A 57,424-nucleotide genomic window follows, 5' to 3' on the forward strand; every position below is an offset into this window, starting at 1 on the left:
GCGGTGGTGGCGGTGGTGGCGGCGGGGGGAACGGTGGTGGCGGCGGCGGTGGCGGGCCAAGCACCGGCACCGTGATGGGCGGCAGCCCAGGAATCTGAACCACCGTCTGCCCGATCGGCGGCGGAAGGCCCGGTATCCCAGCCGGTGGAGGCGGAGGTGGTGGCGGGATGCCGTTGGAGATCTGGATCGTGATGATCGAACCGGGAACCGTCTGCCCGGCCGGCGACGTGCCGACCACCGCGCCGTACGGTGCGGTGCTGTTCACCGGCGTCGACTCGTTGGCGACCTGGAAACCAGCATCGCGCAGCCGCGACCGCGCGCTGCTCTCGTTCATACCCGAGACACTCGGCACCCGAGAGCCTGGTGCGCCGTCGACGAACCGGGGGTCGGTCGGGGGCATCGTGACCGGGCCGAAGTTGTTGGCAATCGGCATCATCGCGCTGAACCATGTGCGGGCGGGTTCGTTACCGCCGAACAGGTTGCCGTCGCCGCCGCACTGGCGAAGCGGATAGGAACAAAGGGCCCCCGGCGCGGTCGAGTCGTCGTAGATGTAGTTGGCGGCGGCGTATTGATTGGTGAAGCCGAGGAAGCCCGCAGAGCGGCTGGCCTCGGTCGTACCGGTCTTGCCCGACATCGGCAGATTCCAACCGACCGAGCCCGCGGCCCCCGCGGCAGTGCCCGCGCCGGTGTCGTCCTTGCTCATCGCGTTGGCCAGGGTGTTGGCCAGGCCCTCTGGCACGACCTGTTCGCAGGTCTCGGTGGTCACCGACACCTGCTTGCCGTCGCGGTCGATCACCTCGGCGATGGGATTCGGCGGGCACCATGTGCCGCCGGACGCCAGCGTCGCCGCGACGTTCGACAACTCCAATGCGTTGACCTCGATGGGGCCCAGCGTGAAGGAACCGAGATTCTGTCGTTTGACGAAGTCGGCCAGGCTCTCGTTGCTCTCCGGGTCGTAGTCACGCGCGGTGCCGGGCAGCGCATAGGACCTCAGCCCCAGCTTGACCGCCATGTCGACGGTGCGCTGCACGCCCACCTGCGAGATCAGCTTGGCGAAAGCGGTGTTCGGTGAGGTGGCCAGCGCGTCCGTGACGCTCATGGTGCCGCGGTAGTTGCCGCCGTTCTGCACACACCATGTCGCGGGTGGGCAGCCCCTGGCGCCACCGCTACCCAGGCCCTTGGCCTGGAACCGAGCCGGCGCGTCGAGCTGAGCGTTGATGCCCATGCCCATGTCCATCGCGGCGGCGGTGGTGAAGATCTTGAAGACCGACCCTGCGCCGTCGCCGACCAGCGAGAAGGGCTGGGGCTGCATGGTCTCGCCGGCCTCCAGGTTCAGGCCGTAGGTGCGGTTGCTCGCCATCGCCACCACCGGGTGGGATTCCTTACCCGGCCTGATCACGCTCATCACGCTGGCGACGCCGTCGAGGTCGGGGCTCGCAATGTCGTTGATCGCCGCCTTCACCGGAATCTGCACATCGGGATCGAGGGTGGTCTTGATCAGGTAGCCGCCCCTTGCGACCTGGTCCTTGCTGATCCCGGCGCGCGCCAGGTATTCGAGGGCGTAGTCGCAGAAAAACGCGCGGTCACCGGCGGCGATGCAGCCGCGCGGCAGCTCTTTGGGCTGCGGCAGGACGCCAAGCGGCTGAGCCTTGGCCGCTTGCAGCGCTGTGGCCTCTTCGGGAATGTTTTCGATCATGGTGTCCAGCACCACGTTTCGGCGGGCCAGCGCGCCTTCGGGATTCGTGTAGGGGTTCAGTGTGCTGGTGGACTGCACCATGCCCGCCAGCAGCGCCGCCTGCTCCCAGTTCAGTTCGGAGGCATTGATGCCGAAGTACGTCTGCGCGGCGTCCTGCACCCCGAACGCGCCGTTGCCGAACGAGACGAGATTCAGATAGCGAGTCAGGATCTCGGGCTTGGTGAAGGTCTTGTCCAGCGTCAGGGCCATCCGGATCTCGCGCAGCTTGCGGGCCGGGGTGGTCTCGATGGCCGCACGCTTCTCCGCGTCGGTCTGCGCGATCACCAGCAACTGGTAGTTCTTCACGTACTGCTGCTCGATCGTGGAGCCACCGCGGGTGTCGAGGTTTCCGGACAGATAGCCCGAAAGGCCGGTCAGCGTGCCCTGCACGTCTACGCCGTTGTGCTCGGCGAACCGCTTGTCCTCGATCGAGACGATAGCCAGTTTCATGGTGTTGGCGATTTGGTCGCCGGGCACCTCGAACCGGCGCTGGTTGTAGAGCCACGCGATGACATTGCCCTTGGCGTCGACCATCGTCGATACCTGCGGCACTTCACCCTCGACCAGCTGCGCCGAACCGTTGGCCACGACATCGGAGGCCCGGTTCGAGACCAGTCCGAACCCCCCGACCACCGGAAACATCAATGCCGCGAGGACGACGCTGGCCAACAGACAGCACCACGCGAGCTTGATCACCGTGACCGCTGGTGGCGGCGGGGACGGTGGGCTTTCCGGCATGCGTACAGAGTAGCTAGCGGATCCTGACGGCAAAATTCGTAGATCCCGGGTCTCGGACGGCGCCGTTGTCAGCTCTCCGACCTGCGGGCGCGTAAATTTTGCTCAGAGTTTGCTTAAGGACTGCACGGTCGTCCCAAAAAAGTGGCCTCCTACGTATTGCGCAGAAGCGCCCTGACCACTTAAGTTGTCCTGACAGTGCGATGCAGGTCACACTAGACCCTCGCAAAGTGACGTAGAACGCACCATCGCGTTCTGCACCAGGAGAGTAAGCCGTCGTCGGGGGGCGGCCGGAACGAAGGGGAACGCTGGTGTCCGGTATGAGGCCCGCAGCGCGGAGGACGAGCATGACCATTACTGCCCCCAGTGTCGTGCCAGGTGCAGAAGCCGAGGCCCGCATCGCCTGGGTTTCACAGGCTCGGTGCCGCCAGGCTGACCCCGACGAGCTCTTTGTCCGCGGGGCCGCGCAGCGCAAAGCCGCGGTTATCTGCAGGCATTGCCCGGTAATCCTGGAATGCGGCGCCGACGCCCTCGACAATCGGGTGGAGTTCGGTGTGTGGGGAGGCATGACCGAACGTCAGCGCCGCGCCCTGCTCAAGCAGCACCCCGAGGTCGTTTCCTGGGCTGATTTCTTCGCCGCCCAGCGCAAGCACCGCAGCGCCGTCTAAGCCGCGGAAGTCTCGCCGGTGATCTGATCGGCGATCGCCCGCAACGCCTCCAGGTCGGAGACGTCGAACGGCAATGACGGCACACCCACGATCGCCACGTGCGGATTCGCGCCGGTGAAGCGCGACAGCAGCCTGATCTCCCGTTTGGACCGCCCGGCGCGGTCGGAGTGGATCCGAAGCACCGCCGCGGTCACCGAGTCGGGATCCGCGGCCTCCAGGGCATCTGCAGCCTCGTCTGCCTTGTCGGCATGCAGCGTCGACAACATCGGGTGGGTGCGGTTGAGGATCAGACCGGACAGCGGCATCTTCTCCTGCGAGAGGCGGTCGATGAAGAACGACGCCTCACGCAGCGCATCGGGTTCCGCGGCGGACACGACGACGAACTGGGTGCCGCGCCGCTTCAACAGTTCGTAGGTGCGGTCGGCCTTCTCCCGGAACCCGCCGAAGGTGGCATCTAGCGACTGGACGAAAGCCGCTGCATCGCCGAGCATCTGAGAGCCGAGCACTGTCGACAGAGCGCGCATGGCTAAACCCATCGCGCCGGTCACCAGTTTGCCGATGCCGCGACCGGGGCCAAGCAGCAACTTCCACAACCGGCTGTCCATGAAGCCGCCCAACCGTTTTGGAGCATCGAGGAAGTCGAGTGCGTTGCGGGACGGGGGTGTGTCGACCACGACGAGGTCCCACCGGTCTTCACCGAGCAATTGCCCGAGCTTCTCCATCGCCATGTATTCCTGTGTGCCTGCAAGCGACGTCGCGACGGTCTGATAGAACTGGTTGTCCAGAATCTCTTGTGCGCGATCAGGTCCGGAGTACTGGATCACCATTTCGTCGAATGTGCGACGCATGTCCAGCATCATCGCGTGCAGTTCGCCCGTCACCTCGGGAGCCAGCGGCACCCGCTGCGGCGTGTTGCCGAGATCCTTGATGCCGAGCGCCTGCGCCAGCCGCTTGGCAGGGTCGATCGTCAGCACCACGACCGTGCGGCCGTATTCGGCTGCGCGTAATGCCATCGCCGCGGCGGTGGTGGTCTTGCCGACACCGCCTGCGCCGCAACACACTACGACGCGATTAGAAGTGTCGGACAGGATCGAGGCCATGTCCAGTGCAGGTGGTGTGGTACTCATCGACTTCTCCTGCTTTGTCCGATTCGCAAGCTCATCGGACGCCTTGGTGGGCGAGTGCTTCGGCGAGTTCGTAAAGGCTGCCGAGATCCACACCATCGGAAATCTGCGGCAACTCTAGACGTGCCACGTCGAGCTCATCGAGCTGCTCGGCACTCTCGGCACGTGCCTGGATCCTGGTGGCATGCTGAATCGTCTCAGTCAGCAGACCCGCAAAGTCGCTGTCGGACAACGTGATTCCCGAATCGGTAAGTTCTGCGCGGACAGTGTCGGCGTCGATCACTCCCTCGGCGGCCTTGATCAGGTCGTCCGGGGGCAGGTACGCGGGGATGTTCCGGTTCACGATGACGCTGCCGATCGGCAGGCCCAACTCCTTGAGCTCGTCGATGGCTTCCAGAGTCTCCTGGATAGGCAGCGCCTCGAGCAGCGTCACCAGATGGATCGCCGTGAGGTCTGAGTGCAACACCTTGACGACGCTTTCGGCCTGTGAATGCACCGGGCCGCCCTTGGCCAGTTGCGAGACCGCCTTGGTGACGTCGAGGAACCTGGAGATGCGGCCCGTCGGTGGCGAGTCGACGACGATCGCGTCGTAAACGGGCTGCTTACCTTTGTCGGCGCGGGTGACGATCTCGCGGATCTTGCCGGTGAGCAGCACGTCACGCAGGCCGGGCGCGATCGTCGTGGCGAACTCGACCGCCCCGATCCGCCGCATGGCACGGCCGGCGATACCCAGGTTGTAGAACATGTCCAGGTACTCGAGGAACGCGGCCTCGGTGTCGATTGCCAGTGCGTTGACGGTGCCGCCGCCGTCCGCGGTGGCGATCTTGACCTCCTCATAGGGCAGCGGCGGCACGTCGAACAGCTGCGCGATACCTTGCCGCCCTTCGACTTCCACCAACAGCACCTTTCGACCGCCGGTGGCGAGCGCCAGCGCAAGCGAGGCGGCAATGGTCGACTTACCGGTTCCGCCCTTGCCGGTGACGAAGTGCAGTCGCGCCTTTGTCAGCCGCGACGGCCAACCGACCGCGCTGCGGTCCTCAGAGGTGGTGCCCACCCGTGCATGCTAACCAAGTGCGTATCGCTGACCGATAAGCTCAGCCACATGAGCGAACCGACCCGCTGGGAGTACGCCACCGTCCCGCTGCTTACGCATGCAACCAAACAGATCCTCGATCAGTGGGGTGAGGACGGCTGGGAGCTGGTCTCGGTGCTCCAGGGGCCGACCGGTGAGCAGCACGTCGCGTATCTCAAGCGACCTAAATGAGTGCCTCGGCCAGGCTCACCGAGCTGGGCATAAAGCTGCCCGACGTGGTGCAGCCCCTGGCGGCCTATGTGCCCGCGGTGCGCACGGGGAATCTGGTGTACACCGCGGGACAGCTGCCCATGGTGGCCGGAAGTCTGATTCAGGCCGGCAAGGTGGGCGCTGAGGTCGCGCCGGAGGACGGTAAGGCGCTGGCGCGGGTGTGTGCACTCAATGCGCTGGCCGCGGTTCATTCGCTGGTCGGGATCGATTCGGTGACCCGCGTGGTCAAGGTTGTCGGCTTCGTCGCTTCGGCCACCGGCTTCAACGGTCAACCGGGGGTCATCAACGGTGCGTCGGAGCTTTTCGGTGAGGTGTTCGGCGATGCCGGGGCGCATGCCCGGTCGGCGGTCGGGGTCTCGGAGCTGCCGCTGGACGCACCGGTCGAGGTCGAAGTGATTTTCGAGGTTGCGTGAACCTCGAGCACCCCGCGTATAAAAAACTCCGTCCGGTGACGGAGACCGCGTCGGTGCTGCTGTGCGACAACCCCGGCCTGCTGACCCTAGAGGGCACCAACACCTGGGTGCTGCGGGGTCCGGGCAGCGACGAGATGGTGATTGTCGACCCCGGGCCCGAGGACGACGAGCACATCGAACTGGTCGCGGGCCTGGGCAAGATCCCGTTGGTGCTCATCAGCCACAAACACGAGGATCACACCGGCGCCATCGACAAGCTCGTCGACCGCACCGGCGCCGTGGTCCGCTCGGTGCGCAGCGGGTTCCTGCGTGGCCTGGGCGGTCCGCTGACCGACGGCGAAGTCATCGACGCGGCCGGCCTGCGTATCAAGGTGATGGCCACTCCAGGGCATACCGCGGACTCGGTCTCGTTCCTGCTCGACGACGCGGTGCTGACCGCAGATACCGTGCTCGGCCGCGGCACGACCGTCATCGACAAAGAGGACGGCAACCTGCGGGAGTACCTGGAGTCGCTGCACCGGTTGCGCGGCGTCGGTCATCGGACGGTCCTGCCGGGCCACGGCCCCGATCTCGCCGACCTGGAAGCGGTGAGCGACATGTATCTGGCGCATCGCGAGGAGCGACTCGATCAGGTGCGGGCGGCGTTACGGGAAATCGGCGACGATGCCACCGCGCGACAGATCGTCGAACACGTGTATACCGACGTCGACGAAAAACTGTGGGACGCAGCGGAATGGAGCGTCCAAGCCCAGGTGAACTACCTACGTGCCGCAACAAGCTAGCGGGCGCGGCGGGCCAGGCGCTCGCTGTCGGAGATGAGAACGCTCTTGCCCTCCAGCCGGATCCAGCCGCGGTGGGCGAAATCGGCGAGCGCCTTGTTGACGGTCTCGCGCGATGCGCCGACGAGCTGGGCGATCTCCTCCTGGGTCAGGTCGTGCGTCACGCGCAGCGCGCCGCCCTCCTGAGTCCCGAACCGCTGCGCGAGCTGCAGCAGCTGCTTGGCCACCCGGCCGGGGACGTCGGTGAAGATCAGGTCGGCGAGGTTGTTGTTGGTGCGGCGGAGCCGGCGGGCCAGCACGCGCAACAGCTGCTCGGCGATCTCGGGTCGGTCGGCGATCCACGCGCGCAGGGCGTCGCGGTCCATGGACACGGCCCGCACATCGGTGATGGTGGTCGCGCTGGACGTCCGAGGGCCGGGGTCGAAGATCGACAGCTCGCCGAACATGTCCGACGGGCCCATGATCGTGAGCAGGTTCTCGCGGCCGTCCGGTGAACGTCGGCCGATCTTCACCTTGCCCGAAACGATGATGTAGAGCCGATCGCCGGGTTCACCTTCTGCGAACACAGTGTGCCCACGTGGGAAGTCAACGGGCTGCAATTGCTTCGTCAGCGCGGAAACCGCGCTGGGTTCGACTCCTTGGAAGATTCCGGCCCTCGCCAGGATCTCGTCCACGTTGCCCCTCTTAAGCTGTTGGCTGATATGACATGCGAAGGCCGACCTCTAAATGCTCGGCGAAATCAGTCTAGAGGTGAGACCCTTCGTGACCAGCCCACGCTACACACGATTGGGTTGTCGAGTCCGCTGAAATTCAGGATTGGCCGCGCTGTGCACCAAGACCCGTGTCGGCAAACGCTCACTATCGGGGGTCGGCTGATTGCCGTTGCGCTTGGGCCCCTGCCCGTTCAGGCGCCGATGCTGGCTGTCCAGGGCACGGCTCATGCCGTCTCGCGCAAGTGTGTTGACGTCGTCGGCCTCAGCTTGTTCGAAGAACGCCGCCACGTCGCTCGCCGAGACCGTGTCGCGGGAAAGGCTCGTTTCGAGTCGCTCCAGCGCGAAGGTTGCCATCATCAGCAACCCCGGTATCAGAGCCACGAGCAACCACGACACAAGGCTGAAGTAAACACGGCCAAGGTCTCAGCGGGATCACGAATTGTCACCGGTCCGCACAGGGTTTGTCTTGGTTTGTCTCGGTCGTGTCGGGGTCGCTCAGTACGCTGATTTTGTGACTGTGCCCAAGCGCGCCCGCAAAAGAGACGGCGAGACCCGCCTCGGTCTCATTCGCCGCGCCCGGCGAATGAATCGTGAGTTGGCACAGGCGTTTCCGCATGTGTACTGCGAGCTGGACTTCACGAATCCGCTCGAGCTGGCCGTCGCGACGATTCTGTCCGCCCAAAGTACCGACAAAGGGGTGAACCTCACCACCCCCGCGCTGTTCAAGAAGTACCGCTCCGCTTTGGACTATGCGCAGGCCGATCGCACGGAACTCGAGCAGATGGTCCGCCCCACCGGGTTCTATCGAAATAAGGCGAACTCGTTGATTCGGCTGGGCCAGGAACTCGTGGAGCGATTCGACGGCCAGGTGCCCGCGACCATGGAGGAACTCGTCACGCTGCCCGGCATCGGCCGCAAAACCGCCAACGTCATCCTTGGTAATGCCTTCGGAATTCCCGGCATCACCGTCGACACGCACTTCGGCAGGCTCGTCCGGCGCTGGCACTGGACGACTGAAGAGGACCCGGTGAAGGTCGAGCACGCCATCGGCGAGCTCATCGAGCGCAGCGAGTGGACCCTGTTGAGCCACCGGGTGATCTTTCACGGCCGCCGCGTCTGCCATGCCCGCAAGCCCGCGTGTGGTGTATGCGTCCTTGCCAAGGACTGCCCGTCCTTCGGCGCAGGCCCCACCGACCCGCTGATCGCGGCACCTCTGGTCAAAGGCCCCGAAACCGAACATCTGCTGGCGCTGGCCGGGCTCTAGCCGCCGTCCCTGTCCCGATGAATACTTCGACCCGATGGACCGTGGTGGTGATGGTCGTCGTCGTCGCCCTCGGCGTGGCGTTGTGGACCCAGCTCGGCGGCGACGAATCTGCGCCGGGTTCGACCGGGCCCGGCACCTCGCGCGACCGGCGTGACGCCGACACCGCCGAGGCGCTGGCGGGGCCACGGGCCCGTGCTGACCTGGCGTCATGTCCGGCACCCGGCACCGGGGCAGGCCCGGAGGCGTTGCGCGGCATCGTGCTGGAATGCGCGGGCGACGGGGCCAGCATCGATGTTGCCAAGGCGGTCGCCGGCCGCAACGTCGTGCTGAACCTGTGGGCCCACTGGTGTGCACCGTGCACCGAGGAACTGCCCGCGATGGCCGAGTACCAGCGGCGGGTTGGCGACGAGGTGACGGTGCTGACGGTGCATCAGGACGAGAACGAGACGGCGGCCCTGCTGCGCCTGGCCGAGCTGGGCGTACACCTGCCCACCCTGCAGGACGGCCGCCGCCGGATCGCGGCCGCACTGAAGGTTCCGAACGTCATGCCAGCGACGGTTGTGCTGCGTTCGGACGGTAGCGTTGCCGCGATCCTGCCGCGGTCGTTCGCCAACGCCGACGAGATTGCGGCCGCTGTCGATCCGCACTTGGGGAACAGTTAGGAGAGCCGCGTTGAGCTGGGCCAGCGACGGGAGTGAACTCGTTTCCCTCAACGCTGGTGCCGCCCCATCGTGGCTCAAGCCGCTGGTCGACAACGCCAAGGACATCAGACACGCCTATCGGAGGCGGGTGCCTCCCGAGGTGCTTGCGATGGTCACCGCAGCGAACACCAAGGCCGCCGTCACCGGAGCACGACGTGATGCCGCGGTGCTGGTGCTGTTCTCCGGCCCGTCCGACGCCCAGTCCCCCAGCGTTCCGGACGAGGCCGACCTGCTCGTGACGGTGCGCGCGTCCACCCTGCGCCACCACGCCGGACAAGCCGCATTTCCAGGCGGGGCGGCCGACCCCGGCGACAGCGGCCCGGTGTACACCGCCCTGCGCGAGGCCAACGAGGAAACCGGGATTGACGTGGGCCGATTGCAGCCGCTGGCCACTCTCGAGCAGATGTTCATCCCGCCGTCGGGCTTCCACGTCGTGCCGGTGCTCGCGTACTCGCCCGACCCAGGGCCGGTGGCAGTGGTAGACGAGTCCGAGACAGCGGTCGTTGCTCGCGTCCCGGTCCGCGCCTTCATCAATCCCGAGAACCGAATCATGGTCTACCGCAAGGAGAACACGCGTCGTGCTGCCGGTCCGGCGTTCCTGCTGAACGAGATGCTGGTGTGGGGGTTCACCGGGCAGGTGGTCTCTGCGATGCTCGACGTCGCCGGTTGGGCCCAGCCGTGGAACACCGACGACATACGGGAACTGGAGGACGCGATGGCTCTCGTCGGACGAGACGGCGGTGCTGCCGGTTAGGGTAGGGCCCAATCATGACTTCGTCGCAGTGGCTCGACCTCGCCGTCCTGGCGGTCGCCTTCATCGCCGCCATCTCTGGCTGGCGCTCGGGCGCGCTGGGGTCGCTGCTGTCATTTGTCGGCGTGGTGCTCGGCGCGGTGGCCGGCGTGCTGCTGGCCCCGCACGTGGTCGCCAACATCGATGGTCCCCGCACGAAGCTGTTCGTCACCTTGTTTCTGATCCTGGCGCTGGTTGTCGTCGGTGAGATCGCAGGCGTCGTGCTGGGCCGGGCGGTGCGCGGGGCCATTCGCAACTCCGGGATGCGGACGCTGGACTCGACGATCGGCGTGGTGCTGCAGATCGTCGCGGTGCTGGTCGCCGCCTGGATGCTTACCTACCCCCTGCAGACCTCGGATCAGCCGAACCTGGCCGCCGCCGTGCGTGGCTCGGTGGTGCTCAAGGAGGTCGACGACGTCGCGCCCGGGTGGCTGAGGTCCGTGCCCACCCGACTCTCGGCGCTGCTGGACACCTCAGGCCTGCCCGACGTACTGCAGCCGTTCGGGCGCACTCCGATAGTCGCCGTCGACGCTCCCGACGCTGCGCTGGCCGCAGACCCCGTCGTCGCGGCGACGCGGCCGAGCGTCGTGAAGATCCGCGGCGTCGCTCCCGGGTGCCAGAAAGTGCTCGAGGGCACCGGGTTCGTGGTCGCACCCAACCGGGTGATGTCGAACGCGCATGTTGTCGCGGGAGCGGAGAGCGCGACCGTGGAGGTCGACGGCCGGACCTACGACGCATACGTGGTGTCTTACGATCCGCAGGCCGACATCTCGATACTCGACGTGCCGGAGTTGTCCGCCGCGCCACTGCAGTTCGCACAGGGCGAGGCCGCCACTGGGACGGATGCCGTCGTGATGGGCTACCCGGGTGGCGGCGACTTCGCGGCCACGCCGGCCCGTATCCGGGAGACCATCGAACTCAACGGCCCCGACATCTACCGCAGCACCACCGTCACCCGTCAGGTGTACACCATCAGAGGCAATGTGCGACAAGGTAATTCGGGTGGACCCATGATCGACCGCAACGGAAAGGTGCTCGGTGTCGTGTTCGGCGCGGCGGTCGACGACGCAGATACCGGCTTCGTGCTGACCGCCGAGGAGGTCAACCGTCAGCTCGAGAAGATCAACAGCACCCAGCGTGTCCCCACCGGCGCCTGCGTTACCTGATCAAGCGCCGTACACCTGCGAGACAAAGCGCGACAGCTGGTCGTTCACTGCATCCGGTGCTTCCTCATGGGCGAAATGTCCTGCGCCGGCGATGGAGACGTAGCGGCCGTGCGGTGCGTAGTGTTGCGTCCGGTACACCGGATCGGCGAGGACATACGGGTCGACATCACCGCGTAGGTGTAGCACGGGAACGTTGATCGGCCGCTTCATCGAGCGCATGAACCGCCTGCCTTCACCGCGGAACTGGCTACGCACCGCCCAACGCTGGTACTCCAGCGCCGAATGCGCCGCCGACGGGATCTGGATCGCTCGCCGCATGTGCGAGATCGTCTCGGAGAAGTCTTCGGAGGCAACCCATTTCCCGCTGGATCGGCTGCGGACCAGCTGCTCGAGCTCCTCACCGTTGTGGCGCGTCAACGTGTGCTCGGGCCACGACGGCACCTGGTAACGCAGCATCCACGGCAAAAGCGCCCGGCCCTGGTCGCGTCGCGTCAAAACCGAAGCCCGCAGCGCGACCGGGTGCGGCGAGCTGACGACCGCGATCGCCCGCACCATTCGCGGATGCAGCACGGACGTCGCCCAGCAGACCAGCCCGCCGTCGGCGTGCCCCACCAGCGTTGCGGACTTGTGGCCGAGTGCCCGCACCAGCCCGGCGGTATCGCCGGCGAGCGTCCAGCCGTCGTAACCGCGTGGCGGTTTGTCGCTGCCGCCGTAGCCACGCAGGTCAACGGCGACCACCCGGGCGCCGGTCAGGCCGCGCAACTGGTGACGCCACGACCACCAGAACGACCCGAATCCGTGCAGGAGGATGACCAGCGGCCGTTCCGTAGCCGGAGCTGCGCCGGCAGCGACATCAGACCAAGCGGTCGATTGATTTTGGTCCGCTTCCACCACATGGAAACGAATTCCGTTGGCGTGCACCTCTAGATGACGCCACGGACCGTCGATGCGAACGATCGACGGATCGGGCGGCATTTACCAGCCCGACGGATCAGAAGTCGATGCCGGCTTCCCGGACTTTCCTTCGCCTGCCGGCTCGATCGTCGCCGCAGCCTTGTCGTGGCCGGGTGTCAGCGCCTCCGGGAGTTCCCTGACCGATTCGATGGTCTTCTGCGGGCCCCTGATTCGGCGCACCTTGAGGTAGCCGAGCAGCGCGAAGATCGCGGTCACCACGACCATCACCCCGAACACGATCAAGAACGCCGCCCACCGCCACAGCCAGGTATCGAGCAGCTCGGCGGCGAAAAAGAAGAAAAAGAAGGTTGAGTAGAACAGCACCACCAGGGCGAGGATGAAGAAGACGCTGCCGGTGAGGCCCTTCTTGACGTCGCGGGTGATCTCGGCCTTGGCCAGTGCCACCTCGGCGCGCACCAGCGTGGACACCTGTGCGGTGGCGTCCTTGACGAGATCGCCGATGGACGGGTCGGGCTTGGGAGCGTGCGGGTCGACCAGTGGTATCGAGGTCACGGTGGTCGGCACGCCATTCCTGCGATCGCTCACGGACAGTTCCTCCCGCATTCATGTCGGTCTGCGGTTCATGTTGCCATGTCGCGCGCGGTCAAACGATTCCGGCCGACGTTAGACTGACAAGGTCGAATGGATCGCAGGTCGGGCGTACCGAGGAGGTATTGCAGTTGAGGAGCAGCGGTTGCTGCCTGCGGATTCCAGTGGTGATCGCGGCGCTGATTGCAGTGCTGTTATCCGCCGCCGCACCCGCTCAGGCCCAGGATCGGATCACTTTGGGTGGCGGTTCTGGTTTGGTCGTCAACGGTGAGGCGTTGTGCACGCTCACCACGATCGGCAACGACAACCGAGGCGACCTGATCGGCTTCACGTCCGCGCACTGCGGTGGTCCCGGCGCGCAAGTGAGCGCGGAGGGTCATGAGAACGCCGGTGTACTCGGCGAGATGGTGGCAGGCAACGATCTCCTCGACTACGCGGTCATCAAGTTCGACCCGCAGAAGGTGCGCCCGGTCAACAACGTCGACGGATTTCAGATCGATGGACTCGGCCCGGACCCCCTCGTCGGCGACGTGGCATGCAAGCTGGGCCGCACCACCGGGTACTCCTGCGGCATCACCTGGGGGCCGGGCGACGAGCCGGGCACCTTCATCAATCAGGTGTGCGGTCAGCCGGGTGACTCCGGTGCGCCGGTGACGGTCAACAACCGGCTGGTCGGCATGATCCACGGGGCGTTCTCCGAGGAACTCCCGACCTGCGTCATCAAGTACATCCCGTTGCACACACCCGCGGTGAACATGTCGTTCAACACGCAGTTGGCCGACATCGTCGCGAAGAACCGGCCCGGGTCCGGCTTCGTTCCGGTCGGCGCCGCCCCCGTGGCTTGACTAGGACTCGGCCTTACTGGCGCGGATCGCCTCGAACACGTTGGGATCCACCAGAGTTGAGGTGTCACCGAGTTCCCGTCCTTCGGCGACATCGCGTAGCAGTCGGCGCATGATCTTGCCGCTACGGGTCTTCGGCAGCTCGGGCACGACGTGGATCTCCCTGGGCCTGGCGATCTTGCCGATGTCCTTCGCAACGTGTTCGCGAAGTTCGTGTGCCATGTCATCGTCGTCGCGGTGCTTGGCATGCGACTCGAGGATGACGAACGCGCAGATGCCCTGACCGGTGGTCTCGTCGTTGGCGCCGACGACGGCCGCTTCGGCCACGCCGGAATGACCGACGAGCGCCGACTCCACCTCGGTGGTCGAAATCCGGTGTCCCGAAACGTTCATCACGTCGTCGATGCGGCCAAGCAGCCAGATCGAATCGTCGGAGTCGACCCGTGCGCCGTCGCCCGCGAAGTACCAACCCTGCTTTCCGTAGCGGGACCAGTACGTCTCCTTGTACCGCTCCGGGTCACCCCAGATGCCGCGCAGCATCGCCGGCCACGGCTTGTCCAGCACGAGATAGCCCGTGACGTGCTCGGCCTCGTCGGCGCCGGGCACCAACTCGCGTCCCTCCTCGTCGACGATCATCGCCGAGATGCCGGGAAGCGGCTTCATCGCCGACCCCGGTTTGGCTTCGGTGACGCCGGGCAGTGGCGAAATCATGATCGCCCCGGTCTCCGTCTGCCACCAGGTGTCGACGATCGGAGTTCTGTTGCTGCCGAATGCATTCCGATACCACCGCCAGGCCTCCGGGTTGATGGGCTCACCGACCGACCCCAGTAGCCGAAGACTCGACAGATCGTGGGCATCGGGGTATTCACGACCCCACTTCATGAACATGCGGACCAGCGTCGGCGCCGTGTAATAAATGGTGACGCCGTACTTCTCGATGATTTCGAAGTGCCTGTGTTCGTTCGGCGAGTTCGGTGTGCCCTCGTAGACCACTTGCGTTGCGCCGTTCGACAAGGGCCCATAGACGATGTAGCTGTGGCCGGTGACCCAGCCGATGTCGGCGGTGCACCAGTACACGTCGGTCTCGGGTTTGAGGTCGAAGACGTTGTGGTGCGTGTACGACGTCTGGGTCAGGTACCCACCTGTGGTGTGCATGATGCCCTTGGGCTTACCGGTGGTTCCCGACGTGTACAGCAGAAACAGTGGGTGTTCGGAATCGAACGCTTCCGGTGTGTGCTCCGGTGATGCCGGTTCGACGGTGTCGTGCCACCACAGGTCGCGGCCCTCGGTCCACGGGGTGTCAATGCCGGTGCGCCGCACGACGAGAACGTGCTCGACGGACTCCTGGCCTTTGCAGGCCTCGTCGACCGCCTCCTTCAGCGACACGGCCTGACCGCGACGGAACTGCCCGTCGCTGGTGATGACCAGCTTGGCTTCGGCATCGGAGATGCGGGCCGCGAGCGCGGTCGCGGAGAAACCGGCGAAGACGACCGAATGCATGATGCCCAGCCGGGCGCACGCCAGCATGGAGACGATCGCCTCGGGCAGCATCGGCATATAGATGGCGACGCGGTCCCCGGCGACCAGGCCCATCTCGGTCAGCGCGTTGGCGGCCTTGCAGACGTCGGCCTGCAGTTGCGCGTAGGTGATCTCTCGGGTGTCGTCGACCGGTTCGCCCTGCCAGTGGATCGCGACCCGGTCGCCGTTGCCTGCCTCGACGTGGCGGTCGACGCAGTTGTAGGCGACGTTGAGCTTGCCGCCGACGAACCATTTGGCGAAGGGTGCCTCCGACCAGTCCAGCACCTCGGTGAACGGGGTGTCCCATGACAGCCGCTCGGCCTGCTTGGCCCAGAAGGCCAGCCGGTCGGCCTCGGCTTCGCTGTACATCTCCTCGGTCGCGTTTGCCTGCGCGGCGAACTCCTCGGAGGGGGGATAGACGGACGGAACATCGGTCTGCTTCGTCGAAGAGCCAGTCATGTCTGTGAGCGTAGTCACCAATTCAGGCGATCACGCAGGCAAGTCACAGCTCGCTCCGCGGGCGGCGCGTGGTGCGCGCCGAACGTCATGACAGACGGGCCCAGCGGTCGGCTAGCGTGTGCTGGCGTGACCGCCGCCGACCCGTTGGCCCCGTTGGCCGACCTGCCCGGGGTGGCCGATGCATGTGCGGAAGCCAGCGAGGCATTGGGCCGCGCGCACCGGCACCGCGCCAACCTACGCGGGTGGCCGGCGAACGCGGCCGAGGCGGCATTGCGGGCGGCGAGGGCGTCATCCGTTCTGGACGGTGGGTCGCTGCAGTTGTCCGAAGCGGGTCCAGATCCGGTCCTTGCCGGCGCCCTGCGGGTATCCGAAGCGCTGGAGGGTGGCGCGACCTCGTTGGTCGGTGTGTGGCAACGCGCTCCGCTGCAGGCCATCGCGCGGCTGCACGCGCTGGCCGCCGCCGATATCGCCGACGACGAAGGGCTCGGGCGACCGCGCCCGGACATCGATGCCGGCCATCGACTAGAACTACTGGCGGATGTCGTGACCGGCGGTATCGGTGGGTCGACGCGAAGCCGGGGTGTGCCCGCGCCCGTGCTCGCGTCCGTCGTGCACGGTGAACTGCTGACGCTGGCCCCGTTCGGCACCGCCGACGGAGTGGTGGCTCGGGCAGTTTCGCGACTGGTGACGATGTCAAGCGGATTGGATCCGCACGGACTCGGTGTGCCCGAGGTCTATTGGATGCGCCAGTCCGGTGACTACCGCGCTGCCGCGCGGGGCTTCGCGTCCGGGACTCCGGACGGCCTCACGGCCTGGGTGCTGATGACCTGTCGCGCGCTGCACGCAGGTGCCCGGGAGGCAATGTCCATTGCGCAGGGCGGGCCCGGAGAGGGCTCCGCAGCAAAGTAAAGCGGGCGACGCTCCGAACTAATTCGGCTCGCCGCCCGCTAGCACGGAGACCGGTTACCATGCGTGCTCTCGTGGGTTGCGTGGGTGGCCTCGGCGTCTTGTCGATGCGCTTCGGTTTCAACCCCACCCAAGGGGCTGTCGTAACCGTCCGCTTCCGCAACTACGCAGGCCCGCAACACTTTTGCCTATTCCGCGGCATGTGCGCCGCGTGGGTGCCGGGTTCCGTGCTGGGGAGCCTGATTTGGGAGATCCGAGCCTTCTCTTCCGGCTCGGCCTTGGCCTAACCAAGCTTCCGTGACTCCTTTGTACTCCGTGACCGCGGTCACATCAAGGGGCAAATCCGGCGTGACTCCAGATTGTTACGCGCGGTGCTGGCCGACCCGGCGCGGATACCGTCACACGGTCCGGTCAGAACGCGAAGCGACGCAACAGCGAGTAGGTAAGCGCGCCGGCGGCCAGTGCGCTCACGCCGACTGCGGCGGTCGTTGCCATGGCGGCTCCCGACGGCGCCGGGATGCGGTCGCGCAACGACACCGGCTTGGAGAACGTCAGCACCGGCCAACCCCGCGCGGAAGCTTCTTTGCGCAACGTGCGATCCGGGTTTACCACGGTGGGGTGTCCGACCACCTCGAGCATCGGCACGTCGGTGACCGAATCCGAATAGGCATAACAGTGCTCGAGCGCGTATCCCTCGCGGGCGGCAAGCTCGCGAATCGCCTCCACCTTGCCCTCGCCGAAACAGTAGAACGCGATCTCGCCGGTGTACTTGCCGTCGTCGACGACCATCCGGGTGGCCATGGCATGCGTGGCTCCGAGGGCACGGGCGATCGGAGCAACAATTTCCTCGCCAGAGGCCGAAACCACCACCACATCGCGCCCGCACAGTTTGTGATCGGCGATGAGTTCGGCCGCCTCGGCGAAGACCAGAGGATTGACGATCTCATGAAGTGTCTCGCCGACGATCGACTTCACCTGCTCGACGTCCCAACCGGTGCACATGTTGGTCAGATACGAGCGCATCCGGTCCATCTGATCGTGGTCCGCACCCGACATCAGGAAGAGGAACTGCGCGTAGGCCGACTTCAAAACCGTCCGCCGATTGATTAGCCCTTGGTCGAAGAAAGGTTTGCTGAAAGCCAAAGTGCTCGATTTCGCGATGACCGTTTTATCAAGATCGAAGAAGGCTGCGGTGCGGATCGGTTTGTTAGCCGACGGCATAGTCCGCGGTGCACTGGACCCCGCTGTCCCGGGGTGCGAAGCGGCCACAGCACCAGCATAGGGGCGGGCGCCAGACCCCAGCCGGGAGGCCGTATGAAATGACAGTCTCCGACAGGTGCCGGTGACTGCATCTTTCCTGCTCCAACCATGTTTGTATACGGCGCGACACTTGCGCCCATCCCTGTTGCCGTGTGTATAGTGAATGTCACTCGGCTTATGCCGGGTGTGCATCAGCCCGACCCCCCGGGGCTGATACACGACGACCTCCGCCTCCTCCCCCCCTGGCGGGGGTTGTCCCTTTTCTGGGGGGAGTCATTCTCTGTGGCCACGTCGCCCTAGTTGGGGTCGTTTCCCTTTGTCGCATGCTTCGCCTTTCGGATAGATGGGCTGGCCCACTGTCGTTGCGGAATGTGATTTTCGCCGTAGATTTTTGCGATCCATCCCCACCTTCGAGTTGATCCACAGAGCGGCTCGTCGTGGTAGCGCGGGGTCAGCGGGCGGCCGCATGGTTGGCTCATGGGAGCCGCCGGGGTACTCGCACTGATCAACGACACCGACCTGCGCGATGACGTCGATCGCATCGCCGCGGCAGCCGGCGTCCGGGTCATCCACGCAAGCGAGCCGTCCGGCCGCAAAGTGTGGACTGGCGCGGTCGCCGTAGTGCTCGACCGCGAGGCGGCGCACCGCTGCGCACGGACGGCATTGCCGAGGCGCGGCCACGTCATCCTCGTCACGCAAGCGGATCCCGGTCCCGCCGACTTCCAGGCCGCGATCGCCGTCGGCGCTCAACACGTGATCGCCCTGCCGTCCGAAGACGGTCACCTGATGGCCGAACTGGCCGATGCCGCAGAAGCCGCTCTTACGGACGGTCCGCGCGGCGCGGTCGTCGCGGTCGTCGCGGGCCGGGGCGGGGCGGGCGCATCGGTTTTTGCGACCGCGTTGGCATACACGGCGTCGGAGCTGACCGATGCGCTGCTCATCGATGCCGACCCGTGGAGCGGAGGCATCGATCTGCTGCTGGGTATCGAGGCCGACCCAGGGCTGCGCTGGCCCGACCTGATGCTGCGCGGCGGACGACTGAACTATGCAGCGCTACGTGACGCGCTTCCGCGGCAACGCGGTGTATCAGTGCTTTCAGGTGGACGCGGCGGTGGTGAGATCGACGCCGCTCCCCTGAGTGCCGTCGTCGATGCGGGCAGCCGCGGCGGCGCGACGGTGGTCTGCGATGTGCCGAGACGATCGACCGCGGCAGCGGAAACCGCGCTCGAATCGGCAGATCTCGTCATCGTCGTCACCTCCGCCGATGTGCGCTCCTGCGCTGCCGCCGAGGGAGTCGCGCGGTGGGTGTCGTCGGTGAACCCCAACGCAGGTGTCGTCGTGCGGGGGCCGGCGCCCGGCGGTTTGCGGTCCTGCGACGTGGCCGAAATGGTGGGCCTTCCGCTGCTCGCCGCCATGCGCCCGCAGGCCGGTCTCGCGGACACTCTCGAACGCGGCGGTCTTCGACTGGGGCGCCGCGCCCCGCTCGCCGGTGCCGCCCGCCGGGTGATGGCGGTTCTGCAACAACACCCGGTGGTGACCGCGGCATGAGCGCCTCATTGATCGAACGCGTCCGCGAGCGGCTCGCTGCAGAATCGGCACCGCTGCGGCCAACCTCGGTCGCCGCGGCGATCCGGGCGGAGTCCGGCGGGCTCCTGGGTGACGCCGAGGTGCTGAACGGCCTGCGGGTACTGCAAACCGAACTCACCGGGGCCGGCGTACTGGACCCTCTCCTGCGTGCGGCCGGGACCACCGATGTGCTGGTCACCGCGCCCGATGCGGTGTGGGTGGACGATGGCGACGGTCTGCGCCGGACATCGATTCGGTTCGCCGACGACGACGCTGTCCGCCGACTGGCGCAGCGGTTGGCGCTCGCGGCCGGACGCCGTCTGGACGAGGCGCAACCCTGGGTCGACGGCCAGCTGAACGGATTGGGCGGCGGGCAGTGCACGGTCCGTCTGCACGCCGTCTTGTCGCCGGTCGCCCCTGGTGGCACGTGCCTGTCGCTGCGAGTGCTCCGCCCCGCGACCCAGGATCTCGCCGCCCTGATGACGACCGGAACGATCGAGCCGTCAGCGGCGGCGCTTCTGGAAGACATCATCGACGCCCGCCTGGCCTTCCTGGTCTCCGGCGGCACCGGCGCAGGCAAGACGACGTTGTTGGCCGCGATCTTGGGTGCGGTTCCTGCTCATGAACGCATCGTCTGTGTGGAGGACGCGGCTGAACTGGAACCCGCACACCCGCATCTGGTGAAGCTCGTCGCACGGTGCGCCAACGTCGAGGGTGTCGGCGAGGTGACCGTGCGCGATCTCGTCAAGCAGGCGCTGCGGATGCGACCGGACCGGATCGTCGTCGGTGAGGTCCGCGGCGCCGAGGTTGTCGATCTGCTCGCCGCGCTCAACACCGGGCACGACGGCGGAGCCGGCACCGTCCACGCCAACAGTCCGGCCGAGGTCCCCGCGCGGTTGGAAGCGCTTGCCGCGCTGGGCGGGCTCAACCGCGGTGCGCTGCACAGCCAGCTCGCGGCGGCCGTTCAAGTACTAGTGCATGTCCGACGCGATCGCGCCGGTCGTCGGCGGCTCAGCGAGATCGCGGTGCTCGGCACGGCAGGCGATGGCCGGGTCCGCGCCGTGACCGCGTGGCGCGTTGACGCGGGGTACGACCGCGGCGCAGACGACTTACGCCAACTCGTGCGTGAGCGGCGGTCGGCATGAGCGCTGCGGCACTCGCGTTGGCCCTCGCGCTGTTGACGGCACCGCGTCCGTCCCGGCACCGACTCAGCGCCAGGCAACCCGTCCGATCAAAATCCCCGAGACTGTCCGTCGCCTCGGGACTGGCACTGACGGCGATAATGCTTTCTCTGGTGGCTGCGGCCACGTCCGTCGGTGTGGTTGCCGCCGTGGCGATCGTGGGCGCGACTGTCGAGATCCGTCGCAGGAGCCGGAAACGGCGCCGCTCCCGCGCCGCCGAAGCCGTCGCGCTGCGGGGCGCTTTGGACATCCTGGTGGGTGAGTTGCGTGTGGGAGCGCACCCCGTCGCCGCATTCGGCGTCGCTGCCGAAGAAACCGACGGTGTCGTCGCCGCAGCGCTGCGGACAATCGCGGCACGAGCAAGACTGGGCGCTGACGTCGCGGCGGGCATGCTCAGCGTGGCACGCCACTCGTCGCTGCCCGGGCAGTGGGAGCGACTCGCGGTGTGTTGGCAGCTCGCGCAGACGCATGGCCTGGCCATCGGGACGCTGATGGAAACCGCGCAGCGGGATCTCGTCGAGCGGCAACGTTTCTCCTCCCGCGTCGAGGCCGGCATGGCCGGAGCGCGCACCACCGCTGCGGTGTTGTCGGGCCTTCCCGTCATCGGCATCGGACTCGGCCAGCTGATCGGTGCGGATCCGTTGACCTTTCTGCTTTCCGGTGGCTTCGGAGAATGGCTGTTGGTAATCGGGGTTCTGTTGGCCTGCGCTGGTCTGCTGTGGTGTGACCGGATCATCTGTGCGGTGTCGAGATGACCTGCGCCGCATTGCTACTCGCCACCGCGGTGTTGCTGGGCAACGACAGGTCGCGAGCGCGAATTCGGGCGCGGACCGGTGCCGGGGTGGCGCAGACGGCGCTGTCCACGCGTACTGGCGCTGCCGCTGAGTCCGATCCGCTGGCCACCGCGTCGGCGCTGGAGGTGCTGGCCGCGTGCCTGCGGTCGGGCATGGCGGTGTCGACGGCCGCCGCGGCGACGGCGCCGTCCGCGCCACCGCACCTGGCCCGCATCTTGAACCGCGCCGCGGACCTGCTCGCGCTCGGTGCTGATCCGGCGTCGGCATGGTCGGATCCAGCCCGGCACCAGGACGGTAAGGCCGAAGCGCTGCTGCGGCTGGCGCGGCGTTCGGCGTCGTCGGGTGCCGCTCTCGCGCAGGGTGTTTCGGAATTGGCCGCCCAGGCCCGCGACGAGGCCGCGGACGCAGCCCGTGCTGCCGCGGAACGGGCGTCTGTTCTTATCGCAGGACCGTTGGGCCTGTGCTATCTGCCTGCGTTCCTATGTCTGGGCATCGTGCCGGTCGTGGCGGGGCTGGCCGGAGATGTCCTGCGTTCCGGTGTGTTGTAACGGATCGAGTGATGGGGAGGAAATCGATTGATAAACAAATGGGCTCGCGTGGTGGGGGCGCACATGCGTTCGGCCAAGGCGAGGCTGAACCTTGTAATAGTGGACGAAAGTGGTATGAGCACGGTCGAATACGCAATCGGGACGATCGCGGCAGCGGCGTTCGGTGCCATTCTGTACACCGTGGTGACGGGCGACTCGATCGTCAGCGCGTTGACCAACATCATCAACCGCGCGCTGAACACCAACGTCTAGGCGGCGAGGTCGGCAGTGCCACGGTCGAGGCGGCATTCGGCATCGCGGGTTTGGTCGCGGTGCTGTTGTTGTGCACGTCGAGTCTCACTGCGGTGTCGATGCACATCCGATGTGTCGACGCGGCCAGGGAGGCGGCGCGCCTGGTGGCGCGTGGCGAAGACGGCTCGGACACCGCACGAGCCATCGCGCCCAACGGCGCGGCGGTGCAACTTCGTCGCGACGGCGAACACGTCGTCGTCACCGTGTCGGCGCGATCGGTGTTCCTGCCGGGACTCACCGTCGCAGGACACGCTGTCGCCGCGGTGGAGCCTGGTCAGCGCTGAGGCGGGCTCGGCCACTCTGGTAGCCGTGGCGATGATGGCGGTTTTGCTGACGGTCACCGTCGCGTGCGTGTACTTCGGTTCGGCCGTGATTGCGCGACATCGCGCTCAGTCAGCGGCCGACCTCGCAGCACTGGCCGCAGCGGGTGGCCTCGCGCACGGCGCCCAGGCGGCGTGCGCGCAGGCCGTTGCGGTGGCCGAGGCGATGCGCACCGCGGTCGCGGACTGCTCGGTGACCGGACTCGATGTCGTTGTCGCAGTGGACGTCAGCGTGTCGCTGGGCCGGTTCGGCATCGGTACCGCACGCGCGACCGCCCGTGCAGGCCCGATTGACTCACGGCTGACGTAGCGTCGCCAGCCCCGCGTACACGTCGTCCTCGAGCTCGACGCGGTTGATCGTCACGTGCACGGGTGTCCACCCACCGTCGTTGGCCGCCAAGCGCAGCGTGGCAGAGGTGGCACCCGTGGCGAATTCATTTGTCATCCTTGCTATCTGGGCACGGTCGTCTGGATGTACGAGGTGATCACCCGCCAGGCTCACCCGCCAGTTGAAGAACGGTGCGGGATCGTCGAGCCATTTCAACAGTGTCCAGTTCGTAAGGTCGACCAGCGCGCGGTGAGCGCCGGGCTCTGCCAGTCCCTTGAGGATGCGCTGCGCCAGGTAGTCGCGTGAATCCGACTCGCTGTCGCGTTCACCACGCCAGTTCATCGCACGCAGGATCAGCCGCTGGCTTCCGTCGTCCTCCTCTTCGGCCAGTACCCGCGCGACGAAACCGATCGTGATCGGTTCGCCGCGATAGTCGGTGACGTCCCAGGAATTGCAGATCGTCTGACCGGGTTCGCGCGTGATCGTCATCGACAGGACCTGGGCCTCGCTCGGATTGAGATCGCGCTTTGGCAGATCCTCCGCGAACGCCCTGCCGTCCGTCACCTGGCTGTCGGGCGCCCATCCGCTGTTGTGCAGCGACTCCGTGGTGTCGGTGGCGGTGCCGCTGCTGAGGTCCCAGACCAGCGGTCCGGGGATCGGGCGTTCCGGCGGCTCCATGTCGGGCGGACCGATCCACACGTGCACACCGTGGATTCGTCCGTCGGTCATCTGTACGACTTCGGTGCGGATCACGCGGTCATTCTTCGGCGTGATGCTGCTCAAGCCCTGTCCGGCGCGGACGGTCTCGCCGATTGCGGAGTGTACCGCCATCAAATTCGGATTTCGCCTTAGAAATGCGCTGACCGGGACCATGTTCTTGGTCCGGCGGCCCTGGGCAACCACGGCGGGCTCGCTGCCCAGTGTCTCCACGAGCAGCCAGTCGTGGTTCATGAGGGCAGTTTAGGGCGGAGCCCCGGTTGGCCGTAGCCAGCAGCCACCTACGGATTCCGTTGCACCGCGTCATTTATGCATCGAATCACGGTATTGGCGCGAGCGTCAGTTAACCTTGTCAAGGTTGCGAAACCCCGCTCCGACGAGGTAGTTTACGCCTGCACCCGGGTGTTCCCGGCTAAGGAACGGATCGCGTTGTCCGGCCGTTCTTTGCAAATGTGAGACCAGGCGTTTCCGCCTTTGGGAGCCTGCTGTACACCCGCGGGGGCGACTGTTCGAGGGGTCGGTCGCCCCCGCGGGGTCACCACGCCGTATCGGCGAGTTCGTTCAGAACCAGTCGCAGCACTTTGATCGCTCCCTGCTTGTCGAGCGGGTCGTTCCCATTGCCACATTTGGGCGACTGCACGCACGATGGGCACCCGGCCGGGCAGTCGCACGCTTCGATCGCCGCCGCGGTCGCCGTCCACCAGGTGCCGATCTTGCGGAAACCGCGATCTGCGAAGCCCGCGCCGCCGGGATAGCCGTCGTAGACGAAGATCGTCGGCAAACCGTCCACCGGACCGATCGCCGTGGACACCCCGCCGATATCGCCGCGGTCGCAGCTGGCGACCAGGGGCAGCAGTCCGATCGCTGCGTGTTCGGCCGCGTGTAGCGAGCCAGGAACCCGTAGCAGCTCTATCCCGTTGTGCTGCAGCACCTCTGGTGTGATGGTGCACATCACCGCGGTCGTTTCCAGGGTGCGCGTCGGCATGTTGAGTTCGACGAAGTCGATGACTTCGCCGGTCAACCGGCGGCGCAGGTAGCCGATCACGGTGTTGGTCACCGAAACCGGCACGAGTCCAACTGTGACCGGCCCGTAGGTCTTGCGTTCTCCCTCGCCGGTGACGGCAATATCGGTCAGCTCGCGGGCGAACGTCGTGTACCCCGGGTCCTCGGCGTGGACGAACGCGACGCCGTCCTCGAAATCGAGTGAGTCGACGACATAGCTCTCACCCTGATGCAGGTAGACGGCCCCGGGATGGACCGATGCCGGTGCCTGGCCTGCGCCCGCACTTCCCAGTATTCGACCGGTACCTGCTTCCAGGATTGCGATCTGCCCGCCCGACGAGCCACGAATGTCCACGGCCGGATGTGGATCCACACCGGGGGTGGGGAAGTAGCCGGTCGGCCGCCGGCGCAGCAAGCCGTCGTCGACGAGCGACTGCGCGACCGCCTCGGCGTTCCACATCCGCACCTCCGCCTCGGTGAGCGGAAGTTCGGTGGCGGCGCAGAGCAGCTGCGGTCCAAGCACATACGGGTTGGACGGGTCGATGACCACGCGTTCGATCGGTTTATCCAGCAGCGCCGCCGGGTGGTGCACTAGGTAGGTGTCGAGTGGGTCGTCACGGGCGATCAATACGATCAGCGCGCTCTGGCCTCTGCGACCTGCGCGACCCGCCTGCTGCCAGAAGGACGTCACCGTACCGGGAAATCCGGCCAGCACGACGGCGTCGAGGCCGGCGATGTCGACCCCGAGTTCCAGGGCGTTGGTCGTCGCGAGCCCCCGCAGTTGGCCGTCGGCCAGTGCGCGTTCCAGTGCGCGGCGGTCTTCGGCCAGATAGCCCGCCCGGTAGGACGCCACCTTCTCGGTGAGATCCGATTTGAGTTCCTCGAGACGTGCGCGCGCACCGAGTGCCGTGAGTTCGGCACCGCGGCGTGAACGCACGAACGTCAGCGTCCGGGCGCCCTCGGCGATCAGACTCCCCATCACCTGGGCGGCGTCTGCGCCTGCCGAACGTCGTACCGGAGCGCCGTTTTCGCCGACGACGTCGTCCAGCAGGGCGGGCTCCCACAACGCAACGGTGCGCGCGCCCTGCGGTGATCCGTCTTCGGTGACCTCGGCGACGGTCTGCCCGATCAGCTCCGACGCGGTGATCGCAGGCGAGGCGGTGGTTGCGCTGGCGAAAATGACCGTGGGCCCCGATCCGCTAGCCGAGTAGCGCATGCTCAACCGCAGCAATCGGCGGAGCACCATGGCCACGTTGGACCCGAACACACCGCGGTAGTAATGGCATTCGTCGACGACGACGTATCTCAGGTTCCGCAGGAACACCGACCAGCGCGCGTGGTTGCGTAGCAGTGACAGGTGAATCATGTCGGGGTTGGAGAAGATCCACCGAGACCGCTCCCTCGCGAAGCGACGCACTTCGGTTGGGCTGTCGCCGTCGTACGGGCTTGGTGCGACGTCGCGCAGCGCGGACACCGCCTCGGTGAGTGAGACCGCTGCGCGCAGCTGGTCGTGGCCGAGCGCCTTGGTGGGCGACAGGTAGAGGACCCGGGACCGCGAATCAGCGTTCAGCGCCGTCAGTATGGGCAGTTGGTAGGCCACCGACTTGCCCGATGCCGTCCCGGTGCTCAGTACGACGTGACGTCCGGCATGCGCAAGGTCGGCCGCTGCGATCTGATGCGACCACGGCGCGGTGATGCCGCGATCAACGAACGCCTGCACCACATCTGGATCGGCCCACTGCGGCCATACGTCCGCACGCCCCTGCCGAGGAGGGAGCTCGGCGACATGACGCAACGGGTCGTGCCCGCCTGGCGTGGCGCCGTCGACCGCGCAAGCAAGCAGCTCGCGGCCGAAATCTGTCATTTGATGCCTTCCTGGGACGCCTCGTACGTGAATTGTTCCCCAATCGATCGCTTCTCCACTGTCGCCGCAGCCCAGAACGTGATTGACTGACTGCGGTCGCAGCTTCTGTGTTGGCGTATTCGCACTCGCAGGATCGACGTTGCGATCGCGGTTCCTGCGAGGGTTGTAGGTCGGGTCGAGTTCCGAGCACTCCACGAAGGTATGGCGGTCGGAACGGGCCCGGTGCACCGAAATGGTGGACCGCACCCGGTATGAAGAGAAGGAAATCACGAGAGATGCCACAGGGAACTGTGAAGTGGTTCAACGCGGAAAAGGGCTTCGGGTTCATCGCTCCCGAGGACGGTTCCGCCGATGTGTTCGTCCACTACACGGAAATTCAAGGAAGCGGCTTCCGTACCCTTGAGGAGAACCAGAAGGTCGAGTTCGAGGTTGGCCAGAGCCCCAAGGGACCGCAAGCCACAGGCGTTCGCGCCGTCTAACCGACGCACCTAAGGAAACCCCCCGCATAGCTCCGACAACGGGCACTGCGGGGGTGTTTTCGTTTTGTGGGGCGCCCTGGCCCGGCGACGCCTCGGCGGGGCTGTGCCTGCCTTAGGGTCGTACCGTGAGCCAGCTGTCCTTCTTTTCGGCCGAGTCGGTGCCCCCTGCCGTTGCCGACTTGACCGGGATACTCGCCGCACCGGGTCAGGTGGTGCTGGTGGGCTCGGGCTCGCAGGCCGGGGCGCGGCTGTCCGTCGTGGTCGAGCAGGTGTGGCGGGCCGAGGCGCTGGCTGAGATGATCGTCGAGGCTGGGTTGCAGCCCGAAATCGCCCGTACGGACGAGAACACCCCGCTGGTCCGCACCGCCGTGGACGCGCGCCTGGTCGCCATTGCGGGCGAGTGGACCCGTGGCGCGGTCAAGACGGTGCCGCCGCAGTGGTTGCCTGGCCCCAGGGAATTGCGTGCCTGGACGCTGGCGTCAGGCACCCCTGAGGCCGATCGCTACCTGCTTGGTCTGGACCCGCACGCGCCCGACACGCATTCGCCGCTCGCGTCGGCGATGATGCGGGTCGGGATAGCCCCCACTCTGATCGGAACCAGAGGGTCTCGTCCAGCGCTTCGGATCAGCGGCCGCCGTCGGCTATCGCGCCTGGTAGAGAACGTGGGGGAACCACCGCTGAATGTGGACGCGTTCGCCCAGTGGCCCCGAATCTGAGGCCTGCCAACCGGAGGGTCAGTTTGCGTCGACTCGCGCAGAATGCGAAATTGTCAGTTGCCGACGGGGCCATACTGCACGTTCAGTGCGGCATTGGGCCCTCCAGGCAGCGAAAGAAGTGGAGCAAAGGCACAGGTGGCAGACGGGGAGCGCGGTAGCGGCCGCAATGGAACTGTGCGGCGACTAGTCATAGTCGAGTCGCCTACTAAGGCGCGCAAAATAGCTGGCTACCTCGGCTCTAACTACATTGTCGAGTCGTCCCGTGGGCACATTCGGGACCTGCCGAGGGCGGCCGCCGACGTGCCGGCCAAGTACAAGTCGGAGTCGTGGGCCCGACTTGGCGTCAACGTCGACGCCGATTTCGAGCCGCTCTACATCATCAGCCCGGAGAAGAAGAGCACCGTCGCGGAGCTCAAGGACCTGCTCAAGGACGTCGACGAGCTCTATCTGGCCACAGACGGTGACCGCGAGGGCGAGGCCATCGCATGGCACCTCCTGGAGACGCTGAAGCCCCGCATCCCCGTCAAGCGGATGGTGTTCCACGAGATCACCGAGTCGGCGATCCGGGCCGCCGCCGAAGATCCGCGGGATCTGGACATCGACCTGGTCGATGCGCAGGAGACCCGGCGCATCCTGGACCGGCTGTACGGCTACGAAGTCAGCCCGGTGCTGTGGAAGAAGGTCGCGCCGAAGCTGTCCGCCGGTCGTGTGCAGTCCGTGGCTACCCGCATCATCGTGTCGCGCGAGCGGGAACGGATGGCGTTCAGAAGCGCGGGCTACTGGGACGTGACCGCCGAACTCGACGCCAGCGTGTCCAACGCGCAGGCCTCGCCGCCCACGTTCACGGCCAAGCTGAACTCCGTCGACGGACGTCGGGTGGCCACCGGACGCGACTTCGACTCGCTGGGCGGACTGAAGAAGCCCGACGAGGTGCTCGTGCTCGACCAGTCCGCGGCCGGTGCATTGGCCACCGGACTGCGCGGCGCGCAACTCGAGGTGTCCTCCGTCGAGCAAAAGCCTTACACCCGTAAGCCTTACGCGCCATTCATGACCTCGACACTGCAACAGGAGGCGGGCCGCAAGCTGCGGTTCTCCTCCGAGCGCACGATGAGCATCGCGCAGCGGCTCTATGAAAACGGCTACATCACCTATATGCGTACCGACTCGACGACGCTGTCGCAGTCGGCCATCGAAGCCGCGCGAAATCAGGCAAGCCAGCTCTATGGCCAGGAGTACGTGCACCCGACGCCGCGGCAGTACACCCGCAAGGTCAAGAACGCCCAGGAGGCACACGAGGCCATCCGCCCTGCCGGCGATGTGTTCTCCACGCCCGGGCAGCTGCACGCTGCGCTCGACACCGACGAGTTCCGACTCTACGAACTGATCTGGCAGCGCACGGTCGCCTCTCAAATGGCCGATGCCCGTGGCACGACGCTGTCGCTGCGGATCTCGGGAGCCGCCCGCTCGGGCGAGCAGGTCGTGTTCAGCGCCAGCGGCCGCACCATCACCTTCGCCGGCTTCCTCAAGGCCTACGTCGAAAGCATCGACGACCAGGCCGGCGGTGAGGCCGACGACGCCGAGAGCCGGCTGCCGCAGCTCGAGCAGGGCCAGCGGGTGGATGCCAAGGAGCTCACCGCCGACGGGCACACCACCTCGCCGCCTGCCCGCTACACCGAGGCATCGCTGATCAAGGCGTTGGAAGATCTCGGCATCGGCCGGCCGTCGACCTATTCATCGATCATCAAGACGATCCAGGACCGCGGCTACGTCCACAAGAAGGGCAGCGCGCTAGTTCCGTCGTGGGTCGCGTTCGCCGTCATCGGGCTGCTGGAGCAGCACTTCGGGCGACTGGTCGACTACGGATTCACCGCCGCGATGGAGGACGAACTCGACCAGATCGCGTCGGGCAATGAGCGAAGGACCAACTGGCTCAACAATTTCTACTTCGGCGGCGAGCATGGGGTTGCCGATTCGATTGCACGTTCGGGCGGTCTGAAGAAACTCGTCGGCGTGAACCTCGAGGGTATCGACGCCCGAGAAGTCAACTCCATCAAGCTATTCGACGACGAAGAGGGACGCCCGGTCTACGTCCGTGTTGGCAAGAACGGACCCTATCTCGAGCGGATGATCATCGGCGACGACGGTGAGCCGACTCCGCAGCGGGCGAACCTCAAGGACGAACTCACGCCTGACGAGTTGACGCTGGAGCTCGCCGAAAAAGCTTTCGCCACACCGCAAGAGGGCCGATCGCTGGGCGTGGATCCGGTGACCGGGCACGAAATCGTCGCCAAGGACGGCCGATACGGCCCTTATGTCACCGAGGTCTTGCCCGCTCCTCCGGAGGAGCCAGAGGGCGACGCGGGCACGCCTGCGAAGAAGGGCAAGAAGCCGACGGGTCCCAAGCCGCGCACGGGCTCACTGCTGCGCACGATGGACTTGGAGACGGTGACGCTCGAAGATGCACTCCGGTTACTCTCACTTCCGCGCGTCGTCGGGGTTGACCCGAATACGAACGAGGAGATCACCGCGCAGAACGGCCGGTACGGCCCATACCTCAAGCGTGGCACTGACTCTCGCTCCCTGGCGACCGAAGAGCAGATGTTCGACATCACCCTCGACGAGGCGCTGAAGATCTACTCGGAGCCGAAACGCCGTGGTGGACAACGAGCTTCGGCTCCTCCGCTGCGTGAGCTGGGCAACGACCCCGCAACCGATAAGCCGATGGTGATCAAGGACGGCCGGTTCGGGCCCTACGTCACCGATGGTGAGACGAATGCCAGTCTGCGCAAGGGCGACGACGTGATGTCACTGACCGACCAGCGCGCCGCGGAGTTGCTCGCCGAACGCCGCGCGCGTGGCCCGGTCAAGCGCACCAAGAAGGCGGCCAAGAAATCACCGGCGAAGAAGAAGGCCGCCAAGAAGACCTGACCTACCGCGGCGCGTCGCTGGACGCCTCACGCTTGGCCCGGACCTCCTCCGGTGACGCCAGGTTCAGCGGTCTCGCCAGTTGAGTCGGTGCCACGCGCCCGCGCAGCTCGACGATCTCGCCTACGTCCCAGCACAGCGCCTCCGCGTCGAGCGCACCGCTGACCGCGATGGCCGACGCAAGCACGTGGCCCGGCTCCAGCTTGGCCAATTCGGTCAGCCGCGCTGCCTCGTTGACCGGGTCGCCGATCACGGTGTACTCGAAACGGGCCAGCGCGCCGATGTGGCCGGCGATCGCGCGGCCGGCTGACACCCCGATCCCGAACTCGGTCTGGCCCAGCACCTTCAGCACCTCGTCGTGGAGCTCACGCGAAGCCGCAAGCGCGGCCCCGCAGGCGTCGGGGTGCTCGATCGGTGCACCGAAGATCGCCAGTGCCGCGTCACCCTGAAACTTGTTGACGAACCCGCCATGGCGGTTCACGGTGTCGACGACCACCCGGAAGAAGTCGTTGAGGAGGTTGACCACTTCGCCGGCGGGCATGGTCGCCGCCAGCTGAGTCGAACCGACGAGGTCCACGAAGAGCACGGCGACGTCGCGTTCCTGCCCGCCGAGTTCGGTGCCGCGCTCGAGCGCCCGCCTGGCGACGTCCTCTCCGACGTAGCGACCGAACAGGTCGCGCAGCCGCTGACGCTCGGCGAGGTCGCGGACCATGTCGTTGAAGCCCGCCTGGAGCAGGCCAAGCTCGCTGGCGTCATAGATCTGCATGTGGGCGTTGTAGTTGCCGCGCTGCACCTCGCCCAGCGCCCAGCGCAACTGGCGCAGCGGGTCGGCGATCGACATGGCCACCAGCACCGTGCCGAACAGACCGATGATCAACGCGGCGATGGCCAGCAGCAGGATCGGTGTTGTCAGCTTGTCGGCGGGCGCGGTGAGGACCTCGAACTTGCTGGCCACCAGCGCCAGCACGATCGCGAGGATGGGCACGCCGGTGGACAGCACCCACGTCATCACCTGGCGCTGGATCACCCCGGGAGCGCGGAAGTTCTCGGGCACACCACCGCGCAGAGCAGCCACGGCGACGGGCCGCAGCACCCGCTCAGACTGCAGATACCCGATGATCGCTGTCGCGGTGGCGCCGAGACCGCTGGCGACGGCGACGACGGGCGCCGACTTACTGGCCACCGGCCAGCTGGCCACGATGAACACCACCGACCCGAGCAACCAGTTCGCGACGTTGATCATCGTGCGGTAGTAGGGCATCTTCAGCGCGCGCACGCGGGCCAGCTCGGTGACGGCCGGGTCGCTTTCGGTGAGCAAGGTGTCTCGGCGCTGCCAGCGGATCACCGGGATCAGCAGCCGGAGGCTCAGGTACGACGCGGTCGTGAACGAGATGAACAGGAAGCCCAGGAAGACCGCCAGATTGAACGCGGGTAGGTCCTGCAGCTGGATGCGGTCCTCGGGCGGCAAACCGAAGCGCAGAAAACTCAGGACCAGCAGGGCGCCGATGATGTCGGCCTGCAACATCCCGAGGGTGAACACCGGCCACGGCGTACGCGCGACCCAGCGGACGAATGCGCCGATTCGCCTGATGGGTACGGCCTTGGAGATGGCCCCAGTGGTCACTGGACAACCGTATCGGTCGGCAAGGACGGGAAAAGGCGCAAACGAGCCCTGTGGGACGGACGTGTCGCTTCGCAGCACTACTGTTATCTGCGATGACCGGTGTCTTTTCGCGTCTGGTGGGTCAGCACGCAGTAGAAGCCGAGTTGGTGGCCGCCGCGCGGGCTGCCCGCGGTGATTCGGCTCACAATGGGCTCGCGACGGGCACCATGACACACGCGTGGCTGATCACCGGGCCGCCGGGGTCGGGCCGATCGGTTGCCGCGCTGTGCTTTGCCGCCGCGTTGCAGTGCACCAGCGACGGCGTCCCGGGCTGCGGAGAGTGCCGCGCGTGCTTGACGGCCATGGCCGGCACCCACGCCGACGTGCGGCGGATCGTTCCAGAGGGCCTGTCGATCGGCGTGGACGAGATGCGCGGCATCGTGCAGATCGCGTCGCGGCGGCCGGGGACCGGACGCTGGCAGGTGGTGCTGATCGAGGACGCCGACCGGCTGACCGAGGGCGCGGCGAATGCGCTGCTCAAGGTGGTCGAAGAGCCGCCGCCGTCGACGGTGTTCCTGCTCTGCGCACCGTCGGTGGACCCCGAGGACATCGCGATCACGCTGAGGTCGCGCTGCCGGCATGTGGCGCTGGTGACGCCGCCGGTGGACGCCATCGCCCAGGTACTGATCGACACCGACGGGCTTGCCGAGCAGGACGCCCGCTGGGCGGCGTCGGTCAGCGGCGGCCATGTCGGCAGGGCGCGGCGGCTGGCGGTCGACGAGGAGGCGCGTGAGCGCCGGAAGCGAGCCCTGGCATTGGCGCGCGATGCCGCAACCCCATCGCGGGCCTACGCCGCCGCAGAGGAACTGGTGGCCGCGGCCGAGGCGGAGGCGGTGTCGTTGACGGTCGACCGCAACGAGGTCGAGGCGGAGGAGTTGCGCACCGCACTGGGTGCCGGTGGCACCGGCAAGGGCACCGCGGGCACGATGCGTGGTGCGTCCGGTGCACTCAAAGATCTTGAACGACGGCAGAAGTCGCGCAAGACGCGCGCATCGCGCGACGCGCTCGACCGAGCACTGATCGACCTCGCCACCTACTTCCGGGATGCGCTGCTGGTGTCCTCGGGCGCGGGCGACATCCAACCCAACCACCCGGATATGGCGGAGAAGGTCGCCGCGATGGCCGCGCACGCGCCGCCGGACAAGCTGTTGCGCTGCATCGAGGCGGTTCTGCAGTGCCGGGAGGCGCTGGACATGAACGTGAAGCCGAAGTTCGCGGTCGACGCGATGGTCGCCACGGTGGGGCAGGCCCTGCGCGACTGACTTGGGCGCTCGGTGTGCCCTGTCGTAGACTCGTCCCGCCCCAAAAGGGCGCGGCCACCTTAGCTCAGTCGGTAGAGCGATTCACTCGTAATGAATAGGTCAGGAGTTCGATTCTCCTAGGTGGCTCCACGCGTTGTGACCTAGTTCGGCGCCACGAATCCAACGGGTCCCGACGCGATACACACCGATAGCGCCGCGGTGTTCGCCCGGACGTCGATCGCGTCGCCCGCGCCGGGTAGCCGGACGAAAACCCGGTTGAGTCCGGGGTGCACCGGCACCTTCACCTCGTCACCGTCGGTCAGCGACATCATCAGCGATCCATCGCTGTTGGCCAGGTAATTGATCTCCGCGGTCCAGTCGGCCGGCAACAGTGGACCGTCCAGCGGCATCCGCACGGGGAAGTCCGGCTGGACTAGATAGCCACATTGCGGAGCGGGGCCTTCGACGATGCTGCGTACCCACGTGACCTTCGCGTCGACCAACCGTCCGGTGCTGTCCAGCATGCGCAAGTCAGTTGTGGCCGAGGCGAATTCGGGCCTGCTTCGCAGCAATGCGAACATGTGGCTGGCCCGGTTCTCGGGACCGACCACTCGCTGCAGCACCATCGGGTCGACCTCCTGGTCGAGCATCGAAGCGTTGGACTCCTGCGCTGCGGTGGCCAGTCCCGCCACGGCATTGTGCAGGTACGGTTGAGCCGGGTTGTCGCGCCAACTGGTCATGAAGGTCGCGGTCGAGTATAGGCTGCTGGCCATGAACGCCGTTGTGGCGACGACGATTACGGCTGTCCTGGCGTGTGATGCATCCAGCCATCGCGATCCCTCGCGGTTGGGCGCGCACAGGCCGACGGCCGCCAGTAGCGCCAGCACGACCACCAGGTCGGGGAGATAGCGCAGCGTCTGTGCCAACTCGAGCGCGGTGTACTGCGACGAGCGCATCAGATAGATCGGGATCTGGCACGCCACCGCGTAGCCGACGGCGACGAACCACACCGCACCGATGCGCCGTTTGCGAACCACGGTCACCGCGATCACGGCCGCCAATGCCACCCAGCCCGAAATCATGACAGTCAGCGGCGGCGTCCCCCACGGCGAGGCGGGCGCCCACCGTTGCCAGTCCCACGGCCCACCAACGAGTCCGGGCACGATGCCGTGCGTCACCGACCGGGCGAGCAGATCCCACGTCATCGACCAGTCCAGGCTCCACCGCTTCTGATCGACGACAGCGAGGTAGACAACGATCCACGCGGCCGTCACAGCCAGCGACGCAACCCACAGCCGAACCCCGCGGCGCCACACCGTCGTCGGCGAACCCGCGCCGGTGACATGGGCCAGCAGCGCGGCGACCGCGAACGCGACGAACGGAATGACGGCCGCCTTTTCGAAGAACAGCAGGCCGCCGACGAACACCAGCAGACCCGTTACGGCGTAGCGCTGATTGCCGGTGCGCACCAGTAGTACAGCGTCCCCGCACACCCACGCCAGCGCTGTCAGCATGGGCAGCGAATTCAACGCCGCGGCCCACCACGCGAAACCCGGCACAGCCATCGGGGTGAACAGCGCAAAGGTCAGCGGGATGAGCAACACGGGCCGCCAGCCCAGAATCACGTGCAGTGCCCGCAGCAGTGCCAGAGACGCCAACAATTGCAGCACGATCAGGCTGATTGCCGGTAAAAGCCATTGCAGCGGCGCAAGCCGCGTGATCCCGCCGGCGACCAGGAACGCGGCGGGCATGACGTGGCCGTCGTGATCGTCGAACAGATACCCCGCCGACAGCAGGTTCTGGGTACCCGCCCGGCCGATCAATATCAGGTCGTCCCAGTAGAAGTAGCCGTTGAAGGCGAGCACCGCCCGGACGACGAGCTGCACCGCGATGAGTGCGGCAGCGGTGCGCGCGACCCAGCCGACCTGACCCGTGGACCGTTTCACGCGGGATACTGGTCGCCGGCTTGGCTCCGCGCCGCCCACGCGGACGCCACCATCTCGCCGAGCGAGTGGCGCATCTGCCAGTCCAGGTCGCGCCGCGCCAAATCGCCGGACGCGACGATGCGTGCCGGGTCCCCCGGCCGCCGGGGTTTGATCGCCGGTTCGAAGGCGATGCCGGTTGCTTTCCGGATCGCCGTCATGATCTCTCGCACGGACGTGCCGTCGCCGCTACCGAGGTTGTAGATGGGCTCGACGGACTGGCCGGCATTCAGCCGCTGCGCGGCGGCAACGTGCGCCAGCGCCAGATCGGCAACGTGGATGTAGTCGCGCACACACGTGCCGTCCGGTGTCGGATAGTCGTCACCGTTGATCTGCGGGGTCTCACCGCGGTACAGCATGTCGAAGACCAAGGGGAACAAGTTGTGCGGACTGGCGTCGAACAGCTCCGCCGATCCCGAGCCCACCACATTGAAGTAGCGCAGGCTGGTGTGCTTGAGGCCGGATGCGCGTCCGACGTCGCGCAGGAGCCATTCGCCGATCAGCTTGGTCTCGCCGTATGGCGACTCCGGTCCGTTCGGGGTGTCCTCGGTGACGACGTCGACGTCCGGTGTGCCGAAGGTGGCCGCGCTTGACGAGAACACCATCTTGTCGACGCCCTCGGCGTCCATCGCTTTGAGTAACGCCACCATCGCCGAGACGTTCTGTTCATAGGTGTGTAGGGGCCGACGGACAGACACCCCGGCGTACTTGAACCCGGCGATGTGAATGACACCGTCGACGTTGTGGTCTCGCAGCGTGTGTGCGACGAGGTCACCGTCCAGCAGCGTGCCGCGCACAAACGGCACCGACGTGGGGACGAACTGCTCGAGCCCGGATGAAAGGTCGTCGATCACAACCACCGGGAGGTCAGCCTCCAGCAGGGCTCGGACCACGTGAGAACCGATGTAGCCGGCCCCGCCCGTCACCATCCACGTCATGTTGGAGCCGAGTCTAGAGAGCCATCACCACGGGCAACAAAGTCGCCTCCCAATAAAGATTGCGAGTACTCACTTTCTATTGTAGGCTCGCGACATGACCTATGACGTGATTGTTCGCAACGGCCTCTGGTTCGACGGGACCGGCGCGGCCCCGCAGGTCCGCTCGCTGGGCATCCGCGACGGCATCGTTGCCACCGTTTCGGCCACCCCCCTGGACGAGACGGGCTGCCTCGACGTGATCGATGCGGCGGGCAAGTGGATCCTGCCCGGATTCATCGATGTGCATACGCACTATGACGCCGAGGTGCTGCTCGATCCCGGCCTGCGCGAGTCGGTGCGGCACGGGGTCACCACGGTGCTGCTCGGAAACTGCTCGCTGTCGACGGTCTACGCCGACACCGATGACGCCGCCGATCTGTTCAGCCGCGTCGAGGCGGTGCCGCGCAGCTTCGTCCACGGGGCACTGGAAGCCAAGAGGACGTGGTCCGATCCGGCCTCCTACGTCCGTGCCATCGACGATCTGCCGCTCGGCCCGAATGTGGGCTCGATGCTGGGACATTCAGACCTTCGCACCAGTGTGCTCGGCCTGGACCGTGCGACGACCGAGGGTGTGAAGCCGACCCCGGCCGAACTGGACCGGATGATGGTGATGCTCGAGAAGGCGCTCGACGCAGGACTTCTCGGCCTGTCCGGCATGGACGCGCCCATCGACAAACTCGACGGCGATCGATACCGGTCGCGGGCGCTGCCTTCGACGTTCGCCACCTGGCGCGAGCGTCGAAAGCTGATCTCCGTCCTGCGCAAGCGCGGCCGAATTCTGCAGAGTGCGCCCAATACCAAGCGCCCGGCCTCCGCGCTCATGTTCTTCATCACCAGCAGCAAGTTGTTCGGCCGCCGTCCCGGTGTCCGGATGAGCCTGCTGGTATCGGCCGACGCGAAATCGGCGACCGGCGCCGTGCATGTGTTCGGTCCCGGCGTAAGGCTACTCAACAAGGTGCTCGACTCGCTGGTGCGCTTTCAGCACCTTCCGGTTCCGTTCGAGCTGTACTCCGACGGCATCGACCTGCCGGTCTTCGAGGAGTTCGGTGCCGGCACCGCGGCGTTGCATCTGCGGGACCAACTCGAGCGCAACGAACTGCTGGCAGACACCGACTACCGTCGCCGGTTTCGCAAGTCGTTCGACCGGAAGAAGCTGGGCCCGTCGTTGTGGCACCGCGACTTTCACGACGCGACGATCGTCGAGTGCCCCGACAAGAATCTGATCGGTAAGAGCTTCGGTCAGATCGCCGACGAGCGCGGGCTGCATCCGCTCGACGCATTCCTCGATGTGCTCGTCGAGAACGGCGAGCGCAACGTGCGGTGGACCACGATCGTGGCCAATCACCGACCCAAGTATCTCGACAGGCTCGCCGCTGAACCGTCCATCCACATGGGGTTCTCCGATGCCGGCGCCCACCTTCGCAACATGGCGTTCTACAACTTCTCGCTGCGGTTGCTCAAGCGGGTACGCGACGCCGAGCGTGCGGGCCGCCCCTTTCTGTCGACGCAGCGCGCGGTGCACCGGCTCACGGCGGAGGTCGCCGAATGGTTCGGCCTCGATGCGGGCACCCTGCGCGAGGGTGAGCGTGCCGACTTCGTCGTCATCGACCCTGAGCGCCTCGACGAATCGGTCAACGGGTACCACGAAGCGACGGTCCCGTTCTACGGCGGGCTGAGCCGGATGGTCAACCGAAACGACTCCACTGTCGTGGCGACCGCGGTCAACGGTATGGTCGTGTTCCGCGACGGCGAGTTCTGTGAGGGTTACGCCACGACCGTCAAGTCGGGCCACTTCCTGCGCGCCGGCCAGTCGCAGCGCGCGAAAGCGCTTGCCTGATATGGCAAGGACTCAGCAGCAGCGTCGCGAGGAAACTATCGCACGGCTGCTCGACGCCAGCATCGACACCATCGTCGAAGTGGGGTATGCGCGGGCCTCGGCAGCGGTGATCGCCAGGCGTGCAAAGGTTTCCGATGGCGCGCTGTTTCGTCACTTCCCGACGATGGGTGACTTCATGGCGGCCACCGCGCAGGAAGTGATGCGGCGCCAGCTCGGCCTGTTCTCTAAGCGGGTCGCCGAGATTCCGGCCGACAGGCCCGCTCTGGAGGCCGCGCTGACAGTTCTGCGGGACGTCACCGGTAACGCCACCAACACGGTGATGTACGAGTTGCTCGTTGCCGCGCGCACCGACGAAAAGTTGCGGGTCACATTGAAAGACGTACTCACCGAGTACGCCGCGAACATCTATGAGACGGCCAGGGCGCTCCCCGGCGCCGATCAGTTCGGTGACGACACCTTTGCCGCGCTGACGGCGATCCTCACGAACACCTTCGACGGCGCGGCGATCGTGCGTGCGGTGATGCCGCAGCCTGAGCTCGAGGACAAACGGATTGAATTGCTGACCGCGCTGCTCAGCGGTGTGTCACCGGCACAGGGCGGCTAGGGCCTTCGCGCCAGCGCGACGAGGTGCACGACAATCCCGACCAGTGGACCGCACAGCAGCGCGACCACGGTGCGTGTCTCGAGGCTCAGCGGCAACAGCAACAGGGCCGTCGTTGCGACCGTCGCCGAGATCCACCCCAGTGAGTACGCCTGTTGCAGCGCTGCCGCCACCGTCGCGGCGCCGGTCACGGTCAACAGCGCCATCGTGATCGCTGCGGCGGTCAGCCACGCCAGTAATGCGCCGCTGGCCGCGTAGTCGGCCCCGAACGCGGCGCGTAGCAGCCACGGTCCGAAGACGCCCGCAGCCAGCACACCGAGCAGGCCAACCGAGGTCACCACGGCGGCCGGTGCGATGAGCGCCCGCAGCCGGTGCGTGCGCTGGTCGACGAAATGGGCGATCAGGTTCCCCTGCATGGCCGTCAACGGCACCAGTAGCGGTGCACGCGTCAGCGTCACGGCGAGGATCACGACGCCGCCTGTGGCCCCCAGATCATCCGAGGTCGCCTTGAGCAGCACAGGAAAGCCCATCACGAGCACGGCACTCGCGCCGGCCGCGGCGATCGAATGCGACGCCCCCCGCAGGAATGTGGCTGTGCTGCCGGGTGTCAGCAGCTTGGCGGCTTCCCGTGCGGAAGGGGAGACGGTCAACATGATCAGCCAGGCGATCGCACCCGCCACCGTCGCCCACAGGTATCCGGCCAGCCCCCAACCCACCAAAAACGTCGTCGTTGCCACGATCATCCGCAGGCCGGCATCGGTCACCATCAGTGATCCGTATCCGGTCCACCGGTCCAGCCCGGCGAGCATGCCCATCAGCGTGGCGTGCAGGCAGAAGCCGGCAAGGCCCACAGACAGCAGCGCAACCGACAGCCACCGCGACTCGGCGAACACGTGTGCCGACCACAGCGGGGAACTGAGGGCGATCACCCCGGCGGCGGCGACGCCGACCAGCGCCGCCACCCTCATCGGGTGCGTCCGCGGCCCGGTGACGACCCCGGTGTGGCCGGCCGAGCGCACCTCCCTGGTCGCTTCCTGCAAGAGCCCGAACGAGGCGCCGGTCACCAGGCCGAACGCCCCCCAGAACACGCTGAAGACAGAGAAGCCGATCGGCTCGAGGTCGCGGGCGGCGAGGTAGAGCACCGCGTACCCGCACAAAGCGGTGAGCGCCGTTGCCGCGCCGACCCTGGCCACGCTCGCCCGCGTGACGGGGCCGGCCGGCGTGCCCGCGTCGGTCACGTGGCGATGTCCAGCGCGGGTAGCTCCGTCGAGTAGAGCCATGCCGCCCACAACGGCCTCAGTGACTCGTTTGTATAGTTCGCCGCGAGCCCGGTGAAGTCGTCGGTCACCGCGGTGCTGTGCCGATACCGTGCCGTCCAATCACGAAGCAGCGCAAAGAAGTTGTCGTCACCGATGCGCCGCCGAAGCACATGCAGCGTGAGTGCGCCCCGCTTGTACACCCGGTCGTCGAACATGTCGCGGGGTCCGGGATCCGCCAGCAACAGGTCCTCAGGCGAATCGGCCAACCGCTGGTAGTAGTGTCGCGCCCACTCGTCGGCGGTTCGACCGCCCGAGTGTTCAGACCACAGCCACTCCGCGTAGCAGGCGAAGCCCTCGTGCAACCAGATATGCCGCCAGCGCTGGGCGGTAACCGAATTGCCGAACCACTGGTGAGCCAGTTCGTGTGCGATCAGGCGCTCGGAAGTGCCGCTTCCATCACAGTGATTGGCACCGAAAATCGAGATACCTTGTGCCTCAAGCGGTATCTCCAGATCGTCGTCGGTGACCACGATGGTGTAGCCGCTGGCCAGGGGGTACGGTCCAAACAGTTTGACGAACAACTTCATCATCTGCGGTTGGTCGGCGAAGTCCTGTTCGAAGTTGTGCCGCAACCGGTTTGGCAGCACCGCGTGCATATGGACGCCGTTCTTGGCCATGCGGTGCCGGTGGTACACCCCGATCTGCAAGGTCAGCAGGTACGTCGACGTCGGCTCTGCTTGCTCGTAGGTCCAGGTGGTCATTCCGGCCCGCGCCCGCTTGGACACCAGCTCACCGTTGGCGAGCGCGTAGTACGAACTCTCGGTGCTGATCCGGATGGAGAAGCTCGCCTTCGCGCTGGGGTGGTCGTCGCAGGGAAACCAAGAGGCGGCGCCGTTCGGTTGACCCGCCACCAGAGCACCCTCGGTCAGCTCTTCGAAACCGACGTCACCCCAATGAGAGTGGATCGGCCGCGGAGATCCGCCGTAGCGCACGACGATCGACATCGCGGCTCCGGCGGGCACGGCGTCCGCCAGACCGATGTGCAGCTTGTGATGCGACGACCTGAACTGCGCGGGTCGTCGTCCGTTCACCGTCACCTTCGTCACGTTGAGTGCGTGGGACAGGTCGAGGGTGAAGCTTCGCAGAGCCGCAAGTGTTACGGCGGTGATCGTCGCCGTGCCGGACAGTCGATTGATCGCGACCTTGTATTCCAGGTCGAGTTCGTAGCGCGATACCCGGTAGCCGAAATTGCCGTTGGCCGGGATGTATGGATCGATGACGGGAGCGGGCCCCTTCTTCTTGCTGCGTGTCACGCGGCGGCGTCTTTTGGCTTCTTGGGTGCCGGATCAGGTGTGTCGCCGCCGCGATTCTTGCGGAACAGATTCCACGGCGCGATCGGATTGCCGAGCCAGCGGGTCGAGGGCGGTACTTCGTCGCCACGCATCACCAGTGAGGCCGGGCCGACCGTCGCGCCCGCACCGATCCGTGCGGCGGGCAACGCGACGCAGTGTGGTCCCAGAGTCGAACCCTCCTCCAGCACAACGGTGTCCATCCGCATGATGCGGTCGTGGAACAGGTGCGTCTGAACCACGCAGCCACGGTTGACGGTTGACCCCTTGTCGAGGGTGACCAGGTCGGCCTCTGGCAACCAGTACGTTTCGCACCAGACACCGCGCCCGATCGACGCGCCGAGCGCCCGCAGCCACAGGTTCATCACCGGAGTGCCGGTCGCTGCGCGCGCGAACCACGGCGCCGCGACGGTCTCGACGAAGGTGTCCGACACTTCATTGCGCCACACGAATGGCGACCACAGCGGATGCTCGATGGCCTGAATGCGGCCCACCACAACCCATTTCGCTATCACCGCGATGCCGCCGGCGATCGCGCCCGCCGCCAGCAGCACGGTACCGCCGGCCAGCACCGGCCACAGCCAACCGAAACTGACAGCCAGCCATTGCAACGCCAGCAGCACGGCGACACCGATCGCAAACGTCACGATCAGCGGGATGATCCGGCAGGTTTCGACCATGGCGCGCAGGATCTTCAGCCGCAGTGACGGATGGAAGGTGCGCAGTGTGTCGGCCGCTGTCGGTTTGCGCCGCAGTCGAACCGGCGGGCTGCCGAGCCACGACGATCCCGCCTTCGCCTTGTGCGGTGCGGCGGACAGCACCGCGACCAGCCCGTCGTCGGGCACCTTTCGGCCCGGCTGGGTGATGCCCGAGTTGCCGAGGAAAGCGCGTTTGCCGATGGTCGCCTTCGCGACGTGGATCCAGCCGCCGCCGAGTTCATAGGACGCCACCATGGTGTCGTCGGCCAGGAACGCGCCGTCCTCGATCACCGTGAACTTCGGTGTCAGCAGCGCCGTCGAAATCTCGGTGCCGCGGCCCACCTTCGCGCCGAGCACGCGCAGCCACCACGGGGTCAGCAGGCTGGCGTACAGCGGGAACAGGTAGTTGCGCGCAGCGTCCATCAGTCGCTCGGTGGCCCATATCTGCCAGCCGACGCGACTGCGCACCGGGTGATAGCCCTCACTGAGCCACAGCGAAAGAACCCGCACCCCGATCACCGTCAGCAGTGCGTATGTCAGCACGGCGGCCACCGTCGCCACCGGGGTCCACAGTGCGGCAGGTGCGATCGCGGCCGTCACCGTGCCCGCGCCGCGGATACCCCACCCGATCACGGCGAGGCCGACACCGAGTGCCAGCAGCGGCACCGCGCCAAGGAGCACCGACGTCGCTCCGTAGACAACGACCCACAGCGGTGCCCGTCGCGGTCGGTGATCTGGCCACGGATGGCGGGCCTTACCGGACTTCACCGCGGGCGAGCCTTTCCAGTACTGGCCGTTCTTGACCTTGCCGACCACCCCCGAACCCGGGGCGACGTCCGCGTTCTTGCCGACGATGGCCCCGGGCAGCAGCGTCGTGCGGGCGCCGATGGTGGCGTCGTTGCCGATGGTGATCCGGCCGACGTGGAAGTGGTCGCCGTCGATCCAGTGGCCCGTGAGATCGACCTCGGGTTCGACCGAACTGCGGTGACCGAGTTTCATCATCCCCGTCACCGGCGGGGCCGAGTGCAGGTCGACCCCCTTGCCGACCTTGTTGCCGAGCGCGCGGGCGTAGTACACCAGCCACGGCGCGCCTGCCAGATTCTCCGCACCGCTGGCCTCCGCGAGACGTTCGGCGAACCACACCCGCAGATGCGCAGGACCGCCGCGGCGATACGTGCCGGGCTCCAAACCTGACAACAGCATCCGTGCGAACAGCACCGCGATGCCCATCCGGCCCAACGGACTGACGAACAGCAGGAATCCCGCGACGATCCACCACCAGCTGATTGATGCCGCCCATGGCACCAGATTCAGTTCGGCGGCGACGTTGTTGGCCAGGGCCAGCCAGACCACCCACTGCAGCCCGGTCAGCGTGGACAGGGGCAGCGTCAGGGCGACCTGGACGGCTTGGGAGAGCCACGGCGTCGGTGCGACCACACGGGTCTTTACCCGCGGCGGCGGTTTGAGTTCGTCGAGATATCCGGTCAGCGAGCCGAGTCGGGGATGGTCGTAGAGGTCGGCGACCGTCACCTGCGGATACCGCTGACGTAGTGCGGCCACCAACTGGGCGGCCGACAACGATCCGCCGCCGAGAGCGAAGAAGTCCGCCTCGGGACCCTCGATGGCGGAGGCCAGGACGTCGCGCCACAGGCCCGCCACCCAGCCCATCGTGCCCACCAAATCGGCGGCATCGGCGCCCTCCGGTTCGCCGGGAGGCGGCCACGGCAGTGCGTTGCGGTCGACCTTGCCCGAGGTCCGGGTGGGCAGTTCGGCCACGAGCACCAGGCGCGGCACGAGCGCAGCGGGCAAAGCCTCGGCCAGCGTGGCGCGCGCCGCAGCCAGATCGAAGGACGGATCTGCGCTCGCTATGTAGCCGACCAGCAGCGGGGTGCCACTGGCCGTGCGCCGCACCGCGGCCGCGCCGCCGCTGACTCCCGGCAGATTGACCAGCGCCGCATCGACCTCGCCCAGCTCGATCCGGCGGCCGCCGACCTTGACCTGGTCGTCGGCGCGCCCCTGGAAGTAGAGGCCGTCGGTCTCTAGGCGAACCAGGTCGCCGCTGCGGTATGCGCGATCCCAACCCAAAGAAGGCATAGCGGCGTACTTCTCGGCGTCCTTGTCCGGATCCAGATAGCGGGCCAGGCCGACGCCGCCGATGACGAGTTCACCGACCTCGCCCGGCGACACCGGGACGCCCGAGCGGTCGACCACCGCCAGGTCCCAGCCGGGCAGTGGCAGCCCGATGCTGACAGGCGCGGCGCCCGCCAGCCGCGCCGCGCACGCGACGACGGTCGCCTCGGTGGGTCCGTAGGTGTTCCACACCTCGCGCCCCTCGACCGCGAGCCGCTCGGCGAGCTCCGGCGGGCAGGCCTCACCGCCGAAGATCAGCAGCCGCACCGCCTCGAGCGCCTCGGCGGGCCATAACGCCGCAAGCGTCGGCACGGTGGAGACAACCGTGATGTCCCGCGACACCAGCCATGGGCCCAGATCCATGCCGCTGCGTACCAGCGACCGTGGTGCAGGCACCAGGCACGCCCCGTGCCGCCAGGCCAGCCACATCTCCTCGCACGACGCATCGAACGCCACCGACAGTCCGGCCAGCACCCGGTCGCCTGGCCCGATCGGATTGTCCTGCAGAAACATTCGTGCTTCCGCATCGACGAACGCCGCCGCACTCCGATGCGTGACCGCAACGCCCTTCGGCGTACCGGTGGAGCCCGAGGTGAAGATGATCCACGCGTCGTCACGGCCGAGTGGAGCGGCGGCCCGCCACCCGCGCGAGGAGCCATGGGCGCGGATCAGCCCCGCCTCGGTGATGATCGCGACCACGCGGGCCTCGCCGAACACCAGGTCGGCCCGTTCGTCGGGATCGTCGGCGTCCACCGGAACGTAGGCCGCGCCGCTGGCCAGGGTCGCGAGGATCGCCACGTACAGCGCGTAGCTGCCCGATGGCATGCGGATTCCGATGCGGTCCCCGCGCCCGATGCCCCGGGTGGCCAGCCATTCGACGCTGTCCTCGATATCGGAGACCAGCTCGGCATAGGTGAGCTGGACCTCGCCGTCGTCGATGGCAGGCGAATCCGGATGACGGCCCGCGGTGTCGTAGAGGATGTCGATGAGCGTGCGGGGTTCGGGCGCATGTGCCGACAGCAGATACTGCGCAGGTATCTGGTGCCCAACGTCCCCAGTCACGGATACAAAACTACTAAGCGGCCATGGCTGCGCGTGCACGCCGCACGCGGTGGCTGATCACAATTGCGCGAACAGCGATCGCACGTTTGATCTCCTCGATTTCGGTCAATCGCGGTTACCTGGCAGAATCACGGGCGGAGGGGAGTATTCCTTCGCCGCAGCGTCGTCATCACGTCGACCCCAATCGGTCGACCGGTGCTGCGGGCCGCACGGTCGTGGCGGTGGAAGAGACCTCCGGCGTTTTTCGGGCCGCATCCGCGGCTCGCCGCGACGACCGGAGGTTTTGTGAACGTTTCTCAACTCGAGTGGATCATCACGCTGGGCGTGACGATCGCGATTCTGCTGTTCGACGTCATCGTGATCGGGCGTCGCCCGCACGAACCGACGAAGCGCGAAACCGGCACGTATCTGACGATCTACCTCACGCTTGCGGTCGCATTCGGCATCTGGGTGTGGAACTTCCACGGCAGCCAGTTCGGCCTGGAGTTCTTCACAGGTTGGCTCACCGAATACAGCCTCTCGGTGGACAACTTGTTCATCTTCTTGATCATCATGGCCAGCTTCAAGGTGCCGAGGAAGTATCAGCAGCAGGCGCTGCTGGTCGGCATCATCCTGGCGCTGATCTTCCGCGGCATCTTCATCGCGCTCGGCGCGGTGGCCATCAACCAGTTCTCCTGGATTTTCTACGCTTTCGGCGCGTTTCTGGTCTACACCGCCATCACGCTCGTCCGCGACACCGATCACGATGACGACGCCGAGAACTTCGTGGTGCGCTTCGCGCGCAAGCATCTCAGCCTGACCGATGAGTGGCACGGCCTCAAGATGTGGATCAGGGAGAACGGCAAGCGGCTGATGACGCCGATGTTCCTCGTGATCGTCGCGCTCGGCACCACCGATCTGCTCTTCGCGCTGGACTCGATTCCCGCGATCTACGGCCTGACCCGCGAGCCGTATCTGGTGTTCACGGCGAACGTGTTCGCGCTGATGGGTCTGCGTCAGCTCTACTTCCTGCTCGGTGACCTGTTGAAGCGGCTGGTCTACCTGTCGCAGGGGCTCGCCATCATCCTCGCGTTCATCGGCGTGAAGCTGATCCTGCACGCGCTGCACGAGAACGAGCTGCCCTTCATCAACGGCGGCGAGCATGTGCCGGTGCCGGAGATCCCGACGCTGGCCAGCCTCGGCGTGATCATCGTGACGCTGCTCATCACCACCGTGGCCAGCCTCTACAAGACGCGCGTGCACGATGTGAAGAACGGCAAGGACAGCGACGCCGGCAAGGATTCGGCGCCGGCTACCGAGGAGTCCTTGGATCCGCGCTGATCGGAAGGGTCGACGGCGGCCGCTCGAACGCCGACCGGTACTGCGCTGGCTCTGCGGGATCAGGCGAAGGCTTCGTAGACCAGCGTGAAGTACCGGTCGGTGCGGGGCGAACCCTCGATTCCCGGCCCCATCTTGTTCATCACGTAGGCGACCGTGGCGCGACGGTCGGGGTTCATGGTTTCCCACGATCCGCCCCAGCCGCCCCAGAAGCAGATGCGTCCGTCGGGAACGAACGGAATGGATTCGCGTTGCGGAAGACCGAATCCCAACCCGAATCTCAGCGGATGATTGGCCAGGACGAGATCGGGGCCGTCGGATTGGACTTCGAAGATCTTGTCGATGGTTTCGGGCCGCAGTAGTTGGACACCATCCACCGTGCCGCCCAACGAAATCGCGGACAGGATGCGCGCCAGTGATCTGGCGTTGCCGTGGCCGTTGGCTCCGCCGATGTCGGCGGCCCGCCACCCATCGGTGTTGGCTACGGCGGGGTCGGGCGCCGGGCCGGTGAACGTTTTCAACATCGGTGCGGGCCACTGATCCATGGGCGGAAGGTCGAGCGGCTCCGTCGCGGGAATGATCTCCGCGATCCGGCCGGCATCAGTCGGGCTGGCGCCGATCTGGAAGTCGGCGCCGAGCGGGCCGGCGATCTCGTCGCGCACGAAGTCTTTCAACGTCGTTCCGGTCACGCGGCGCAGGACCTCGCCGATGAGATGGCCGTAGGTGAGGGCGTGATAGCCCGATGCGGTGCCCGGTTGCCACCACGGAGCCTGGGCGGCCAGTGCGGCCGTCGACTTCGCCCAGTCGAAAACATCCTCCACCACCACCGGCTGGTCCCATCCGGAAAGACCCGACGTGTGTGACAGCAGATGACGAAACTCGATGTGCTGCTTGCCGTTCGCGGCGAACTCAGGCCAGTAGGTGGCCACGGGTGCGGTGGCTTCGACCAGTCCCCGGTCGATGAGCATCAGGGCTGCAAGCGCAGTGATCGTCTTGGTCGACGACCAGACGTTGACGATGGTGTCCTCACTCCACGGCACCGTCTTCGCGGCGTCCGCGTGGCCGCCCCACATGTCGACCACGGATTCGCCGTCGATGTCGATCGCTATGGCGGCGCCGACTTCGCCGCCGCACAGGATCTCGTCGGCGAGCGCCTCGGCCACCTTGTCGAATCGCGGATCGCAGTGCCCCTGCAGTACGTCATGCATCGGACCATCATGCGACGCCCGGTGTCGCTTTGTTCCGGCAATTGCGAAGTGCCCCCGGCCCCTGAGAGGTACCTTCTGCTTACCCGAGAGTCAATATTGAGGGGGAGCAGTCTATGCACAGACTCACGATGGCGGTCGCTGTGGCCGCGATGGCGACCGGAACAATCCTGACCGCGCCGGCAGCCGCGGCGGGAGTTGTTCAAGATGCGACCTACACCCAGCCTTCGGTGCCGACCGCACCGAAGACCCAGCCGCTGGACTGCTATGGGACCACAGGCAACATGGGCTGCGGACCCGGCTGGTTCTGGCGCGACGGGTGGCGCGGATGGGCGTGTTACCCATGCTGAACACCTACGTGAAGGCGGCGGCAGCATTCGCCGCCATGGCCGTTGCGGCGACGATCGGTGGTTTGGGTTCTGCCGCAGCACAATCCGGCAACTACAGTCAGCTGCCCGTTGACCCGAACCTCGTGACGGATTCGCAGGCGTTCAGCGCGGCCCCGTTCGAGATCGATCCGAACGGGCAGCGGGGCGTGCGGGCCGAGTACACCCACCGCGAAGGTGCCACCCGGTCGATCACCACCACCATCCTGATACTCCCCAGCGCGCAGGAGGCGACGGGATCACTTGCCGGGGCCGCGGCCCAGGTGGGCAATCCGACATCGGTGCCTGCGCCGGTGGGCACCGGCGGGACGATGGTCTCGGGGACCTCGCTCGACGGGACGGAGTCAGTGACCGTGCTGTCCTTCACCGAAGGAAATGTGGCGACGACGATCGAGTTCGAGGGTCCGCCAAACGATCCCGTGCCCCCGGACTTCGTCACCGAACTCGGGCAGAAGCAGAACACCGCGATCCTGGACTGGCAGGCGGTCTAGCTCGAGGGCATCACCAGTTGTTGTAGCCGCCCTCGGGTCCGAGCATGCGTTCCAGGCGAGTGCGGTTGATCCGAGCCAGTTCGTTGCGCACGACCTTGCGCTCGGTCTCGGCGTCGTTGTGAAGCCGGTCTGACATCGTCGCGAGCACGTCCTGTGCGGTGTATCCGTTGATGAACATGACGAAGCCGAAGCCGAAGTGCGCCAGGTAGCGTTCCGACGCCTGTCCCAGCTGGACCATGACCTCTGGCTGATCGCACCAAATGGCACACTGCTCGGCCGCTGATTTCTCGCTGCCGGGCCGACGTCCGATGTCGGGATAGGCCTGCAGGATGGTGTCGACCGATTCTTCTGATAGCCCGAACAGCAACTCGTCCGCGGCCCGGAAGAGTTCGTCGTGGCTGGCAAAGGGCCTGCCGCGGCAAAGATCGGCGGCCAGCGGCACGCTGTAGTAGCACTCGTATACGGCATGTACCGCGCGCCGCATGGGCATTGCGTTGAACGCCTCGAGGCCGATCCCCTGATGCATCAACACAGCGTCATCATCGGAGGCGCAGAGTACGCCCGCGTTACCGCGTGTTACGGCGGTGAAAACTCAGTCGTCCCTCAGTGGCCTGCGGTCTTGAACCGCTCGACAGAGGCTTGCAGTTCCGCCTCGGCCTTTTCGCGCCCCACCCAGTCCGCGGCTCTGACGAACTTGCCCGGCTCGAGGTCCTTGTAGTGCACGAAGAAGTGCTTGATCGCGTCCAGTTCGAACGCGGGCACGTCTTCGAGGTCCTGGATGTGGTCCCAGCGCCCGTCGCCCGCGGGTACGCACAGCAGCTTGTCGTCGCCGCCGGCTTCGTCGGTCATCTGGAACATCGCGACCGGCCGGGCCTCGACGATGCACCCGGGGAACACGGATTCGGGCAGCAGGATCAGCGCGTCCAGCGGGTCGCCGTCCTCGCCGAGGGTGTTCTCGAAGAAACCGTAGTCGGCCGGGTACGCCATCGACGTGTAGAGGTAGCGGTCGAGCTTGACCCGCCCGGAGTCGTGGTCCACCTCGTACTTGTTGCGCGAACCCTTCGGGATCTCGATGACTACGTCGAATTCCACTCCGGCGCCTTCCTGCCCTGTGCTGCGGTATTGCGGACGGCATCACCCTAATCTGCCTACGATTCTGGCCACCTACTCGGGAGGCACGATGGGCAGAATCTCAAGCGGCTGGGCTCTGACGAAACAGAGCTGGGCGGTATTGAAGAACGACCGGTCGCTGGTGATCTTCCCGATCCTGTCGGCCGTGTTCGCCGCGATTGCGCTTGTCGTGATCTGGGTGCCGACGGTGATCACCGCGGGCCTCCTCCAGAACGGGACCGTCGACGAGAACAACCCGATCATCGCCGTCGGCGCCGTCGTGACCATCTACACGTCCACGTTCACCGTCATTTTCTTCAACGTAGCGCTGGCCGCATGTGCGGCACGCTCGTTGCGTGGCGAGGACACCAGAGTCGGCGAGGGTATCTCGGCCGCGATGGGCCGTATCGGGCCGATCTTGGGCTGGACCCTCGTCGCAGGCACCGTCGGGCTGATCCTGCAGATCCTCGAGAACCGCTTTCCGATCGCGGGCAGGATCGCGGTGTGGATCGCCGGTGCCGCATGGGCGATCGCGACGTTCTTCGTGATCCCCGTGATCGCGCTGGAGGGCACCGGACCGTTCCGGTCGCTGAAGCGGTCGGTGCAGGTCGTCAAGGCCAAATGGGGTGAAGGTGCGACTGGTCAGGTCGCGATTTCGGCGGTGACGGGGCTGATCGTCTTCGTGCTCGTCCTCGCCGGCTTCGGCGCCGGGTTCGCCCTGTTCTCTGCTGGCCTGGCGCCGCTTGGCATCGCGGTCGGTGCTGTCGCGGCGGCCGCGGTGATCGTCGTCGCCATCGTCTCCAGCGCGCTGAACTCGATTTTCCGCGTTGCGGTGTACCAGTACGCGGCCACCGGCCAGGCACCTGCCGCGTTCGACGCGCAGCTCGTGCAGACGGCGTTCGGCGCCGGCACTCGGCGGGCGTAACCGACGGCAACGGATACCCTGCTTAGAGCGGCGATCGTTCGAGACCAGGAGAGCTATGCGGCCCACGACGTGGGGGCGATCCACCCATGCGTTGATCGCGGTGGCGGTGCTGGCGTTGGTCGCCGCCGTCGTCGCGGCGTCGGCGCTGCTGACCGGCGGAGGTGCCCCCGATGCGGCGGCGGTCAAGCCCGCACCGGCGGCAGCGTCGGCGAGCCCGGGCATCGTGCCCGTCGACGAATCCGCCCCCAAGCCCACCCCCGACCGACTGGCGCTGGTGCTCGCGCCCGCGCTCGCCGACCCCAACCTCGGCAAGTTCACCGGCCGCATCACCGATGCCATCACCGGGGCCGAACTGTGGGCCCGAGGTGCCGATGTGCCGATGCAACCGGCGTCGACCAACAAGACGCTCACGGCCGCGGCGGCGCTGCTGGCCCTCGAACGTGACGACCGGCTCACCACCCGGGTCTTCCGCATCAACAAGCCCGGAGCGGTGGTGCTGAAGGGCGGCGGAGATCAGACGCTGTCGGCGGCCGCGCCCGACGAGCAGACCTGGTACCGCGATGCTGCGCGGATCAGCGATCTGGCCGAGCAGGTCGAGGCCGCGGGTATCAATGCCACCGAAGTGCAGGTCGACGTGAGCACCTATAGCGGCCCCACGATGGCACCGGGCTGGGATCCGGCCGATATCGACGGCGGCGACATCGCGCCGATGGAGTCGGTGATGCTCGACGGCGGCCGCACGCAGCCGGTCAGCGTCGACTCCTGGCGTTCCAAGACCCCCGCGCTGGACGCCGGCCGCGCCTTGGCCGTTGCGCTGGGCGTGCATCCCGCAAAGGTGACGGTGGCGCCGGGGGCGGCGCGCGGTGGCCAGGAGATCGCGTCAGTGCAGTCACCGCCGCTCATCGACCGGCTGCGCGACATGATGAACGCGTCCGACAACGTGATGGCCGAGTCGATCGGTCGTGAGGTCGCTGCCGAAGTCGGCCTCCCGCAGAGTTTCGCCGGCGCGGTGCAGGCGGTGCTCGGCGAACTGGACGGCGCCAAGATCGACACCACCAACGCCAGGCTGTTCGACTCCAGCGGGCTGTCTGTCGATGACCGGCTCACCGCGGAGACCCTCGACGAAGTCGTCAACGCCGCCGCGGGCAGCGCCCAACCCAAGCTGCGTCCGCTGGTCGAGATGCTGCCGATCGCGGGCGGCAGTGGGACCCTGTCCAACCGCTACCTCGACACCGACGCCGGTCGGTCGGCCGCCGGGTTCCTGCGGGCCAAGACGGGGTCGCTGACCGGTACCAACTCACTGGCCGGCATCATCACCGACGCGAGCGGCCGGGTGCTCACGTTCGCCTTCATCTCCAACGAGGCCGGGCCGACGGGCCGCATCGCGCTCGACACCTTCGCCGCCGCGCTACGGTCGTGTGGATGCAGCACATGAGCACCTCGACTCAGCAGTCCGTCAAGGCATCGCCCAGCGTCGGACGCACTGTCGACTGGGACTTCGCCGCCCAGGTCGGGAAGAAACTGGCGCGGCCGGGTCCGGCCGCCTCCGACTACACCCACCGTCAGGTCATCGACCAATTGGCCGAGTCGTCACGCACCGCCGAGGTGCCGGTGCGTGAAGTCACCGGTCTCAATGAGGGCGGCGCGATTCCCGAAGCCCGCATCGTGGACCGCCCGCAGTGGATCCACGCCGCAACCCAGTCGATGCGCGTAATGACCGGCGGCGCAGAGAAACCGAACAGTTTCATCAGCGGACGCATCACCGGTGCGCAGACCGGCGCCGTGCTTGCGTTCGTGTCGCAGGGCATCCTCGGCCAGTACGACCCGTTCGGCCGCGACGGCGGCGAGTTGCTCCTGGTCTATCCCAACGTGATCGGCGTGGAGCGCCAATTGCGGGTCGACCCAGGCGATTTCCGGCTCTGGGTATGTCTGCACGAGGTCACCCACCGAGTCCAGTTTCGCGCCAACCCATGGCTGGCAGACCACATGTCGCAGTCTCTCGGGGTGCTCACCCAGGAAGCCGGCGACGACGTTACCCAGGTGGTGGGGCGCCTCGCGGAGTTTCTCCGGAGCCGTCGCGATTACGTCGTCGACGCTGATTCGGAACCGAATTCGTCGGGAATGATCGGCCTGATGCGCGCGGTTCAGGCCGAACCGCAACGGCAGGCGCTGGACCGACTGCTGGTGCTGGGCACCCTTCTCGAGGGTCATGCAGACCATGTGATGGATGCCGTCGGACCCAAGGTGGTGCCGTCGGTGGCGACGATCCGCAGGCGCTTCGACGAACGGCGCCAACGTAAGCAGCCGCCGCTGCAGCGGGTCGTGCGGGCGCTACTCGGGTTCGACGCCAAACTCAGCCAGTACACCCGCGGTAAGGCATTCGTCGACCACGTGGTGTCCCGGGTCGGGATGACGCGGTTCAACACCGTGTGGTCGAGCCCGGAAACCCTCCCGCTGCCAACGGAAATCGACAAGCCACAACGGTGGATCGACAGAGTGCTCTAGCCGCACTGCAGGCGGCGGTGACGGCGTTCTCCCGCGAGCACGCGAGCGCAAGCCCGCGCTGGTGTGTGGCGCTGTCCGGGGGTGCCGATTCGTTGGCGCTGACGGCGGCCGCGGTAACGGTGAAGCCGACGACAGCGCTGATCGTCGATCATCGAATGCAGGTCGATTCCGGCGCGGTCGCGGCAACTGCGCGCGAGCAGGCGCTGGCACTGGGATGTGTTGAGGCTCAAGTTCTTTGCGTCGATGTAGGCTCCGCTGGTGGTCCCGAGGCCGCCGCGCGCACCGCGCGCTACCGCGCACTGGACAGCGCGCGAGGCGATGCGCCGGTGCTGCTCGCGCACACGCTCGATGATCAGGCGGAGACCGTACTGCTCGGCCTTGGCCGCGGCTCGGGTGCCCGCTCCATCGCCGGTATGCGCCCACTCGACCCACCTTGGGGCCGCCCGCTGCTCGGGATTCGACGTGCGGTGACGCAGGCGGCGTGCGCCGAGCTGAACCTGACGCCGTGGCAGGACCCGCACAACGTCGATCGCCGGTATACCCGTCCCCGGCTGCGCGCCGAGGTGCTGCCGCTGCTCGAAGACGTGCTCGGCGGCGGTGTCGCCGAGGCGCTGGCCCGCACCGCCGCCGCGCTGCGCGAGGACACTGAGATGCTCGACGGATTGGCAGAGCGCGAGCTCGCCGAGATGCCGACCGCAGGCGGCCTCGACACCGCTCGTCTGGTCAACCTGCCGGACGCCGTTCGGCGCAGGGTGATTCGAGGCTGGCTGCTGGCCGGCGGTGCCAGTTCGCTGACCGACAAGCAGATTCGCGGTGTCGACACTCTGGTGACGGCGTGGCGCGGACAGGGCGGCGTCGCGGTGGGATCACCGCTGCGCAGCCGACGGCTGATCGCGGGCCGACGTGACGGGATGCTGACCCTGCACACCGAGCCCGTGTGAAACATGGCACGCTGTGCACGTGGCCGTGGAAACCACCGAGATGTATCCGGGTGACATCAAGTCGGTGCTGATCTCGTCGGACGAAATTCAGGCGAAGGTCGCGCAGCTCGGCGCGCAGCTCGGCGCGGAGTACCGCGACGCCCTCGCCGAGAACGGCCAGGATCTTCTGCTCATCACGGTGCTCAAAGGTGCGGTGTTCTTCGTCACCGACCTCGCCAGGGCGATCCCGCTGCCGACCCAGCTGGAGTTCATGGCCGTCAGTTCCTACGGAACATCGACGTCCTCGTCGGGCGTGGTACGCATCCTCAAGGATCTCGACCGCGACATCAACGACCGCGACGTGCTGATCGTCGAGGACATCGTCGACTCTGGGCTCACGTTGTCCTGGCTGCTGCGCAACCTCGCGACGCGGCACCCGCGTTCGTTGCGGGTGTGCACGTTGATGCGCAAACCCGACGCCGCCGTCCGCGCCGATGTCGACATCGCCTACGTCGGCTTCGACATCCCCAACGAGTTCGTCGTCGGCTACGGCCTCGACTATGCCGAGCGCTACCGCGACCTGCCCTACATCGGCACGCTGGACCCCAAGGTGTACGAGCAGCTGTAGTCGGCGCAAGATGTGGGCATGACCGAAACAGCCCTTCGGATCTGCCCTTTGTGCGAGGCCACGTGTGGCCTGACCCTGACGATCGACGACGGCCGGCTCACCGGCGCTCGCGGCGACCGCGACGACGTGTTCAGCCACGGTTTCATCTGTCCCAAGGGGGCGAGCTTCGCCGAGCTCGATAACGACCCCGACCGGTTGGAGCGGCCACTCCTGCGACGGGACGGCGTCCTGACCGAGGCCACGTGGGACGAGGCGTTCGCTGCCGTCGCCGACGGTCTCGGTGCGGTCGTGCGCGAACACGGCGGAACGTCCGTCGGGGTGTACCTCGGCAACCCCAACGCGCATACGGTCGCGGGTGCGCTGTATCCGCCGGTGATCATCCGTGCGCTCGGCACCCGCCAGGTGTTCAGTGCGAGCACGCTGGATCAGATGCCCAAGCACGTTGCGCTCGGTCTGATGTTCGGGAGCCCGGTCGCGTTCACCGTGCCCGACCTCGACCGCACCGACTACCTCGTCGTCATCGGCGCGAATCCCCTTGTGTCCAACGGCAGTCTGGCCACCGCCGCCGACTTTCCAGGCAAGCTGCGTGCCTTGCGCAAGCGTGGCGGCAAGCTCGTCGTCATCGATCCCGCCCGCACCCGGACCGCCGAACTCGCCGACCGACACATCGCCCCGCGTCCCGGCACCGACCCCGCACTGCTGCTCGCCATCGTGCATGTGCTTTTCGACGAGGGCCTGATCGACCTCGGGACGGTGGCCGACCATGTCAACGGCATCGACGACGTTCGCGCCGTCGCAGCGGATTTCGGGCCTGCCGTCGTCGCCGCGTACTGCGGAGTCGCCGCCGACGACATCCGGGTGCTGGCCCGCGAACTCGCCACCGCTCCGAGTGCCGCCGTCTACGGCCGGATCGGCACGTCCACCGTCGAGTTCGGAACACTGGGCAGTTGGCTCGTCGACGTCGTCAACGTCCTGACGGGAAACCTCGACCGCCCTGGCGGGGCGATGTTCCCGCTCGGTCCGACGGCGCCCGCCCCGCGCCCGCCAAAGGCCGGTCGCGGCTTTTCGATCGGGCGCTGGCACAGCCGGGTGTCGGGTCATCCCGAAGCGCTGTCCGAGTTGCCTGCGGCCGCGCTCGCCGAAGAGATCGACACCCCAGGTGACGGCCAGATCAGGGCGATGATCACGATCGCCGGAAATCCGGTGCTGTCCGCTCCGGACGGCGACCGCCTCGACCGTGCGCTCGACGGCGTGGGATTCATGGTGAGCATCGACCCCTACCTCAACGAGACAACGCGCCACGCTGACGTCATCCTGCCGCCACCGCCGCCCTCCCAGAGCGCCCACTTCGACTTCGCGCTCAACAACCTCGCGGTGCGCAACAACGCCAGGTATTCGCCGCCGGTGTTGCCTGCCGACGGCCGACCCGACGAGGCGGAGATCCTGTCGCGGATCGCGCTCGTGCTGTTCGGTGCCGGCGCCGATGCCGACCCCGCCGCCGTCGACGAACAGGTCATCGCGACGACATTGACCAAGGAGACCGCCGATCCGACATCACCGGTGGCCGGCCGTCCCGTCGCCGAACTGACCGCGATGCTCGCGCCCGGTCCGGGATACGAGCGCCGCCTCGACATGATGCTGCGGCTCGGCGCCTACGGTGACGCGTTCGGTGCCAAACCGGATGGTCTGACGCTGCAGCGACTCATCCGCGCCCCGCACGGTGTCGACCTGGGTCCGCTGCGGCCGCGCCTGTCCGAGGTGCTCCGGACGCCAACGGAGAGAATCGAACTCGCGCCGCCGTCGCTCATCAAGGAAGTGGCGAGGCTTCGGGAGGCACTCGAGAAGCGCGCCGATCGTTTCGTGCTGATCGGGCGACGGCATCTGCGTTCAAACAACAGCTGGATGCACAACGTGCCCGCTCTTGCCGGCGGCTCCAACCGGTGCACGTTGCGGATCCATCCCGACGATGCCGCCGAACTCGGCCTGACCGACACCGCGGTCGTGAAGGGTCCCGGTGGTGAAGTGCTGGCTCCGATCGAGATCACCGACGGTATGCGGCGCGGCGTCGTGTCGTTGCCACACGGATGGGGTCATGACCGCTGCGGCACCGGCCAGCAGGTCGCGTCGCGCCATCCCGGGGTGAACGTCAATCAGCTCAACGCAGGCAATCAGCTCGACCCGCTGTCGGGTACCGCTGTGCTGAATGGGATCCCGGTCGACATCGCTCCTGCGGGATAGGTGAGCCGCCGCGGACTAGTCGAGCTCCCAGATCACCGTCACGCTGAACCCGACGGACTGCTGGCCCGGTTCGACCGGTACCGGAGCGGCCATCGCCATCTCCGCGCCGCCGCGCTGCATCGGGACTGGTGGCGCAGTGCCGGCGACCTCGGAAATCGAAATCACGTTGCCGAGCGAGAGACCGGACAGTTGCGCGTACTGCTCGGCACGGTCCTTGGCGTCGTTGAAGGCGCGGCTGCGCGCGTCACGGACGAGTTGCGAGTCGTCTTCGATCGAATAGTTCACGTTAT

53 protein-coding genes and 1 tRNA gene (1 of these 54 cut by a window edge) are annotated in these 57,424 nt (G+C 66.7%); 33 read left to right on the top strand and 21 right to left on the bottom strand.

Annotation, left to right across the window (positions count from 1 at the left end):
- Positions 1-2,473, bottom strand: a 2,473-nt coding sequence (locus CSQ99_RS20305) for a penicillin-binding protein (protein WP_141562707.1), incomplete at its 3' end; no start/stop codon positions are given.
- A 308-nt stretch (positions 2,474-2,781) separates the two neighbouring features.
- Here CSQ99_RS20305 and CSQ99_RS20310 point away from each other — a divergent pair.
- Entirely contained in the window at positions 2,782-3,138 is a 357-nt protein-coding gene (locus tag CSQ99_RS20310; RefSeq protein WP_099040819.1) for a WhiB family transcriptional regulator, read from the top strand.
- On the opposite strand, the gene bagB is transcribed toward CSQ99_RS20310, so the two are convergent.
- Both bagB and bagA read right to left on the bottom strand, forming a co-directional pair.
- Entirely contained in the window at positions 3,135-4,265 is a 1,131-nt protein-coding gene (bagB, locus tag CSQ99_RS20315) for an ATPase BagB (RefSeq protein WP_099040820.1), read from the bottom strand. The two genes, CSQ99_RS20310 and bagB, sit on opposite strands and share 4 nt — an antisense overlap.
- 31 nt (positions 4,266-4,296) lie before the next feature.
- The gene (bagA, locus tag CSQ99_RS20320; RefSeq protein WP_099040821.1) at positions 4,297-5,316 is read right to left on the bottom strand and encodes an ATPase BagA; all 1,020 of its coding nucleotides are present in this window, start codon (positions 5,314-5,316) and stop codon (positions 4,297-4,299) included.
- 48 nt (positions 5,317-5,364) lie between these two features.
- Between bagA and sp36 the strand changes: the two genes are divergently transcribed.
- Genes sp36 through CSQ99_RS20335 form a run of 3 tightly spaced genes read left to right on the top strand, consistent with a single transcriptional unit; the run spans position 5,365 to position 6,760 of the window.
- The gene (gene sp36 / locus CSQ99_RS20325; RefSeq protein WP_006243873.1) at positions 5,365-5,526 is read left to right on the top strand and encodes a Sp36 family protein; all 162 of its coding nucleotides are present in this window, start codon (positions 5,365-5,367) and stop codon (positions 5,524-5,526) included.
- Positions 5,523-5,978 carry a RidA family protein gene (locus tag CSQ99_RS20330; RefSeq protein ID WP_099040822.1) on the top strand — a complete coding sequence of 152 codons (456 nt, stop codon included), beginning with the start codon at positions 5,523-5,525 and terminating at the stop codon, positions 5,976-5,978. The genes sp36 and CSQ99_RS20330 overlap by 4 nt, the downstream gene beginning before the upstream one ends.
- Entirely contained in the window at positions 5,975-6,760 is a 786-nt protein-coding gene (locus CSQ99_RS20335; protein ID WP_099040823.1) for an MBL fold metallo-hydrolase, read from the top strand. Before CSQ99_RS20330 ends, CSQ99_RS20335 begins: the two co-directional genes overlap by 4 nt.
- Here the strand turns inward: CSQ99_RS20335 and crp are convergent.
- Positions 6,757-7,431, bottom strand: coding sequence for a cAMP-activated global transcriptional regulator CRP (gene crp, locus CSQ99_RS20340; protein WP_014210546.1), 675 nt, complete (start codon positions 7,429-7,431; stop codon positions 6,757-6,759). The two genes, CSQ99_RS20335 and crp, sit on opposite strands and share 4 nt — an antisense overlap.
- Positions 7,432-7,533: 102 nt before the next feature.
- Entirely contained in the window at positions 7,534-7,827 is a 294-nt protein-coding gene (locus CSQ99_RS20345) for a hypothetical protein (protein ID WP_245909010.1), read from the bottom strand.
- Between the two features lie 226 nt (positions 7,828-8,053).
- Between CSQ99_RS20345 and nth the strand changes: the two genes are divergently transcribed.
- From nth to marP, 4 genes are read left to right on the top strand one after another with little or no spacing between them, the layout of a single operon-like run.
- On the top strand, positions 8,054-8,734 hold the full coding sequence (nth, locus tag CSQ99_RS20350) for an endonuclease III (protein WP_176561122.1): 681 nt from the start codon (positions 8,054-8,056) through the stop codon (positions 8,732-8,734).
- Between the two features lie 17 nt (positions 8,735-8,751).
- Positions 8,752-9,396: a TlpA family protein disulfide reductase gene (locus CSQ99_RS20355; protein ID WP_099040826.1), complete on the top strand. Its 645-nt coding sequence runs from the start codon at positions 8,752-8,754 to the stop codon at positions 9,394-9,396.
- 10 nt (positions 9,397-9,406) lie between these two features.
- Entirely contained in the window at positions 9,407-10,189 is a 783-nt protein-coding gene (locus tag CSQ99_RS20360; protein ID WP_099040827.1) for an NUDIX hydrolase, read from the top strand.
- A 14-nt stretch (positions 10,190-10,203) separates the two neighbouring features.
- Positions 10,204-11,391: an acid resistance serine protease MarP gene (gene marP, locus CSQ99_RS20365; RefSeq protein ID WP_099040828.1), complete on the top strand. Its 1,188-nt coding sequence runs from the start codon at positions 10,204-10,206 to the stop codon at positions 11,389-11,391.
- On the opposite strand, the gene CSQ99_RS20370 is transcribed toward marP, so the two are convergent.
- Positions 11,392-12,366 carry an alpha/beta fold hydrolase gene (locus CSQ99_RS20370; protein WP_099040829.1) on the bottom strand — a complete coding sequence of 325 codons (975 nt, stop codon included), beginning with the start codon at positions 12,364-12,366 and terminating at the stop codon, positions 11,392-11,394.
- Positions 12,367-12,897 (bottom strand): phage holin family protein, encoded by a 531-nt coding sequence (locus tag CSQ99_RS20375; RefSeq protein ID WP_099040879.1) that lies wholly within the window; start codon positions 12,895-12,897, stop codon positions 12,367-12,369.
- A 128-nt stretch (positions 12,898-13,025) separates the two neighbouring features.
- On the opposite strand from CSQ99_RS20375, the gene CSQ99_RS20380 reads away from it, so the two are divergent.
- On the top strand, positions 13,026-13,739 hold the full coding sequence (locus tag CSQ99_RS20380; protein WP_099040880.1) for a S1 family peptidase: 714 nt from the start codon (positions 13,026-13,028) through the stop codon (positions 13,737-13,739).
- Here the strand turns inward: CSQ99_RS20380 and acs are convergent, their stop codons facing one another.
- Positions 13,740-15,713: an acetate--CoA ligase gene (acs, locus tag CSQ99_RS20385; protein WP_099040830.1), complete on the bottom strand. Its 1,974-nt coding sequence runs from the start codon at positions 15,711-15,713 to the stop codon at positions 13,740-13,742.
- A gap of 87 nt (positions 15,714-15,800) precedes the next feature.
- Between acs and CSQ99_RS20390 the strand changes: the two genes are divergently transcribed.
- Positions 15,801-16,622 carry a Fic family protein gene (locus CSQ99_RS20390; protein ID WP_099040831.1) on the top strand — a complete coding sequence of 274 codons (822 nt, stop codon included), beginning with the start codon at positions 15,801-15,803 and terminating at the stop codon, positions 16,620-16,622.
- A gap of 408 nt (positions 16,623-17,030) precedes the next feature.
- Here the strand turns inward: CSQ99_RS20390 and CSQ99_RS20400 are convergent, their stop codons facing one another.
- A complete protein-coding gene (locus CSQ99_RS20400) occupies positions 17,031-17,840 on the bottom strand; it encodes an HAD-IB family hydrolase (RefSeq protein ID WP_099040832.1) in 810 nt (269 codons plus the stop codon).
- Positions 17,841-18,356: 516 nt separating this feature from the next.
- Here CSQ99_RS20400 and ssd point away from each other — a divergent pair.
- From ssd to CSQ99_RS20435, 7 genes are all read left to right on the top strand, one after another.
- Positions 18,357-19,427 carry a septum site-determining protein Ssd gene (ssd, locus tag CSQ99_RS20405; protein ID WP_099040833.1) on the top strand — a complete coding sequence of 357 codons (1,071 nt, stop codon included), beginning with the start codon at positions 18,357-18,359 and terminating at the stop codon, positions 19,425-19,427.
- The gene (locus tag CSQ99_RS20410) at positions 19,424-20,590 is read left to right on the top strand and encodes a TadA family conjugal transfer-associated ATPase (RefSeq protein ID WP_099040834.1); all 1,167 of its coding nucleotides are present in this window, start codon (positions 19,424-19,426) and stop codon (positions 20,588-20,590) included. The genes ssd and CSQ99_RS20410 overlap by 4 nt, the downstream gene beginning before the upstream one ends.
- Positions 20,587-21,381 carry a type II secretion system F family protein gene (locus CSQ99_RS20415; RefSeq protein WP_099040835.1) on the top strand — a complete coding sequence of 265 codons (795 nt, stop codon included), beginning with the start codon at positions 20,587-20,589 and terminating at the stop codon, positions 21,379-21,381. Before CSQ99_RS20410 ends, CSQ99_RS20415 begins: the two co-directional genes overlap by 4 nt.
- A complete protein-coding gene (locus CSQ99_RS20420) occupies positions 21,378-21,968 on the top strand; it encodes a type II secretion system F family protein (RefSeq protein WP_099040836.1) in 591 nt (196 codons plus the stop codon). The genes CSQ99_RS20415 and CSQ99_RS20420 overlap by 4 nt, the downstream gene beginning before the upstream one ends.
- A 63-nt stretch (positions 21,969-22,031) precedes the next feature.
- Positions 22,032-22,220, top strand: coding sequence for a DUF4244 domain-containing protein (locus tag CSQ99_RS20425; RefSeq protein ID WP_099040837.1), 189 nt, complete (start codon positions 22,032-22,034; stop codon positions 22,218-22,220).
- Between the two features lie 41 nt (positions 22,221-22,261).
- Positions 22,262-22,543: a TadE family type IV pilus minor pilin gene (locus CSQ99_RS20430; RefSeq protein WP_218014603.1), complete on the top strand. Its 282-nt coding sequence runs from the start codon at positions 22,262-22,264 to the stop codon at positions 22,541-22,543.
- Positions 22,530-22,889: an Rv3654c family TadE-like protein gene (locus CSQ99_RS20435; protein ID WP_342746720.1), complete on the top strand. Its 360-nt coding sequence runs from the start codon at positions 22,530-22,532 to the stop codon at positions 22,887-22,889. Before CSQ99_RS20430 ends, CSQ99_RS20435 begins: the two co-directional genes overlap by 14 nt.
- Here the strand turns inward: CSQ99_RS20435 and CSQ99_RS20440 are convergent.
- Both CSQ99_RS20440 and CSQ99_RS20445 read right to left on the bottom strand, forming a co-directional pair.
- Positions 22,875-23,858 carry a PAS domain-containing protein gene (locus CSQ99_RS20440; RefSeq protein WP_099040838.1) on the bottom strand — a complete coding sequence of 328 codons (984 nt, stop codon included), beginning with the start codon at positions 23,856-23,858 and terminating at the stop codon, positions 22,875-22,877. The two genes, CSQ99_RS20435 and CSQ99_RS20440, sit on opposite strands and share 15 nt — an antisense overlap.
- A gap of 301 nt (positions 23,859-24,159) precedes the next feature.
- Positions 24,160-26,490 (bottom strand): DEAD/DEAH box helicase, encoded by a 2,331-nt coding sequence (locus CSQ99_RS20445; RefSeq protein WP_099040839.1) that lies wholly within the window; start codon positions 26,488-26,490, stop codon positions 24,160-24,162.
- A 275-nt stretch (positions 26,491-26,765) separates the two neighbouring features.
- Here CSQ99_RS20445 and CSQ99_RS20450 point away from each other — a divergent pair, with 275 nt between their 5' ends.
- From CSQ99_RS20450 to topA, 3 genes are all read left to right on the top strand, one after another.
- The gene (locus tag CSQ99_RS20450) at positions 26,766-26,969 is read left to right on the top strand and encodes a cold-shock protein (protein WP_006243848.1); all 204 of its coding nucleotides are present in this window, start codon (positions 26,766-26,768) and stop codon (positions 26,967-26,969) included.
- Between the two features lie 125 nt (positions 26,970-27,094).
- A complete protein-coding gene (locus CSQ99_RS20455; RefSeq protein WP_099040840.1) occupies positions 27,095-27,685 on the top strand; it encodes a hypothetical protein in 591 nt (196 codons plus the stop codon).
- 135 nt (positions 27,686-27,820) lie between these two features.
- Positions 27,821-30,613 carry a type I DNA topoisomerase gene (gene topA / locus CSQ99_RS20460; RefSeq protein ID WP_099040841.1) on the top strand — a complete coding sequence of 931 codons (2,793 nt, stop codon included), beginning with the start codon at positions 27,821-27,823 and terminating at the stop codon, positions 30,611-30,613.
- A 1-nt stretch (position 30,614) separates the two neighbouring features.
- Here the strand turns inward: topA and CSQ99_RS20465 are convergent, their stop codons facing one another.
- Positions 30,615-32,309, bottom strand: coding sequence for an adenylate/guanylate cyclase domain-containing protein (locus tag CSQ99_RS20465; RefSeq protein WP_425437845.1), 1,695 nt, complete (start codon positions 32,307-32,309; stop codon positions 30,615-30,617).
- 17 nt (positions 32,310-32,326) lie between these two features.
- Here CSQ99_RS20465 and CSQ99_RS20470 point away from each other — a divergent pair, with 17 nt between their 5' ends.
- Both CSQ99_RS20470 and CSQ99_RS20475 read left to right on the top strand, forming a co-directional pair.
- Positions 32,327-33,535 carry a DNA polymerase III subunit delta' gene (locus tag CSQ99_RS20470; protein ID WP_099040842.1) on the top strand — a complete coding sequence of 403 codons (1,209 nt, stop codon included), beginning with the start codon at positions 32,327-32,329 and terminating at the stop codon, positions 33,533-33,535.
- A 53-nt stretch (positions 33,536-33,588) separates the two neighbouring features.
- Positions 33,589-33,664: transfer RNA gene (locus CSQ99_RS20475), tRNA-Thr, on the top strand.
- An 11-nt stretch (positions 33,665-33,675) separates the two neighbouring features.
- Here CSQ99_RS20475 and CSQ99_RS20480 read toward each other — a convergent pair.
- On the bottom strand, positions 33,676-35,460 hold the full coding sequence (locus CSQ99_RS20480) for a hypothetical protein (protein WP_099040843.1): 1,785 nt from the start codon (positions 35,458-35,460) through the stop codon (positions 33,676-33,678).
- Entirely contained in the window at positions 35,457-36,434 is a 978-nt protein-coding gene (gene galE / locus CSQ99_RS20485) for a UDP-glucose 4-epimerase GalE (RefSeq protein ID WP_099040844.1), read from the bottom strand. The genes CSQ99_RS20480 and galE overlap by 4 nt, the downstream gene beginning before the upstream one ends.
- Positions 36,435-36,528: 94 nt before the next feature.
- On the opposite strand from galE, the gene CSQ99_RS20490 reads away from it, so the two are divergent.
- Together CSQ99_RS20490 and CSQ99_RS20495 are read left to right on the top strand one after the other, a co-directional pair.
- On the top strand, positions 36,529-38,310 hold the full coding sequence (locus tag CSQ99_RS20490) for an N-acyl-D-amino-acid deacylase family protein (RefSeq protein ID WP_099040845.1): 1,782 nt from the start codon (positions 36,529-36,531) through the stop codon (positions 38,308-38,310).
- 1 nt (position 38,311) lies between these two features.
- Positions 38,312-38,914 (top strand): TetR/AcrR family transcriptional regulator, encoded by a 603-nt coding sequence (locus CSQ99_RS20495; protein ID WP_099040846.1) that lies wholly within the window; start codon positions 38,312-38,314, stop codon positions 38,912-38,914.
- Here the strand turns inward: CSQ99_RS20495 and CSQ99_RS20500 are convergent.
- The 3 genes from CSQ99_RS20500 to CSQ99_RS20510 are packed head-to-tail and all read right to left on the bottom strand — an operon-like array spanning position 38,911 to position 45,409.
- Positions 38,911-40,149, bottom strand: a complete 1,239-nt coding sequence (locus CSQ99_RS20500) for a hypothetical protein (protein WP_099040847.1) — start codon at positions 40,147-40,149, stop codon at positions 38,911-38,913. The genes CSQ99_RS20495 and CSQ99_RS20500 overlap by 4 nt on opposite strands.
- Positions 40,146-41,483, bottom strand: coding sequence for a M1 family metallopeptidase (locus CSQ99_RS20505; protein WP_099040848.1), 1,338 nt, complete (start codon positions 41,481-41,483; stop codon positions 40,146-40,148). Before CSQ99_RS20505 ends, CSQ99_RS20500 begins: the two co-directional genes overlap by 4 nt.
- Positions 41,480-45,409, bottom strand: coding sequence for a Pls/PosA family non-ribosomal peptide synthetase (locus tag CSQ99_RS20510; RefSeq protein ID WP_099040849.1), 3,930 nt, complete (start codon positions 45,407-45,409; stop codon positions 41,480-41,482). The genes CSQ99_RS20505 and CSQ99_RS20510 overlap by 4 nt, the downstream gene beginning before the upstream one ends.
- A gap of 285 nt (positions 45,410-45,694) precedes the next feature.
- Here CSQ99_RS20510 and CSQ99_RS20515 point away from each other — a divergent pair, with 285 nt between their 5' ends.
- A complete protein-coding gene (locus tag CSQ99_RS20515) occupies positions 45,695-46,729 on the top strand; it encodes a TerC family protein (RefSeq protein WP_099040884.1) in 1,035 nt (344 codons plus the stop codon).
- A 59-nt stretch (positions 46,730-46,788) separates the two neighbouring features.
- Here CSQ99_RS20515 and CSQ99_RS20520 read toward each other — a convergent pair whose 3' ends face one another.
- A complete protein-coding gene (locus CSQ99_RS20520) occupies positions 46,789-47,934 on the bottom strand; it encodes a serine hydrolase domain-containing protein (RefSeq protein WP_099040850.1) in 1,146 nt (381 codons plus the stop codon).
- Positions 47,935-48,047: 113 nt separating this feature from the next.
- Here CSQ99_RS20520 and CSQ99_RS20525 point away from each other — a divergent pair, with 113 nt between their 5' ends.
- Together CSQ99_RS20525 and CSQ99_RS20530 are read left to right on the top strand one after the other, a co-directional pair.
- Positions 48,048-48,281 (top strand): hypothetical protein, encoded by a 234-nt coding sequence (locus tag CSQ99_RS20525; protein ID WP_099040851.1) that lies wholly within the window; start codon positions 48,048-48,050, stop codon positions 48,279-48,281.
- Positions 48,260-48,808 carry a hypothetical protein gene (locus CSQ99_RS20530; RefSeq protein WP_099040852.1) on the top strand — a complete coding sequence of 183 codons (549 nt, stop codon included), beginning with the start codon at positions 48,260-48,262 and terminating at the stop codon, positions 48,806-48,808. The genes CSQ99_RS20525 and CSQ99_RS20530 overlap by 22 nt, the downstream gene beginning before the upstream one ends.
- Positions 48,809-48,818: 10 nt before the next feature.
- Here the strand turns inward: CSQ99_RS20530 and CSQ99_RS20535 are convergent, their stop codons facing one another.
- Positions 48,819-49,334 (bottom strand): 2-oxo-4-hydroxy-4-carboxy-5-ureidoimidazoline decarboxylase, encoded by a 516-nt coding sequence (locus CSQ99_RS20535; protein WP_099040853.1) that lies wholly within the window; start codon positions 49,332-49,334, stop codon positions 48,819-48,821.
- Positions 49,335-49,411: 77 nt separating this feature from the next.
- Positions 49,412-49,900 carry an inorganic diphosphatase gene (locus CSQ99_RS20540; RefSeq protein WP_099040854.1) on the bottom strand — a complete coding sequence of 163 codons (489 nt, stop codon included), beginning with the start codon at positions 49,898-49,900 and terminating at the stop codon, positions 49,412-49,414.
- Between the two features lie 88 nt (positions 49,901-49,988).
- On the opposite strand from CSQ99_RS20540, the gene CSQ99_RS20545 reads away from it, so the two are divergent.
- The 6 genes from CSQ99_RS20545 to CSQ99_RS20570 are packed head-to-tail and all read left to right on the top strand — an operon-like array spanning position 49,989 to position 57,134.
- Complete coding sequence (locus CSQ99_RS20545) at positions 49,989-50,843, top strand: DUF6159 family protein (RefSeq protein ID WP_099040855.1); 855 nt, start codon at positions 49,989-49,991, stop codon at positions 50,841-50,843.
- Positions 50,844-50,898: 55 nt separating this feature from the next.
- The gene (gene dacB, locus CSQ99_RS20550) at positions 50,899-52,278 is read left to right on the top strand and encodes a D-alanyl-D-alanine carboxypeptidase/D-alanyl-D-alanine endopeptidase (protein WP_099040856.1); all 1,380 of its coding nucleotides are present in this window, start codon (positions 50,899-50,901) and stop codon (positions 52,276-52,278) included.
- On the top strand, positions 52,275-53,348 hold the full coding sequence (locus CSQ99_RS20555; RefSeq protein ID WP_176561118.1) for a zinc-dependent metalloprotease: 1,074 nt from the start codon (positions 52,275-52,277) through the stop codon (positions 53,346-53,348). Before dacB ends, CSQ99_RS20555 begins: the two co-directional genes overlap by 4 nt.
- Positions 53,327-54,289 (top strand): tRNA lysidine(34) synthetase TilS, encoded by a 963-nt coding sequence (tilS, locus tag CSQ99_RS20560; RefSeq protein ID WP_099040858.1) that lies wholly within the window; start codon positions 53,327-53,329, stop codon positions 54,287-54,289. Before CSQ99_RS20555 ends, tilS begins: the two co-directional genes overlap by 22 nt.
- A 40-nt stretch (positions 54,290-54,329) precedes the next feature.
- Entirely contained in the window at positions 54,330-54,896 is a 567-nt protein-coding gene (gene hpt, locus CSQ99_RS20565; RefSeq protein WP_245909011.1) for a hypoxanthine phosphoribosyltransferase, read from the top strand.
- Between the two features lie 18 nt (positions 54,897-54,914).
- Positions 54,915-57,134, top strand: a complete 2,220-nt coding sequence (locus CSQ99_RS20570) for a molybdopterin-dependent oxidoreductase (RefSeq protein ID WP_099040860.1) — start codon at positions 54,915-54,917, stop codon at positions 57,132-57,134.
- Between the two features lie 15 nt (positions 57,135-57,149).
- On the opposite strand, the gene CSQ99_RS20575 is transcribed toward CSQ99_RS20570, so the two are convergent.
- A protein-coding gene (locus tag CSQ99_RS20575) for an SIMPL domain-containing protein (protein WP_176561119.1) crosses the window boundary here: on the bottom strand, positions 57,150-57,424 show its 3' end. It continues 481 nt past the right edge of the window; the window shows 275 of its 756 coding nt (coding positions 482-756); its start codon lies off the right edge, out of view; it ends in the stop codon at positions 57,150-57,152.

This window comes from Mycobacterium neglectum, assembly GCF_002591975.1.
Lineage (GTDB): Bacteria > Actinomycetota > Actinomycetes > Mycobacteriales > Mycobacteriaceae > Mycobacterium > Mycobacterium neglectum.

Excerpts from the sequence above, each read along its gene's own strand:
- bagB (WP_099040820.1), bottom strand. The coding sequence starts at position 4,265 with ATGAGTACCACACCACCTGCACTGGACATGGCCTCGATCCTGTCCGAC.
- sp36 (WP_006243873.1), top strand. The coding sequence starts at position 5,365 with ATGAGCGAACCGACCCGCTGGGAGTACGCCACCGTCCCGCTGCTTACG.
- CSQ99_RS20330 (WP_099040822.1), top strand. The coding sequence starts at position 5,523 with ATGAGTGCCTCGGCCAGGCTCACCGAGCTGGGCATAAAGCTGCCCGAC.
- CSQ99_RS20345 (WP_245909010.1), bottom strand. The coding sequence starts at position 7,827 with ATGATGGCAACCTTCGCGCTGGAGCGACTCGAAACGAGCCTTTCCCGC.
- nth (WP_176561122.1), top strand. The coding sequence starts at position 8,054 with ATGAATCGTGAGTTGGCACAGGCGTTTCCGCATGTGTACTGCGAGCTG.
- CSQ99_RS20355 (WP_099040826.1), top strand. The coding sequence starts at position 8,752 with ATGAATACTTCGACCCGATGGACCGTGGTGGTGATGGTCGTCGTCGTC.
- marP (WP_099040828.1), top strand. The coding sequence starts at position 10,204 with ATGACTTCGTCGCAGTGGCTCGACCTCGCCGTCCTGGCGGTCGCCTTC.
- CSQ99_RS20370 (WP_099040829.1), bottom strand. The coding sequence starts at position 12,366 with ATGCCGCCCGATCCGTCGATCGTTCGCATCGACGGTCCGTGGCGTCAT.
- acs (WP_099040830.1), bottom strand. The coding sequence starts at position 15,713 with ATGACTGGCTCTTCGACGAAGCAGACCGATGTTCCGTCCGTCTATCCC.
- CSQ99_RS20390 (WP_099040831.1), top strand. The coding sequence starts at position 15,801 with ATGACAGACGGGCCCAGCGGTCGGCTAGCGTGTGCTGGCGTGACCGCC.
- CSQ99_RS20400 (WP_099040832.1), bottom strand. The coding sequence starts at position 17,840 with ATGCCGTCGGCTAACAAACCGATCCGCACCGCAGCCTTCTTCGATCTT.
- ssd (WP_099040833.1), top strand. The coding sequence starts at position 18,357 with ATGGGAGCCGCCGGGGTACTCGCACTGATCAACGACACCGACCTGCGC.
- CSQ99_RS20410 (WP_099040834.1), top strand. The coding sequence starts at position 19,424 with ATGAGCGCCTCATTGATCGAACGCGTCCGCGAGCGGCTCGCTGCAGAA.
- CSQ99_RS20415 (WP_099040835.1), top strand. The coding sequence starts at position 20,587 with ATGAGCGCTGCGGCACTCGCGTTGGCCCTCGCGCTGTTGACGGCACCG.
- CSQ99_RS20420 (WP_099040836.1), top strand. The coding sequence starts at position 21,378 with ATGACCTGCGCCGCATTGCTACTCGCCACCGCGGTGTTGCTGGGCAAC.
- CSQ99_RS20425 (WP_099040837.1), top strand. The coding sequence starts at position 22,032 with ATGCGTTCGGCCAAGGCGAGGCTGAACCTTGTAATAGTGGACGAAAGT.
- CSQ99_RS20440 (WP_099040838.1), bottom strand. The coding sequence starts at position 23,858 with ATGAACCACGACTGGCTGCTCGTGGAGACACTGGGCAGCGAGCCCGCC.
- CSQ99_RS20445 (WP_099040839.1), bottom strand. The coding sequence starts at position 26,490 with ATGACAGATTTCGGCCGCGAGCTGCTTGCTTGCGCGGTCGACGGCGCC.
- CSQ99_RS20450 (WP_006243848.1), top strand. The coding sequence starts at position 26,766 with ATGCCACAGGGAACTGTGAAGTGGTTCAACGCGGAAAAGGGCTTCGGG.
- CSQ99_RS20470 (WP_099040842.1), top strand. The coding sequence starts at position 32,327 with ATGACCGGTGTCTTTTCGCGTCTGGTGGGTCAGCACGCAGTAGAAGCC.
- galE (WP_099040844.1), bottom strand. The coding sequence starts at position 36,434 with ATGACGTGGATGGTGACGGGCGGGGCCGGCTACATCGGTTCTCACGTG.
- CSQ99_RS20490 (WP_099040845.1), top strand. The coding sequence starts at position 36,529 with ATGACCTATGACGTGATTGTTCGCAACGGCCTCTGGTTCGACGGGACC.
- CSQ99_RS20495 (WP_099040846.1), top strand. The coding sequence starts at position 38,312 with ATGGCAAGGACTCAGCAGCAGCGTCGCGAGGAAACTATCGCACGGCTG.
- CSQ99_RS20520 (WP_099040850.1), bottom strand. The coding sequence starts at position 47,934 with ATGCATGACGTACTGCAGGGGCACTGCGATCCGCGATTCGACAAGGTG.
- CSQ99_RS20525 (WP_099040851.1), top strand. The coding sequence starts at position 48,048 with ATGCACAGACTCACGATGGCGGTCGCTGTGGCCGCGATGGCGACCGGA.
- CSQ99_RS20530 (WP_099040852.1), top strand. The coding sequence starts at position 48,260 with ATGGGCGTGTTACCCATGCTGAACACCTACGTGAAGGCGGCGGCAGCA.
- CSQ99_RS20535 (WP_099040853.1), bottom strand. The coding sequence starts at position 49,334 with ATGCATCAGGGGATCGGCCTCGAGGCGTTCAACGCAATGCCCATGCGG.
- CSQ99_RS20545 (WP_099040855.1), top strand. The coding sequence starts at position 49,989 with ATGGGCAGAATCTCAAGCGGCTGGGCTCTGACGAAACAGAGCTGGGCG.
- dacB (WP_099040856.1), top strand. The coding sequence starts at position 50,899 with ATGCGGCCCACGACGTGGGGGCGATCCACCCATGCGTTGATCGCGGTG.
- CSQ99_RS20555 (WP_176561118.1), top strand. The coding sequence starts at position 52,275 with ATGAGCACCTCGACTCAGCAGTCCGTCAAGGCATCGCCCAGCGTCGGA.
- hpt (WP_245909011.1), top strand. The coding sequence starts at position 54,330 with ATGTATCCGGGTGACATCAAGTCGGTGCTGATCTCGTCGGACGAAATT.
- CSQ99_RS20570 (WP_099040860.1), top strand. The coding sequence starts at position 54,915 with ATGACCGAAACAGCCCTTCGGATCTGCCCTTTGTGCGAGGCCACGTGT.